Genomic DNA, 57,671 nt, shown 5'->3' with positions numbered 1-57,671 from the left:
CCAGGGCGTGGCAGCAGCGGCAGAAGAACAAAATGCTTCCATGGAAGAAATTGCATCTGCTTCGCTTACACTCACTAAAATGGCTGAAGAATTAAACGATGTAATGGGCAGATTCAAAGTCTAGCTATAACAAACAGGGCGGAAACTATATCCCGCCCTGTTTGTTCGCATTTACGTATTTTCAGCATATGCTACGCTTCTTTCTCTGCTTTTTTCTTAAGCGCAAGATGAGTAATAAATTCAAAAATTACGTTAGAAGCGGCATTCGCTGTAATCTGGCCATGATGAAAGTACGAACTCCACAGAAACGCGGGGATTCGAGTGAGTCTGTCTCTCACGAGTTTTTTGTTCTCGCTATATCTCACAAAGCAAAAACCATGCCATTATGTTTATATAATAAATGTAAGGAAGAAAACAAAAGATATTGGCTATGGGGACACCTTCCTATTTTTTAGTCATTCACCCATTCAAGAAATGTTTCTTCGTCAATGACTTCAATACCAAGCTCATTTGCTTTCGCCAGCTTCGAGCCTGCCGCTTCACCGGCAACGACTAAATCCGTCTTCTTGCTCACACTGCCTGATACTTTGCCCCCGCGGACCTCAATTAATTGTTGCGCTTCCTTGCGGGTCACTTTCTCTAACGTACCGGTCAATACAACCGTTTTACCGGAAAACGGCGAATCTGTCTTGACCTCCTCCAAACGCGGACCCTTATATTCCATATTCACTCCAGCCTCGCGCAACCGATTGATCGTCTCTGTCACTTCCGGCTTATCGAAATATTTCACGACACTTTCCGCGATTTTCACTCCGATCTCATGAATAGAAATAATCTCTTCTTCTGTAGCCTGCTGTAGCTTCTCCATCGTTCCAAACTGCTGTGCCAATAGGCGTGCCGCTTTTTCGCCAACAAAACGAATACCGAGTCCGAACAGCAGTCTCTCTAACGAATTATTCTTACTCGTCTCGATCGCCTTCAGCATATTATCGACCGATTTCTCTCCCATCCGGTCTAATCCAAGCAATACTTCCCGATCCAAATAATAAAGATCAGCCACACTGCGGATCAACTCATGCTCATACAATTGAATAACGACCTTTTCTCCTACGCCGTCGATATTCATAGCATTGCGGGAGACAAAATGAATGATCCCTTCACGAATTTGTGCAGGACATTGCGGGTTAATACAGCGCAAGGCCACTTCCTCATCCAGACGAACAAGCTCACTCGCGCAGGCCGAACAATGGGTCGGCATATGATATGGCTGCTCATCACCGGTACGCAGATCTGTCTTGACTGCTACGACTTCCGGGATAATATCACCCGCTTTCTTCACCACAACATGATCTCCAATCATGATGCCCTTCTCCCGAATAATGTCTTCATTATGCAGCGACGCCCGCTGCACCGTCGTACCAGCCAAGCTTACCGGATCAAGGATAGCCGTTGGCGTAACCGCACCGGTGCGACCCACTGTAACTTCAATATCGCGCAGGATGGTCACTGCTTCTTCTGCAGGGAACTTGTAAGCAATCGCCCAGCGTGGAGTCTTTGCAGTAAAACCAAGCTCCTCCTGATATGCAAGACGATCCACTTTTACTACAATACCGTCAATGTCATAAGCCAGATTGCTTCGCTGCTCCTGCCAGCCTTCTATAAAGGAAATAACCTCATCAATACCTTCACATACACGACGTTCCGGATTCACTTTGAAACCAAGCTCATCAAGCATGTTCAATGCTCCGCTATGCGTATCGACCGGCAATACATCCTCGCCGACCATAGAATACAGAAAGATATCGAGTGAACGGGATGCCGCAATCTTCGGATCAAGCTGGCGCAAGGAACCTGCTGCCGCGTTGCGCGGATTGGCAAATAGCGGTTCTTCCCGCTCTGCACGTTCCTTGTTCAACCGCTCGAACGCTCGGCGTGGCATAAAGGCCTCTCCACGTACATCGAGCGTGAGCGGCTGCTTCAACCTAACCGGAAGCGATCGTATAGTACGCAGATTTTGCGTAATGTCTTCTCCTGTGCGGCCATCTCCCCGGGTTGCACCACGCACAAGTGCTCCCTCTTCATAACGCAGCGAGACAGCTAATCCATCGATTTTCAATTCACACATGTAACGAATCACACCGTCAACTCCAAGTCCTTGCCGAACCCGGCGGTCAAAGTCGCGTAAATCCTGCTCATCGAATGCGTTACCCAGACTGAGCATCGGAGTGGTGTGTTCAACCTTCTCGAAAAACTCCAAAGGTGGTCCCCCCACACGTTGGGTTGGGGAATCCGGCGTGAGCAGCTCAGGAAATTCGCTTTCAAGGCGAATCAGCTCCTGCATGAGCCGATCCCATTCATGATCGGAAATTTGCGGGTTATCTTTCACATAATATAAATAGTTGTGTTGTTCGATAATATGACGCAGTTCTTCCACCCGCTGAATAGCTTCGTTTCGATCCATCTGTTTCCCTCGCTTACCTTTAGATAATCGGAAAATGAAAAGTTTTTCCTATACTTTTTTAATCGGCGCAAACTTGGCTAGCAATTTCTTTAATCCGGTTGGATTCGGAAATGCGATCGTCAACTCCAAATCCTGTCCGCTCCCTTTAATAGATACAACTGTACCGGTGCCCCACTTGCCATGTGCAACCTTATCACCGGCCTTCCAATCCATCGTCTCTGCACCTTGTCCGCTTGAAGCCGTCGATGCTACGCCTGTCGGTTGTTGCGAACGCATCGATACGACTCCGCTGCGCTGCTGTGGCTGTGCCATCCGCCCGGCACGAGATGCCAGCCTTTCCTGCACTGTACCTTCCGATTGAATGAGGTGTTCAGGAATCTCTTCAATAAAACGAGATGGTGCATTCATTTTGGTCTGGCCGTATAGCGTTCGCATCAGCGCCCTAGTCAAGAATAGCTCCTGTTCAGCCCGCGTAATACCTACATATGCAAGACGACGCTCTTCCTCCATCTCGACTTCTTCAAGAAGCGCTCGGGAATGAGGGAAGATACCTTCTTCCATTCCGGCCAGAAAGACCATCGGGAATTCAAGCCCCTTTGCACTGTGCAATGTCATCATGACGACTGCATTGCCTTTGTCTTCTTCTGTTTCATCAAGCTTGTCAATGTCAGCTACAAGCGCAAGATCAGTCAGGAATGCCACAAGTGTCTTATCCTCATTGGTACGCTCAAATTCCATCGTAACGGAAAGAAATTCCTCAATATTCTCGATACGGCTGCGCGCCTCAAGCGTGCCTTCACGCCGCAATTCCTCCCGGTATTCGGTACGCTTGAGCACCTCTTCCGTCAATTCCGTCACGCTAAGGTATTCCTGCATGCTTTCCAGTTCGGCAATCAGGCGAGCAAATTTCACCACCGAGTCAGTGAAACGTGCGCTTAGTCCTATCTGATCCACTTCCTGGATGGCCCTGTACATAGAGATACCTTGCTGGGCCGCATAGGTCGCGATTTTCTCCACTGTTCCCGCACCGATACCTCGCTTCGGTACATTGATAATCCTGGTCAGGCTCAAATCATCATCCGGGTTGGAGATTAGACGTAAATACGCCAGCATATCTTTAATCTCTTTGCGATCGTAGAATTTCGTGCCTCCCACGATATTGTACGGAATGCCTGACTTGACGAACACTTCCTCTATTACACGGGATTGTGCATTCGTTCGGTACAAAATCGCCACATCACGATATGTACGTCCGCGATCCACCGCTTTCTGGATTTGGTCGACAATATAATATGCCTCCGAATGTTCGCTGTCTGCTGTATAGTAACGGATAGCGGCTCCATCATCGTTTTCTGTCCATAGATTTTTCGGCTTGCGACCAAAATTATTACTTATTACTTTGTTAGCAGCTTCGAGAATTTTCTTCGTGGAACGGTAATTCTGCTCCAATAATATTGTGCGTGCATTCGGATAATCCTTCTCGAAGTTTAAAATGTTGGTAATGTCAGCCCCCCGCCAGCGATAGATGGACTGATCAGAGTCTCCGACCACACAAATATTTTTATGTCCTGCCGCTAACATTTTCACTAGCATATATTGCGCCCGATTCGTATCCTGATACTCATCAACATGTATGTAGCGGAATTTCTTCTGATAGAATTGTAATACCTCTGGCATTTCTTCGAACAATTGAATAGTTTTCATGATCAAATCATCGAAATCAAGTGAATTGTTACTTTTAAGCTTTTTCTGATACAAGGTATATACCCGCTGAGCCACCTGTTCCACTGGCCCCATAGCTATATCTCCATATTGCTCTGGTGTCTTCAGTTCATTTTTTGCTGTGCTCATGAACCCCAGCACGGCTCGCGGATCGAATTTCTTCGGATCGATATTCAAATCTTTTAGGCATTGCTTAACAACCGAGAGCTGATCGCTTGAATCCAGAATCGTAAAGTTGCGGTTATACCCAATGTGATCAATATCACGCCGCAATATGCGCACACACATAGAGTGAAAGGTCGAAATCCAGATATCTTCGGCATCTGGCCCCACAATCGCTGAAACCCGATCTTTCATCTCACGGGCAGCTTTATTTGTAAAAGTAATCGCTAGAATGCTCCACGGTGCTACGTTTTTTTCGCTCAACAAATACGCGATGCGCTGCGTCAGCACCCGCGTCTTTCCACTGCCTGCTCCGGCTAGGAGCAAAAGTGGCCCATCCGTTGCCAGTACGGCTTCCTTCTGCTGCGGATTCAGTCCTTGCAGCGCGTCTTCTCCATTTATAAACAAGGCGGACAACTCCTTTCCCATGCAAACATTTCTTTGTCATTATAGCAAACATTCATTCCTATTTGTCCGCCGATTTCTTCGTCAATTTTCGACCGTACTATCTTCCAACGGACTTAACCGCCTTTACCGTGGCTAATGCTTGTGTTATGTCTTCATAGATGATATTCCCGATCACGACAGTATCGGCCCACTGTGCCATCTCTATTGCCTGCTCTATGCTGCGAATCCCTCCGCCATAAAAAACTCTGCTGTTATGTACAACCTTCTGCGCCGCCTGTACAAGGGCTGGATTTCCATAGCTCCCGCTGAATTCAATATAAAGAATAGGAAGCTTCAGCATTTGATCCGCGAGACGGGCGTAAGCTTTCATCCCTTCCTCCGTAATATTGGTACGGCTTTCAGTCAATTTCGCTACCGCCGAATCTTCATTACCGACCACATATCCTTCCACAAACACTTCATCCCATTTAATAAACGGACCATGTTCCTCCAATCCTTTTACATGCATATTGAAAATCCATTCCGGATTTTGTGCGTTCAGTACCACCGGGATAAAGTATGCGTCAAAGCCTGGCACAATAGCGTCTACATCGGAGACTTCCAGCACACAAGGCACGGCATACCGACGGATCCGACTCAACAAATCAATCGTATTATCAAACGTTATATTTGTCGTACCTCCGACAATAATCGCATCGGTGCCTGATTCACATACGGCTTCAAGCATTCCGTCATCTATTTCTTTGTCGGGATCCAGTTTAAATATGTGTCGCCATTTATCCATGTCCATCGTTTCTTTCCTCCTCTTTGCCGTGTAATCCTGCTTTCACTTGTTACGCATTACCATACAAAAGAAAGCACCTGTCTTCCAGTTTTGCCTGAAAAACAGGTGCATATCGCTCTTTATCCCGTCTTAACGGGAAAAATCCCTCACCGAGTGAAGGTTTCACCTTATGCTTTTTTCTTATCGTCCAGCCGCTCCAGCGCCGCCATATATCCACCATTACCATAGTTAAGGCATCGTTTCACACGGGAGATGGTCGCCGTGCTTGCACCGGTCTCTTCTTCAATTTGACTGTATGTTTGTTTGTCACGCAACATCCGTGCCACTTCCAGGCGCTGCGCCATCGACTTCATTTCATTTACCGTGCATAAATCATCAAAGAATAAATAACAATCTTCCATCGAATCCAATGACAGAATCACTTCAAACAGCTGTTCCAGCTCTTTGCCTTTGATTTTATCCAATTGCACCGACTTTCCCTCCGTTCCGGGCACACTACTCTTTCAGCAAGTACCGCTTTACATTATTTAAGAAGTAAAGCATGAGCTATTTTTATAATATGAAATTCACCACAGTTTGACAAGGAAAACGTTTTCCGGTAAAACAGACGTCCGCTACTCGAACGTCAGATGCTCAGCAAACGAAGGGGTGGTCGGAACAACATTCACCCATGTTGTTCCCGGATACATCGGCAGCTCAGCGCCGTCCTGATAGGCACGAATCGCTCCGTCCCTGCGCTCCCATGTTATCTTACGCGCCTGCCCTCGTTGGAAGAGATAACCTTCGCCAGGTCCTACGGTATCAATTTCCAGACGACCTTCACCATCAAGCGTACGGTGTCGCGCCGCAATAACGAGCACATTCGTCGCGGTCAATTGTTTACCTGTTTCCTTATCCATATGCGGTTTACCTGCCGTGAGCCGCATATATTGTTTTGTATTCGGGTCGTACTCGTACCCGGCTGTATTCCGTTTAGAATACCGCACACTTATCTTAGTTCCCGCCTCCCCTTGTACAACATCCTCTTCTTTCATAAATGTGAATACAGGCACATCCCCACCCAGGTTGTATCCTTTTTCGGACGCTCCTTTACGCAGCTTTTCAATGCTTGTATACAAATTATGCGGTGCCTTGCGTGATTTGTCACGCCAGTACGCTTTCGGATAAGCGTAAATCTCATCCATGTCTGCATAATTTCCATTGCGAATAATGCTAAGCGCAGCGACGCTGCCGCCTGCATGGGACATAATAGCGTCAAACCCTTGTCCAATCTCGATATTATAAGGACGAATGCTGCGCACGGGACCAACAATCTCCGGCGAATGGCTCTGATAAAATGCCATAAAACGCGTAATTAGCCCTTCTTCCAGCATCTCGTATACCATATCCGCCTTGTCCAGACCGGATTGAGGTCTTGCTTTGTTATGATTATTAATCATAACCATAACAACCCGGTCCGTACTCTGTACCTCCGCCGGCAAACCGGTCAGTGGCGCTGTTATTTCCGGTACCTGGTTCTGTGCTTTTTGTACCGGAACAGCCTGATTATCTTGTGGCGTAGGTTCAGCTTGCCTACTGCATCCTGCAACTGTTGCAGCAAGCGCGGCTGTCAGCAACAATGCGGCTGTTTTCTTATATGTCATATTTCCCCTTCTTTCTCGTAATCTCTTATCCAAAAAAAAACGTCTTCCTATCTATTATGTCGGAAGACGGCCTGTCATACTCTATAAAAATCGATTATATATGAAAAACCACGCCTGTTGATTGGGTATAGCTTATATACCTGCACCAAGCACAAGGGATGGCCTAGTGCCCGCCCAGGTACGCCATTTTTATTTGATCGCTCTCGTTCAATTCACTGGCTGTTCCAGAAAGAACGACGCGTCCGGTTTCGATAACATACGCACGATTGGCGATGGAAAGTGCCATGTTTGCATTTTGTTCGACAAGCAGGATTGTTGTGCCCGTCTGGTTAATCTCTTCAATGATGCGGAAAATGGTTTTCACGAGCAGCGGTGCAAGCCCCATCGAAGGCTCATCCAGCAGCAACAGCTTCGGTCGCGCCATTAACGCCCGGCCCATTGCAAGCATCTGCTGCTCCCCGCCCGACAGCGTACCTGACAGCTGTTTGCGGCGTTCCAGCAAACGCGGGAACAACTCGTATACCCTCTCGAAATCCTGACGGATACCATCTTTATCCTTGCGCAGGAATGCGCCCAGTTCAAGATTCTCTTCTACCGTCATATTCGCAAAAACGCGGCGCCCCTCAGGTACATGTGAAATACCTTGCTTTACGATCGTCTGGGCTGCTTTGCCTCCAATAGGCTGATCCATATAGGTAATGCTTCCCTGCTTCGGCTTCAGTAAACCGGAAATCGCTTTAAGCAGCGTACTTTTTCCTGCTCCATTCGCACCTATCAGCGTTACGATTTCCCCTTGATGAATCTCAAGCGATACACCTTTCAATGCTTGGATATTGCCGTAATATACATTAAGCTCTTCTACTTTTAACATTAGGAAACCTCCTCGCCGAGATACGCTTCGATAACCTTCGGATTGTTTCGAATATCCTCCGGCGAGCCTTGCGCGATTAATTGTCCATGATCAAGCACATAAATTCGCTCACATACCCCCATTACAAGCGGCATGTCATGCTCAATGAGCAAAATTGTCAGGTTGAATTCTTTACGAATAAAAGCAATCAAGTCCATTAATTCTTTTGTTTCCTGTGGATTCATGCCTGCCGCCGGTTCGTCAAGCAGCAATAGCTTTGGATGTGCCGCTAATGCACGGGCAATTTCAAGTCGACGTTGCTGTCCGTATGGAAGGTTTTTGGCTGCCTCATCCTTCAAACCATCCAGATTAAAAATTTTGAGAAAATCGATCGCTTTCTCCTCCATCTCCTTCTCTCCTGAGAAGTGGGAGGGCAGACGTAGAATCGAGCTTAGGATCGAGTGCCTAGCCAGCGAATGGTATGCAACCTTTACATTGTCAAGCACCGACAAGTCGCCAAATAGCCGAATGTTCTGGAATGTTCGGCTAATGCCTTTACGTGTAATTTGGTACGGTGCCAATCCGTTCAGCTTTTCGCCGCCAAACGTAATCTGACCTTCCGTCGGTACATATACACCGGTAAGCAAATTAAAAAATGTCGTCTTACCTGCTCCATTCGGACCGATGAGTCCGATCAGCTCTCCCTGATACAATTCTACATTGACACCGGATACGGCTTTCAATCCGCCAAACTGTATGCCAACGTTGTCTACTTTAAGCAGCGGTGTGTTTGCCATCCGGCTTCCCTCCTTTGATGCCATTGCGTTTCTTTGTGAAAAAATGCGTAATCTCCTTCGTACCCATCAATCCCTGCGGGCGATAAATCATCATGACAACAAGCACAAGGCTGTAAATAATCATCCGTGTCTCTGGATAATCCTGTAGGAAGGTAGAAATAACCGTCAATAATATGGCAGAAATCACCGCACCTGACATGCTTCCAAGGCCACCCAGTACGACAAAGATTAAGATGTCGAACGATTTAAGGAAACCAAAGTTCGTCGGCTGAATAATATAGAAGTTGTGTGCGTATAACCCACCGGCAATCCCCGCAAAAAACGAACCAATGGCAAATGCGACGACTTTATAATATGTTGTATTAATGCCCATAGCATCAGCTGCAATTTCGTTTTCCCGAACAGAAATGCATGCGCGGCCATGCGTAGAATTCGTAAAGTTTACGATAACGATAAGCGTGATGAGAAGGCAGACGAAAAGCGTCGTCCAGTCTGTCATATGAGAGACCTGCATTCCACTGGCCCCGCCCACATAATCAATATTCAGAAGTGTAATGCGGATAATCTCTCCGAATCCTAATGTTGCAATAGCCAGATAGTCACCCTTGAGTCGCAGGCTCGGAATACCGATAAGCAATCCGGCGAATGCAGCCACAACACCACCTGCAATAAGCGCCACACTAAACGGCAAATGTAATTTCATTGTAACAATCGCTGAAGCGTACGCTCCAACAGCTAGAAATCCGGCATGACCGATGGAGAATTGACCGGTAATACCAATAATGAGATGCAAGCTTACCGCAAGGATAATGTTGATGCAGATAAAATACAACGTATTCTCATAAAATTTGTTAAGCATTGATGATGATAAGAGCACCTGTACCACGATATAAACAACAACTGCCAGGAGAATGGATAACCAAAAACCTTTTGTCTGCTTTTGTTTCACTTCTTTCACCTACACTTTCTCCCTGATGTTCTTGCCAAAGAGTCCGGAAGGCCTGAAAATCAGAATTAAAATTAGGACAACAAAAGCGACTCCATCCCTCCACAGCGAATAGCCAACAGCACTTACTAACGACTCTACGACACCAAGAACAAGTCCACCAACCATCGCCCCCGGAATAATACCGATACCGCCCAGCACCGCCGCAACGAACGCTTTAAGTCCGGGAATAATCCCCATTAGCGGTTCGATTTTGACATAATAAATTCCAAAAATAACGCCTGCGGCACCTGCAAGCGCCGAGCCGATGGCAAACGTCGCAGAAATGGTATTATCTACGTTAATTCCCATCAGGCGGGCTGCTTCTGCATCGTATGAAACCGCTCTCATTGCTTTTCCTGTTTTTGTTTTATGAACGATAAATTGCAGAATAATCATCAGTGCAACGGAAACACCCAGAATGAGAATAGACTGACTGTTGATGGTCACCCCGAGAATCTCGAAGCTTTTGCTTGGTAGTACACCAGCAGGATACGCTTCCGGTTGCGCCCCTCTCACATAAATCGTTCCATATTCGATAAATAAAGAAACACCGATAGCCGTAATTAACGCGGCAATTCTTGTCGCATTTCGTAATGGCTTATAAGCAATACGTTCAATCAGGACACCGAAGATGGCGCAAATGATCATGGCCAGCAGCAAGGCCGGGAAAAAACTCAATCCCATAACCGTTATCGAATAAAAGCCTACAAAGGCCCCTACCATAAAGACGTCGCCATGGGCAAAGTTAATGAGTTTAATAATCCCGTAAACCATCGTGTAACCAAGAGCAATGAGCGCATATATACTTCCAAGTGAAATACCGTTTATAATCTGCTGTACTATTTCCATGACTGTACTCCCCCCGGATAACACTTTCGCGCAATACCGCGGTAATGCATCCCATAAAATTCTGAATGGGGGGCAAGCCCCCCATTCTTTTACTTCCTGTTTGTTTATGGATTTATTTTCGCCGCAAATTTTTGTGTACCGTTCTCGTATTTCAGAATGGTAGCCGCTTTAATCGGATTATGTTGCTCGTCTACCGTAAACTTTCCAGATACAAGTGGAAGATCTTTCGTTTGTGCCAGCGCATCTTTAATCTTCACAGGCTCGAGGTCCCCAGCACGCTTCAGGCCATCCGCCAGGAAATATACGGAGTCATAGCCAAGCGCATTGAAGCCGTTAGGCGATTTTCCACTGTATTTTGCTTCGAATGCTTTAACAAAATCTTTAATTTTCGGATCTGGATCATCGGATGCGTAGTGAGCAATCGTATACGCATTGTTCAATGCGTCTTTTCCTGCCAGTTCAACAAGCGTCGGAGAATCCCAGCCGTCTCCACCCATCAGCGGTGCTTGAATTCCCATCTCACGGGCTTGCTTGATAATAAGGCCAACCTCTTCATAATATCCAGGGATGAAGATGAAGTCAGGATTAGCCGCTTTAATACGTGTAAGGGTGGCGCGGAAATCCGTATCTTTTGCTACATACGCTTCTTTTGCTACAATCTTGCCGCCGTTTCCAGTAAACGTTTTCTCAAAGGCTGCTGCCAGTCCTTTTGCATAGTCGCTCGCATTATCCGCGAAGATAGCCGCATTGCTCACTTTCAGCTCTTTGGAAGCGAAGTTGGCTGCTACTGTGCCCTGGAACGGGTCAATGAAGCATGTACGGAACATATAATCCTTCACCTTACCATCTTCACCTACCGTAATTTGTGTATTCGTTCCAGATGGGGTGATAACTACGGTTTTGCTATCTGTAGCGATATCTGATTCTGCCAGTACGGCTCCGCTCGTAGCCGGACCGATAATCGCAGTTACCTTCTCCTGGCTTGTCAGCTTAATCGCTGCATTGGTTGATTCAGCCGGGTCCGACTTATTGTCGACTTTTACTACTTCGAGCTTCTTCCCGTTAATTCCGCCATTTTTGTTAATTTCTTCGACGGCCAGATCAATCCCCTGACCGGCAGATTGTCCATAGGAAGCAGTACCACCGGAAAGCTCCAGATTTGCTCCAATCTTAATCGTATCACCGGACGCACCCTGGCCGCCTGAACCCGCGGAGCCTGTATCTTTTGCTCCGCCACAACCTGCCATCATTCCGGCAGATAGCATGAGCGATAAGAAAATGCCTGCCACTTTTCTCTTCTTCATCGAGTAACCCCCATTTTTGAATAAAATAAATTATTTCGTACAAGCGTTTATTTATCTTGCTTCTAAACCAACCCTCCTTATCACATTCATCTAAATTGATTGACCAATAAAATTCTTTCCAATAAAGAAATTATTCTGAAAACATTCTACCTTATTCTTACGCTTTCGTCTAGTAATATAGTAATTTGTTTTTTTAAAAAGTATACCTTTTTTCACAAGCACTTCCTTACCCATACCATACTTAGAAAAACAATAACAAAATATTGCTTTTCTTTTACAAGTTTCTTGATTCGTTAACTTATTTTCCAGTGAAATACAGAAGCGAATATGTATATTCCTTTGTTCTTTTCACATGATAAAGAACGAGATGAACAAGCTTTTTGTGGAGGAGTCAGGTGAAAAATGAAAAAAAATGTAGGCTTATGTGACGCATTCATTCGCATTACACTTGGACTTATCGGCCTTTCTTATAGCACTGCCCGTATGGCGCAGCGTCCGTACGGCATGTCACCCTTCATTATCACGATTCTAAGCGCGATAAAAATTGCGGAAGGAATCACCCGTTTCTGTCCGCTGCTCGCCATGCTCGGCATAAGCACGGAAAATGAAGACGGAAAACGTCCATACCGTATTTATAGCTATCCGCGTCGCTTCAAATAGTGTGAAGAAAAGCGTACAAAGGAGGAAGCCGACATGGATCGACTCATGTGGGAAGTGGTCAGCGACAATCTGTACGTTATCTTAACCGTAGTCGCTTCCATTATTATCGTAATTTATATGTGGGTTAAATATAACAGCAGACCGGGTGGCCGTTATAAATCATAGCCACAAGCCGAAAAAGAGGAAAAGACAGGTATCTTCTCCTCTTTTCCCATATTTACCATGGACGGTCCAGTTCATATAAATTGCGATAACGTGAAGAAGTTTGCAGCAGTTCCTTGTGCGTTCCTTGCATGATGATACGTCCCTGATCCATAAAAAGAATATCATCCATGTTTTCGACACCGATTAAATGGTGAGTAATCCAGATTATTGTCTTCCCTTGCAAAGCATTAAACATCGTACGAAGTAAATCTCGCTCCGTTTTCGGATCAAGTCCGATAGTCGGTTCATCCAAAATGACAATGGGCGTATTCTTGAGCAAAATACGCGCTAACGCAATCCGCTGCCTTTCACCACCCGAGAAGCGTTGTCCGGCTTCTTCCATGTGTGTATCAAATCCATTTTCCAAAGAAGCAAGATAATCGTTTAGCTTTACCTGTTCCGCGACCCTGGCAATATCTTCAGGTGTTGCCGTCGGATCTCCTAATCGAATGTTATTTGCTACCGTTGTAGCAAAAAGATATGGTTTTTGATTTAACACCGCGATTCGTTCATGGATTTTATCCCGGTAAGCCTGCGCGGCACAACCATTGATAGAAACCGTTCCCTCCAAAGGTGATAATATCCCCTGCAACAATTGAAGCAATGTTGTTTTGCCAGCACCACTTTTTCCAATGATGGCGATTTTTTGTCCGTGTGGAATCGTCAACGAAATGTTCTGTAATGCCAGCCGCTCTTCTCCCGGATAACGGTAGGAAACCTGCCGTATATCGATTATCCCTTCATTCACTTCTTCTGCCACCACTCCTCCTTGTTCCTGCTGTTCCGGCATCTGTATACGAATATCATCAATACGCTGCATTGACTCCTCATAGGCAGGAATTTTCTCCACTGCAGCCGAGACAGGAACGAGCGCTTCCAGGATAGGGAGCACAACAAGTGTGAAAGCAGCAATATAGGCAGGGTATATGTCTCCCGCACCCGCCTTGTTCCCTGCCCAAATTGCCACAGATACAAGAATAATGCCTGAGACAACTTGCAGCAGGAATGCTCTGTACTGGCTCCAGTAGCGCATTTTTTTATCTATGGCATTCATTTTAGCTGAGCTGGCTGTAAATTGTTCCAGAAAAAATTGTTGCTTGCCGCTAATAAGCCAGTCGCTGAGGCCAAAAACCGCATCCGTCAACTGGCGATAAAGATGCGCTCGTCTTTTTTTATAGTCGATTTGTTTTCTTCTTAACAAATAAAGAGAGCACAGCGGGAAAACAAACAGGATAACACCGAGACAAAGGGCAACCCAGATCGCAAATTTCCAATCAAACAAAGTCAGAGGTAATATGGATGCTATAAATAGAACAAGGGCAAGAACAGTGGGAAAAACCGTTCGAATATATACATCCTGCAAATGCTCGATATCATCAGCAAGCGTCCCAAGCAAATCGCCTACTTGAAAACGGGAACGGACAAACAGCGCCTGTGGTTCCAGCATATCGTACAGCTTTACCCGCATATCGGATAATATTTTCAACACAGCATCATGTCCTATCAGTCTTTCAATATAACGCGCTACTGCCTTTGAAATTCCGAAGGTTCGAACAGCGACAATAGGTACATAAATTAACAAAATCGTTTCCGGTCGTTCGGCGGCCCGCGAAATTAAATAGCCAGAGACAAACATAAGCAAGGCCCCGGAAAGAACCGTAGCAAGACCAAAAAGAATCGTGATACTTAGCTGCTTGCTATATCGTTTCATGTACGGTGTGATGTATCGATCCATCTGCTTCATGCTGTATCTCCTGTCTGTGCCCGAATAAGCGCGTAATACGCTCCCCGTTTTTCATATAAATCATGATGTGTTCCAAATTCCTTTATGGTCCCATTCTCCATAACCAAAATAAGATCCATTTGCTTCATCCAATGCAAACGATGTGTTGCAAAAAAAACAAGCTTGTTTTTAAACAATGGTAGCATCATCAATTTAATATCATGCTCGGTTTCAATATCCAGATGGGCGGTCGGTTCATCAAAAAGCATAATCGGACGATTCTGGAGGAAAGCGCGGGCCAGTGCAATACGTTGCTCTTCCCCACCGCTCAGCACTCGCCCGCCATTTCCTATTCTTTCCTCTATCCCATGGGGCAAAGAATGAACCCATTGCGCCAATCCGGTTACGTGAAGTGCCTGCTCTATATCCTGTTGTGATGCATCCGGGGCATATATGCGAATGTTATCAGCTATTGTACCCGCAAAAATGTACGGATGCTGGGGGATATATGTGATTTGCTGCTGCCACCCCGGCATCGCAAAATCGGTAACGGAAACACCGCCTATCGAAATGGATGCGGTTTGCGGCAAGGAGAAACCGGCCAGTAAATCAATTAAGGTTGACTTGCCAGCACCTGATGCTCCAACAATTCCTATTTTTTGATAACCGTTCACTTGAAAGGTCACATCATGCAAACAAGCTGTCTGCCTGCCCTCATACTGCCTTGCCAGCTTTTCTACTTTCAGAGAAGTACACGCATTCCATTTCGGAATCGCCGCTCCGGCAGAGCCAGATGCCACGGCTTGCTTGGCAAGAATCTGATGAATCGCATCACCCGCCTCTTTTCCATCCATTGTCGCATGATAATCATTGCCCACCTCACGAACTGGCAGGAAATACTCCGGCGCCAGAATCAATATTGTTAACGCTGTCTGCAAATCCATGTTCCCGTCAATTAAACGCAAGCCCAAGCCAACAGCAACCACCGCAACCGAAAGACTGGAGAAAAAATCCAGAGAAAAGGTTGAAAGAAACGCAACACGTAAAGTTCGGTTAGTAGCAATCCGGTATTTATCACTAACCAGCGCGATCGCTTGTCGGTGCTGCCTGCTTTTCCCGAGATATTTCAACGTTTCTAACCCTCGTAGAGAGTCGACAAAATGACGCGACAATAATTGGTACGTACTCCACTGATCGTCCATTTTCTTACGCGCAACAAGACCTAATAAGATTAAAAAAGCAAGCATGATTGGCATGGTAAGCACCAGAATAACACCCGATACCGATTCCAGATAAAAAATGTATGCCAGCACAATAGCCGGAATAGCTATCGTCGCGATAACTCGTGGAATAAATAATTCCAGGTACGTTCGGAAGTGCTGAACCCCCTCCAGGCAAAGTGTTACCATATTCCCTGAGCCTGTCTTTCCAATTTCTCGCGGTCCTAGCATGAACAATTTCGCAAGCAGCTTTTTCTGCATATCGTATGCCGTTTTTTCGGCAAAACGATAAGATACCCTCTCTTTAATGAGTTGACTGGCCTGGCGAAGTAAAAATGCAACCCCAAACCCGGATAACAGGAGAAGGACATCGTTGACCGATGCCCCCTTAAACATATTTGTAATAGCTGTTGCCAACATAACAGCCTGTAAAACAATAAACCCTGCCTGTAAAACAGTGAGCAAGCCAATTATGAAGAATACGCCTTTGATGCCTTTATAATGAAAAAGATGTTTATCCATTAGTACTCCAGATGCTCCTTATCAGTTACCCGCTTACGGAATACATAATAGCTCCATACTTGATAAGCGAGCACGAATGGTAGCAACGTAACAGCAACAATAGTCATCAGCTTCAAGGAATAGCTTCCGGAAGCCGCATTATATACTGTTAAATTGTTAACAACATCAATCGAGCTAATCATGACATTCGGAAAGAGTGCAACAAAGAATGAACTCGTCACAAGCGCGAGCACAAGGCCAGTCGAAACAAAACTCCATCCTTCCTTCTTTTTATACATGAAATAATACAAGCAAGCATATGCAATAATCGCTGCACTATACAGCGGAATCAGGAAGGTTCCCTTTTCCCTGAAGGCATCTGTATACAATGCAGTTAAAGAAACAAACAGCACCACCACTACGCCGATAATTACATATATTCTCTGTGCCATTCGATGGGCACGTTCTCGAATCTCGCCCGTTGTTTTTAGGCCAATAAACATAAGCCCATGAAGATAAGACAACAGCACAAAGGCAATGCCGCCAACTACCGTATACAGATTCACAATATCTGTGAAACCAGCATACATATTCATCTCACCGTCGATGGGCAATCCTTTAATCAGGCTAGCAAACATCACCCCCAGCAGGAATGGCGGTAGTAGGCTCCCGAGGAAAATCGACCAATCCCAGGCCAGGCGCCATTGCTTCGCACCCACTTTACTGCGAAATTCAAAAGCGACCCCTCGGGCAATGAGAGCTAGCAATAGAATGACAAACGGCAAGTAAAATCCGCTAAATAATGTAGCATACCAGTGCGGAAACGCCGCAAACATCGCACCTCCGGCAGTAATTAGCCATACTTCATTCGCATCCCAGACCGGGCCAATTGTATTGAGCAAAATCCGTTTTTCCTGTTCGGTGCGAGCAAGGAATTTCGTGCCCATTCCAACACCGAAATCGAATCCCTCCAAAAAGACAAATCCGACGAATAATATGGATACTAGTAAAAACCACAGTTCACTTAAATGCATAATTATTTCCCTCCGTGTTAAATGGATCTGTGGCAGACACATCCTCAGGCAATTTTTCATGCGGGCCCCGTTTGATTACTTTTACAAACAGGTAAACCATTACAATAGCAAGAATAGTGTAAATAAGAGAAAATGAAATTAGCGAGAACAGAAGTTGACCTGTTGACACATTTGGCGACACTCCGTCCGCTGTCCTCATTAATCCATTTACAACCCACGGCTGACGACCAATTTCCGACATAATCCAGCCAAATGAATTGCCGATATACGGAATGAATATTGCCGCAACCATCCATTTCAAATACGCCGGACTTTCTTCCAGCCTGCCGCGCCATTGCAGAACAAGTCCTATTAGAGCAAGAAGAAGAAGGCCTCCCCCCATGACTACCATAATCCGAAAACTCCAGAAGGTCGTTTTTACAGGCGGTATATAATTTCCAGGTCCGTACTTTTGTTCATATTGCGCCTGAATGTTTTTCATTCCCTGAACCGATCCATGAAACTGCTCATACGCCAGGTAGCTAAGCATATAAGGAACTTCAACTCGCATCGTACTTTCCTGCTTATCGGTATCAATTAACGCAAAGACAGTCCATGGTGCAGGGTCCGGGCTATCGTCCCACAGCCCTTCTGCTGCTGCCATTTTCATTGGTTGAGCGCTGACAAGATATGTTGCCTGTGAGTGACCAGAAAACGCAATGCCCAGTGCGCTGACCATACCGATAATAAGTGAGATTTGAAAAGACCGTTTAAAGAACTCCACATCGGCTTTTTTTAGCATTTTCCATGCACTCACTCCAACAATGAAAAAGGCTCCTGTAGTCAAACTTGCAAAAATCGTATGTGGAAAAGCAACCCATAGCTTCTGATTCGTTAGAACCGCAAATACATCATTCATTTCTGCCCGGCCATTTTGCAGCGTATAGCCAAGTGGATTTTGCATAAACGAGTTAGCGGCTAAAATCCAAAAGGCGGAGAGTATCGTGCCAATAGATACAAGCCAAATGCAAGCTAAATGTATCTTCTTCGGCAACTTATCCCAACCGAAAATCCACAGACCGATAAAGGTTGATTCCATAAAGAAAGCAAGTAACGCCTCTACTGCCAGAGGTGCACCGAATACATCTCCAACAAATCGTGAATAGCTAGACCAATTCATTCCAAATTGGAACTCCTGCAAAATTCCTGTAACAACACCGACGGCGAAATTAATTAGGAAGAAGGCTCCCCAGAATTTCGTCATTTTTTTGTACAGTTCATTCCCTTTTAGCACATACATCGTTTGCATCACCGCGATGATGAATGCCAGCCCGATTGATAAAGGCACAAAGATGAAGTGAAACAGGGTGGTGGACGCAAACTGAATACGTGCCAAAATTAACTCTTCCATCGGTTTTCTCTCCTTTTTTATGTTTGTGAATTTTATCACGATATTATTGTAACAAACTACTTTTTTTACTTTGTGAAGTTTTGAAGAATAATCCGTGAAAGATTTCGTACATTCCTGCGTCAAATTTTTGTACAGCAAAAAATATCATCTACAAAATTCCCATCCGAATCTTTTACATGATCAAAAAAATGAGCACCCGCTCCATAAAATGGAGCAGATGCCCATGCCTTATCCCCTATCTTTTATTATGCTCTGCCTTGCGCAGCGCCTTCGCCCCGATATCTGTACGGTAGTGTGCACCTTCAAAGGAAATGTGACGCACCGTTTCGTATGCTCTACGCTGTGCTTCGTATAAATCATATCCCATCGCTGTTACACCTAGGACGCGGCCACCGTTTGTTACGATATGTCCGTCTTGCTCTGCCGTACCGGCATGAAATACGACTACATCATCGGTATTTGCCAGCAATCCAGCAATTTCCCGCCCTTTCGGATAGGAGCCTGGATATCCTTCAGAGGACATGACGACGCAAACCGCTGCGCCGTCTTTCCATTCCACCTGGCATTCCGAAAGCCTGCCTTCCACTGCTGCAAGGAAAATATCCGCCAAATCACTCGCAAGACGCGGGAGCACGACCTGGGTTTCCGGATCACCAAAGCGCGCGTTATATTCGATAACTTTCGGACCTTTTTCAGTAATCATCAATCCGGTGTATAAAATACCGCGGAACGGTCGCCCTTCGGCTACCATCGCTCTGGCCGTCGGGAGAACGATCGTGTCAATCGCCTGTTGCACAACGGAATCATCCATGTGCGGCACAGGCGAGTATGTTCCCATACCGCCTGTGTTCGGTCCTTTATCATCGTTGAATACCGGCTTATGGTCCTGCGAAGGAACCATCGGAATAACCGTCTCGCCATCCACGAAAGACAGCAGCGTCATCTCCTCACCCACCAAATATTCTTCAATTACTACACGTGAGCCAGCACCGGAAAATACATCGTCCACCATCATGGAACGAAGAGCCTCTTCAGCTTCTTCCATTGTAAAAGCCACGGTTACTCCCTTACCTGCTGCTAGGCCGTCCGCTTTAATTACGATCGGTGCGCCCTGCTCACGGACGTATGCCAGCGCTTCATCATATTCCGTAAATGATCGGTATGCCCCGGTCGGAATATGATATTTCTCCATAATATCCTTGGCGAATGTCTTACTTCCTTCAAGTAGCGCAGCTTCTTTTTTCGGTCCAAAAATCGCAAGGCCCTGTTCTTCAAAGAAATCGACAATGCCATTCAAAAGCGGATCTTCCGGTCCGACAACCGTTAATCCGATATGTTCTCGCTTTGCAAATTCTGCAAGTGCAGCAAAATCATTTACATCCAACGGTACACATTCAGCCATTTGAGCAATCCCGGCATTTCCTGGTGCACAATAAACGTGTGATACTTTTGGACTTTGTGCAAGCTTCCATACGAGAGCGTGTTCGCGACCGCCGCCGCCGATAACAAGTACTTTCATAATCAGCTCCCTCTCCTTATCCTAGTGTTTGAAATGGCGCACTTTCGTGAAGACCATTGCGATACCATGCTCATTGGCCGCTTTGATGGAATCTTCATCACGAATAGAGCCTCCTGGCTGGATAATGGCAGAAATGCCTGCTTTTGCCGCTTCTTCCACTGTATCCGGCATCGGGAAGTAGGCATCAGATGCCAATACGCTGCGGAAGGATTTATCGCCTGCCTGTTCAATTGCAATGCGGGCTGAGCCTACGCGATTCATCTGACCTGCGCCCACGCCAATCGTCATGCTGTCTTTCACCAACACAATAGCGTTAGATTTTACATGTTTGACGACTTTCCAAGCAAACAGAAGCTGCTGGATTTCTTCGCGGGTCGGCTTCCGATCGGTAACGACTTCCAGGTCTGCTTCCGTAATTTGTTTCGTATCATCTTCCTGAATCAGTACGCCGCCTTCCACACTTGTCAGCTTCCAGTCCGCTTTTTCTTTGCTTACGATTTCTCCAAGCTCCAGCAAACGCAGGTTCTTCTTCTCTTTCAGAATTTCAAGTGCTTCGCCTGTGAAGGATGGGGCCATGATGATCTCGAGGAAGATTTCTTTCAGTTGCAGCGCAGTTTCTTTATCAATCGGGCGATTCGCCGCAATAATGCCCCCGAAAATAGAAACCGGATCAGATGCATACGCTTTTTGGTATGCTTCAAAAATAGTGTTGCCTGTTCCTACGCCGCACGGATTTGTATGCTTTACCGCTACAACAGCCGGTTCGCTGAATTCTTTTACGATAGCAAGGGCTGCATTGCCATCATTGATGTTATTATAGGACAGCTCTTTGCCGTGCAATTGTTTTGCTGTAGCAATATTGCCCGCACCGGCTAACGGTTCGCGGTAGAAGGCAGCCGACTGATGCGGGTTTTCGCCGTAGCGTAAATCCTGTACTTTTTCGTATGTTACCGTATACGTATCTGGCATTTGTTCGCCAACTTGTTCTGTCAAATATTGAGAGATGAGCGCATCATACGCCGCCGTATGGCGGAATACTTTTGCAGCCAGCTTACGTTTCGTTTCCTCGGCAATGCTTCCGTTTGCTTTCACTTCTTCAAGCACCTTGCCGTAGTCATTCGCATCGACAACTACCGCCACATATTTATGGTTTTTCGCTGCGGAACGAAGCATGGTCGGTCCGCCGATATCAATGTTTTCGATCGCTTCAGCAAAAGGTACGTCGGGTTTGCTAATGGTAGCTTTAAACGGGTACAGATTAACCACGACCAAATCGATTGGGGTAATGTTATGCTCGGCGATCTGCTGACGGTGCTTCTCATCATCTCGCACCGCAAGCAGGCCACCGTGAATGTGCGGATCGAGCGTTTTTAGACGTCCATCAAGAATCTCAGGGAAGCCGGTCACCTCAGAGATGCCAATAACGTTCACGCCTTCCTTCTGCAGCAAGGTAGCGGTTCCTCCCGTAGAAATGATTTCTACGCCCAGTTTATCCAGTTCTTTGGCGAATTCTACGATGCCTGTTTTATCCGAAACACTGATTAATGCCCGTTTTACTTGTACTCCACTCACGGTTTTTCCACTCCTCCACTGTATTCAAAATCTTCCGCTTCAATCTGCACTTGTCGTCCGTTCAACCGCACGTTTCCACTTACAAGAAGCTGTACCACTTGCGGAAGCAACCGATGTTCTTCCCTATGGATACGCTCGGCAAGCGCCGTTTCATCATCTTTTCCGTATACGGGCACAGGACGCTGTACAATAATCGGTCCCGTATCCATACCTTCATCCACAAAGTGAACAGTAATGCCTGTAACTTTTACTCCATAACGAAATGCTTGCCCAATGGCATCTTTGCCGGGGAATGATGGCAAAAGCGATGGATGAAGATTGATCATTCGTCCACCATACGCTTTAAGCAGCGTATCACCGATAAGACGCATATACCCTGCTAGCACAATAAGCTCAACTCCCGCATTCTCAAGCCGCTGCAGAATCTCCCTCTCAAAGCTCGGTTTATCCGGATAATCCTTGGCGTTAAATAGGAATACCGGCACCTCGTACTGTGCAGCCCGCTGTACTACGTATGCCTCCGGCTTGTCGCAGACAAGCAATTCTACTTCCGCCCCAGTCAGCGCTCCGTTCTGTATAGCTTCCATAATGGCCGCGAAGTTCGAGCCGCTACCGGAAGCGAAAACGGCGATTTTCATTACCAATTCACCCCGCCAAACCGGACATCCCTATCTCCTTGTACGATCCGTCCGATTATCTGCGCTTGCTCCCCGGCTTCCGCTAATACGCGAAGCGCCTCGTCCGCATCATTCTCCCGGACGATCGCAATCATGCCAATGCCCATATTAAATGTGCGGAACATATCCTGCTTTGATACGTTCCCCTTCGTTTTCACCAAATTAAATACCGGCGGAATATTCCACGTACCATATTCGATGTGTGCGGCTGTGCCCTCCGGTAGAATCCTCGGGATGTTATCGTAAAACCCGCCGCCAGTAATGTGTACAAGTCCATTGACTCTTACTTTTTCTAATAAAGACAAGCACGACTTCACATAAATCCGGGTCGGAGTAAGAAGCACATCTCCCAATTTACCATTTAATTCATCTATTTCTTCATGAAGAGATAGACCTGCATCCTCAAGCAGAACTTTGCGTACTAGCGAAAAACCGTTGCTATGCACACCGCTCGATGACATTCCGATAATCATATCTCCTGGCGCGATGCTTTTCCCGTCAATCACACGATCCGCATCTACTACGCCGACGCTAAAACCGGCAATATCGTATTCCGACTCCTCGTACATACCCGGCATCTCGGCCGTTTCACCGCCGATTAACGCAGAGCCGGACTGTTCACAGCCATCAGCAATGCCTTTAACAATCGCTTCGATGCGTTCCGGAACAACCTTACCACAGGCCAAATAGTCAAGGAAAAAGAGCGGCTCCGCGCCTTGAACAACAATATCGTTCACACACATGGCCACCGCATCGACGCCTATCGTATCATGCTTATCCATAGCAAATGCCAGCTTTAGCTTCGTGCCGACACCATCTGTGCCTGAAACAAGCACAGGTTTTTTATATTTAGTAATATCAAGTCCAAACAGTGCGCCAAAGCCGCCCAAATCCGTCAAAACCTCCGGGCGGAATGTACGCTTGACATGTTTTTTCATTCTTTCTACCGCTTCATTGCCGGCATCAATGTCCACTCCGGCCTGCTTGTAAGCCTCACTCATGCCATCTCCCCCTATTTCTCCACGCAATTCTTCGTATCTTCGTAGATTTCTGTCGGATAGCAGCCTGTGAAACAGGCCAGACAATGTCCCCGATTCGGCGCCGTATCATTTCTGCCAATCGCATCAATCATACCCTTCTCCGATAGAAAAGCCAGCGAATCTGCGCCAATGTACTCGCGGATTTGCTCAATGGATTTCTCACTGGCAATCAACTCTTCCCGGCTTGACGTATCAATGCCATAGAAGCACGGGTTTTTGACCGGCGGGGAACTGATACGTACATGTACCTCTTTTGCTCCCGCTTCCCGTAACATTCGGACGATTCTGCCGCTGGTCGTGCCACGCACGATGGAATCATCAATCATGACTACACGCTTGCCTTCCACAACTTTGCGCACCGCGCTAAGCTTCATGCGCACGCCGCGTGCCCGCATTTCCTGATTCGGCTGAATGAACGTACGACCCACATAACGATTTTTAACCAATCCAAGCTCATACGGAAGTCCGGCTGCTTCCGCATAGCCAATAGCAGCGGAAATACTCGAATCTGGCACACCTGTTACGACGTCCGCCTCTATGGCGGATTCTTTATATAGCTGGCGCCCCATTTCTTTACGCGCCAGATGAACGTTAATACCGTCAATATCACTATCCGGACGGGCGAAATAAATGTATTCAAACGAGCAAATCGCACGTTGTGTTTGACCTGCAAATCGCTCTGAACGCAGTCCTTTTTCGTCGATAACGATCATCTCACCCGGCTCTACATCACGAATGTATTCCGCGCCTACCGTCTCGAATGCACACGTTTCAGATGCGACAACGTATCCTTCATCCAAGCGGCCAAGCACCAACGGACGCAAACCGTTTGGATCAAGTGCGATAATCATTTTGTTTTCCGTCATGAGCAACAGCGCATACGCACCTTTAATCATGCGCAGCGATTCACGTACAGCCTGTTCGATTTCATAGCCGGAACGCGCAATGAGGTGCGCGATAACCTCCGTATCGCTTGTCGTCTGAAAAATGGAGCCTTGACGTTCAAGCTGATGGCGAATTTGCTCTGCATTTACCAGATTTCCGTTATGCGCTAACGCGAGATTGCCCCCTGTGTACTTAAAAACAAGCGGCTGGGCATTCTCCAGCTTGCTCTCGCCTGCTGTCGTATACCGCACATGACCAATAGCCATCCGACCGTGGATTTTGCTTAGCTGGTTGCCGTTGAATGCTTCCGTTACCAAACCCATCCCACGGTGGTATGAGAATTTTTCACCATCGGAAGCGCAAATACCTGCGCTCTCCTGCCCGCGATGCTGCAGGGCATGCAGCCCGTAATATGACAATTGCGGTGCATCGGGGTGATTAAACACCCCAAATACACCACACTCTTCGTTCAGCTTATCCCAGAGCTCATCATGCTCCATCATTACTGCATCAGACATGCGATCGCACCTTTCCAGGCCGCTTTTAAATCCGCAAGCGGCGTATTAATCAGCTCGCGTCCGTTTATTTTCACTGACACGGCGTCAGTACCGACCGTACCGATTTTCGCGCATGACGTACCGTTTTTCGCCGCCAGTTCGCATACCTCGTTCATATGTTCCGGTTTGACGCTAAGCAGCACCCGCGATTGTGATTCGCTGAACAGCGCAATGTCAGGGCGCAGCCCGATATTCCAATCCACAACTGCACCAAGACCCGGCTCAGCCGATTCTACAAGCGCCGTTGCAAGGCCACCTTCTGCAAGGTCGTGTGCAGAAGCGATAAGTCCGTGTTGAATAGCTGTAAGCACAGTTTGTTGCAGTTTCTTTTCTACTTCCAGATCGAGCACCGGAGGACGTCCGAAAACAGAACCGTTCATCAGCTTCTGATATTCTGTGCCGCCTAGCTCCGCTCTCGTCTCGCCAAGCAGAAGAAGAACGTCTCCTTCGTTCTTGAATGACTGGGTTGTAATATGATCAACGTCATGAATCAAACCCACCATACCGACTACCGGCGTCGGGTAAACAGCTTCACCGTTCGTTTCATTATATAAGCTTACATTTCCTCCAATAACCGGAGTTTCAAGCACACGGCACGCTTCACTCATACCATCCACCGCTTTTTCGAACTGCCAGAAAATCTCCGGCTTCTCTGGATTTCCGAAATTCAGGCAATCAGTGATACCAAGCGGTTCTGCACCCGAGCAAATAACATTGCGTGCCGCTTCAGCTACAGCAATCGCACCGCCTGCTTCCGGATCAAGGTATACATAGCGTCCATTGCAGTCGATGCTCATCGCCAGCGCTTTGCGTGTGCCGCGAATGGCAATAACCGCTGCATCCGAACCTGGAATAACCGCCGTATTCGTACGTACCATATAGTCGTACTGGTTATACACCCACTCTTTGCTTGCTACTGTTGGAGCCGACAACACTTGCTTCAACGTCTCATTGTAATCGCTCGGTTCCGCGATATTCAATGTATCTACGCCTGCATATTCGCTATAATAGGCCGGTTCCTTGGATGGTTTATAGTAAACAGGAGCATCTTCAGCCAGGCTATCAACAGGCACTTCAGCGGCTACTTCTCCTTTATGAAGCAAGCGCAGCGTGCCGTCGTCCGTTACACGTCCGATAACTACAGAATGCAGTCCCCATTTATCGAAGATTTTCTTCACTTCATCTTCACGGCCTTTTTCTACAACGACCAGCATACGCTCCTGCGATTCAGAGAGCATCATCTCATATGGAGTCATGCCTTTTTCCCGCTGTGGTACAAGGTCAAGATTCAGTTCGATACCATTGCCCGCTTTACTTGCCATTTCCGCACTCGAAGATGTCAGACCGGCTGCACCCATGTCCTGAATACCGGCCACCGCACCAGTATCAATCAGCTCCAGGCATGCTTCAAGCAATAGTTTCTCCATAAACGGATCTCCTACCTGCACCGCCGGACGCTTTGCTTCGGATTCTTCATTTAACTCTTCTGAAGCAAAGGTTGCCCCATGGATGCCATCACGGCCAGTTGCTGCTCCTACGTACATCACCGGGTTTCCGATGCCCTTGGCTACACCCTTCTGTATCTGATCGTGATCGATAAGACCTACACACATCGCATTTACGAGTGGATTGCCCTCATAGCAATTGTCGAATACGACCTCGCCGCCCACTGTCGGAATTCCCATACAGTTGCCGTATCCGGCAATACCTGCAACAACATTCTCAAATAAATATTTTGTACGCGGTTTATCCAATTCGCCGAAGCGAAGGGAATTCAACAGTGCAATCGGACGCGCGCCCATTGAGAAGACGTCACGGATAATGCCGCCGACACCAGTCGCCGCTCCTTGATACGGCTCAATTGCAGACGGGTGGTTATGACTTTCCACTTTGAATACGACCGCCTGATTGTCATCAATATCGATAATACCGGCCCCTTCACCCGGTCCCTGTAGAACACGGGGTCCGGATGTCGGAAAGCGACGCAATACCGGCTTGGAGTTCTTATAGCTGCAATGCTCGGACCACATCACACTGAATAGCCCTGTCTCCGTGTAATTTGGTTTCCTGCCAAGAATTTCGACAACCTTGGCATACTCTTCATCCGTTAAACCCATTTCGCGATACACTTTCTCGTCGGCAATCTGTTGCGGATTAGGCTCCATGTGTGACACCGTTCTTCTCCCTCCAGCTCTGTAAAATCGAAGTAAATACACGCTTTCCGTCATCTGAACCGAGCCACTTATGCACGGCACGCTCCGGATGAGGCATCATGCCCAGCACGTTTCCGTCTTTATTCATGACACCTGCGATATCATCAATCGATCCGTTCGGGTTCTCCCCCGCATAGCGGAACACGATCTGGTTATTTTTTTTCATTTCACTCAGCGTTTCTTCGTCACAATAGTAGTTACCATCACCATGTGCTATCGGAATACGAATGATTTCGCCCGCTTCGTACTGGGACGTAAACGCAGTATTATTATTTTCTACGCGCAACTCCACTGTTTCACAGCGGAATTTCAGCTTTTCGTTACGGCGTAAAGCTCCAGGTAGAAGACGTGCTTCTGTCAGCACCTGAAATCCGTTACATATGCCCATGATAAGCTTGCCCGCTTCCGCCGCTTTTTGTACGGCAGCCAGCACAGGAGCCATACTGGCCATTGCGCCTGGACGCAGATAATCTCCATAGGAGAATCCTCCCGGAAGGAGAATACAATCAAATTCGTCTATGTCTGTCCGGGTGTACCACACATACTCTACCGGTTGTCCCAGACAGTCTTCGACAGCCTTGTACATATCGACATCACAGTTCGAACCGGGAAATACGAGGACTGCACACTTCATTGTTTACGCCTCCACCAATTCGAAACGATAATCTTCAATGACCGTGTTAGCAAGCAGCTTTTCGCTCATTTCTTTCAAGCGCTCTTCTGCTGCCGCGCGATCCGCAACATCGAGTTCGACTTCCATGTATTTACCGATGCGAACATCGCTCACTTCATCAAATCCAAGGGAATGAAGCGAACCTTTTACGGCAGTTCCCTGCGGGTCAAGTACGGATTCTTTCAGTGTGACATATACAACGGCTTTAAACATGCGTTTCTCCTCCAATACGTTTTAAGATTTCTTTATAAGCATCTTCGACATTGCCCAAATCACGACGAAAACGATCTTTGTCCAACTTTTCCATCGTATCCGCATCCCAGAAACGACACGTATCCGGGGAGATTTCATCCGCAAGAAGGACCTGCCCTTCTTCGGTACGGCCAAATTCAAGTTTGAAATCAACTAAAGTAACACGACGCTCTTTCATATATGGAACCAGCACGTCATTAACGGTAAGTGCCATTTTATGCAACAGTGCACGCTCTTCTGCCGTTGCTATCCCGAGAACATCGATATGCGAGTCGTTCACCAGCGGATCACCCAACGCGTCATCCTTATAATAGAATTCAACAACCGGCTGCGGAAGAGCCGTTCCCTCCTCCATTCCAAGGCGCTTTGCGAGAGAGCCTGCCGCGATATTACGCACCACTACTTCAAGCGGAATAATCGTGACCTGTCTAACTAATTGCTCGGTTGCCGACAGTTCTTCAATGAAATGATTATCAATGCCTTTTTCTTTCAGCATACGAAAGAAAATGGAAGTAATTCGGTTATTCAATTCGCCTTTACCCATAATTTGGGCTCGTTTTTCCCCATTAAAAGCGGTGGCATCATCTTTATACTGCACCCAAAACACGCCTGGTTCACTTGTGCGGTAAATTCGTTTCGCCTTTCCTTCATATAGCATTTCTAGCTTTTCCATTGTTTTTCTCCTTCCGGCTCTTCGCTTCCCGGTCGTTTACATAATACTTTGAACTTTCTTTCTAGCACAGGGACGGCATGACGCCGTTCTGCTAACGTACATCATGTGCCCTGCTTCGTTTTTTCAGAGTCCCAAACGATTAAAGATCGTATCTACATGCTTTAAATGCCAGCTATAATCGAAGCAATCATCGATTTCCTCCGGCGTAAGCATTGCTTTCACCTTTTCATCCGATTCAATAAGCTCGCGGAATTGACGCTGTTCTTCCCACGCCTGCATTGCGCGCGGCTGTACTGTATCGTATGCTTCCTCGCGGCTCAGCCCTTTATCGATGAGCTTCAACAACACACGCTGAGAATAAATAAGGCCGAATGTACGTTCCATGTTACGCTTCATATTGTCTGGGAATACGGTCAAATTCTTCACGATATTACCGAAGCGGTTTAGCATATAATTAATCAACTGAGTTGCATCCGGCAAAATTACGCGCTCTACAGAAGAATGCGAGATGTCGCGTTCATGCCAGAGCGGTACATTTTCATATGCGGAAACCATATGACCTCGAAGAACTCGGGCAAGCCCCGACATATTCTCGCTGCCGATAGGATTGCGTTTATGTGGCATAGCAGAGGAGCCTTTCTGTCCTTTCGCGAACGCTTCTTCCACTTCGCGCGTTTCACTTTTCTGCAGGCCCCGTACTTCTACCGCGAATTTATCGATGGAAGTCGCAATCAACGCAAGTGTTGCCATATATTCAGCATGACGGTCACGTTGCAGCGTCTGCGTCGAAACCGGTGCTGGTTTCAAGCCTAGCTTCTTGCATACATACTCCTCTACAAACGGATCGATATTGGCATATGTGCCGACCGCCCCGGATATTTTACCGTAAGCAATCGTTTCCTTCGCGCGACGGAAGCGTTCAAGATTGCGCTTCATCTCTTCATACCAGAGCGCCATTTTCAGACCAAATGTCGTCGGCTCGGCATGTACACCATGTGTACGGCCCATCATGACCGTATATTTATGTTCCTGCGCTTTTTCTTTCAGAATATCTACAAAGCGAACAAGGTCCTGTTCAATAATCTCGTTCGCCTGCAACAACAAGTACGACAGGGCGGTATCGACCACATCGGTGGATGTAAGTCCGTAGTGAATCCATTTCTTTTCATCACCTTCAATCGTTTCAGATACAGCACGTGTAAAAGCAACTACGTCATGGCGTGTTTCCTGCTCGATTTCATAGATACGGTTTACATCGAAGCTGGCATTTTTCCAGAGCTTCTCAACATCCTCTTTCGGGATGACACCGAGCTCAGCCCAGGCTTCACATGCCAGAATTTCGACCTCAAGCCATGCCTTAAATTTGTTTTCCTCCGTCCAAATCGCCGCCATCTCCGGGCGGGTATAGCGTGGAATCATATTACATGTCCTCCTTCATCGGCTCCCAAATTTGTAATTGCTCTATTTCGTTTAAAGCGATCTCGACCGCCCCGGCCAGAACATTAATGTGTCCCATTTTCCTCTTTGGTTTGCTATCTTTCTTACCGTACAGATGAAGCTTGGCCGAGGGGGGAAGCTTTTCTATTTTATCAAGAACGGGGGCAAGATGCTCGCCCAGAATATTTACCATAACAACCGGAGACAGAAGCCCCGTCTCCCCGAGCGGCAAATCGCAAATCGCTCGAATATGCTGCTCGAATTGCGATGTTACACAAGCGTCCATCGTATAGTGACCCGAATTATGTGGACGAGGGGCCAGTTCATTGACCAATACTTCACCGTCTTTCGTTACGAACATTTCGACAGCGATGAGACCGACTACTTGCAGTTTTTCCGCAATCGCTCCAGCCAATTCTTCGGCGCGTTCCGTGACGGCTTGTTCAATACGTGCAGGCACAATCGACAGGTGCAAAATATTCTCACGATGGACGTTCTCTGCTACGGGAAATGTCTTCACTTCCCCGGAAACACTGCGCGCTGCAATAACTGAAATTTCTACAGTAAAAGGAATAAATTGTTCAATAATAATCTCGGTACCTGCCTTTGACAATTCACGGTAGGCTACAGCCATCTCCTCCAGTTTGCGGATAACGTACTGTCCTTTTCCGTCGTATCCACCGGTCGCCGTCTTCATTACCGCAGGCAATCCTAATTCCTTCACGGCATTTTCGGCATCCGCTTCGCTTTCGATGACACAAAACGGAGCGACAGGAATACCGTAGGAAGCCAATGTTGATTTCTCACGGATGCGATTCTGTGTAATACGCAACAGCTCACTACCCTGGGGTACGTATGATTTTTCTTCGAGAACGGCTGCAACATTCGCATCCACATTCTCGAATTCGTACGTGATTACGTCACTTGCCTGCGCCAATTCCATTGCACCGTCTACATTGTCATATCCCGTTTCAACATGCTTGTCGCACACCTGCGCGCATGGACAGTCTTCTGTCGGATCCAGGGTAACGAACCGATACCCGGACGCTCTGCCTGCTAGGGCCATCATCCGTCCAAGCTGGCCACCGCCCAATATGCCAATGGTTGCACCTGGCTTGATTACTTTTTTATTGCTCATGGCAGTTGGCTTCCCTCCAGCACCTGTTGTTTGACTTTTTCTCGCCGCGCCATAAAACGTTCCCGAATCTCCGGGTATTTATTGCCAAGGATTTGCGCCGCCAGCAAGCCTGCATTCGTTGCACCTGCTTTCCCGATCGCTACTGTAGCAACCGGAACACCGCCCGGCATCTGTACGATAGATAGAAGAGAGTCAAGTCCGTTCAATGTGGACGATTTAACTGGTACGCCAATGACCGGTAACGCCGTTTTGGCTGCTACCATTCCCGGTAGATGCGCTGCACCGCCTGCGCCTGCAATAATGACCTCCAGACCCCGCTCTGCTGCCTGTTCGGCATATTCAAACATTAAATCTGGCGTCCGGTGCGCAGAGACAACTCGCTTCTCATACGGTACTTCTAGCTCATCAAGCATCAAGCATGCTGCTTGCATCGTATCCCAGTCAGACGTACTCCCCATAATAACGCCCACCAATGGTCGATTCATTCGCCACGCCTCCTACACACATCAATTTGCATTATTATCCAACAAAAAAAGCCCAAACGGTAGATTTCCCCCAGCACAGTGAGAAACCTACCGCCTGGGCTTTTATCCCTACGGTGTAACGTGCTATTACACGTCTGAATCGCTCGGACCAAATGCCTCGGTGGCTTCGGAACCCTAGATTCACTTTCCACTCAATTCACCCTTAGTTTAGCAAGGCTTATGCAGTTCGTCAAGTAAATTACCGAACATTTAATTGTTATAATCATATAATATTCGTTATTATTACAAGAACCTCGTGAGCGTTGCCACCCGTCCTCTTTCCACAAGGAAGCCAAACGACTGCTTGCTGTCTCTTAAAGCGGACCAACAAAACATCCCGGTACTTCAATAAGGAAAGCAGTTGTCGGTCTTTTCCACCTGACGTGCCACACACTCCACAGAAAAAAGCTGCCTGTGCAGGCAGCTTCTCTTGGCTGAAAGTTAGATTAATCGCAAGCACATGCGACAATTACGAGCAGGATGAACAGCACAAGAATTACACCAATTACATCTTCCCCGTTGAAGAAGCCTCCCATGAATTCCACCCCTCTTCATCATGTATGCATCTGTGGAACGTCTATTAATCGCAAGCACATGCGATAATTACAAGCAGGATGAACAACACCAAAATTACACCGATATTCTCTCCCCATCCTCCAGCACAACTCATCTTCTTCACCCTTTCCTTGTATTTACTTAAATTGTGATTCTCATCAATTACAGGAGCAAGCAATCACTACTAGCAGGATGAACAGGACAAGAATTGCCTCAATGTATCCCCACCGTTCTAGCAGCGCATGTCACCCCACTCCTTTCAGCAAGGACTTTGAATCACTTGACATGCTACATACTATGTCTTAGACGGGCAGGCGGTTTGGACTTCAGCCCAATTTTAGACAAAAAAAAGAGCCCTCTTCAGGCTCATTGCTGTTAATCTTGATGTTGACTTTGAATACGAGCAATTTCAGGCAGATTATCAAAGAAAAGTTGGACAATGCGAGGATCAAAATGTGAGCCGCTCCCTCGCTGGATAATCTCGTACGCTTTTTCATTCGAGAATGGCTCCTTATAGGGACGGCGGCTTGTCAATGCGTCGAACACATCCACTACGGCCACAATCCGGCCGCTCAGCGGAATATCTTCACCAGAAATTCCATACGGGTAACCAGAACCATCGTATTTCTCATGATGTGACAATGCGATTTCGCTTGCCAGCTTAAGCAACGGCGAATCCGATCCACTTAGGATTTTATGGCCGATCAACGTATGCTCCTTCATCTTCTCAAATTCTTCTAACGTTAATTTTCCCGGCTTAAGGAGAATATGATCAGGTACGCCGATTTTTCCGATATCATGCATCGGGCTTGCCTGAACGAGCAAATTTATCTCATCATCGCTCATCCCCATCCCGCGGGCCAGCACGCCACAGTAGTAGCTAATGCGTTGAATATGCGCTGCTGTTTCCGGATCTTTAAACTCCGCTGCTGATGAAAGACGTTCCACAATTTCTTTATGGCTGTCTTCCAATTTATTGTTCAGCCATTGCAATTCCTTGAGTGCTTTCTCCAACTCTGCGGTCCGGCGCGCCACTTCGTTCTCCAACCGCTGCTTCGTAATAGCCATCTGCTTATAATAATGGCGCATACGCAAAAGTGTATGCACTCTAGCATATAGTTCGTACTTATCAATAGGCTTAGTTAAAAAATCGTCACTACCTTCTTCTAATGCTTTGATTTTATTTTCTTTATTATCAAGAGCCGTCACCATGATAACAGGAATATACCGTTCTTTTAACGCCCTAATCTCACGCAATATTTCATATCCGTTCATATCCGGCATCATGATGTCAAGCAGAATCAAATCAACATCCTCGCTCTCCAGTATCATCAGGGCATCCACCCCAGTACATGCGGAAAATAAACGATACTTCCTAACTGATAGAAGTTGTTCGAGCACACTAACATCATATTCTTCATCATCAACAATAAGAATGGTAGATTGCTCCAGTCCTGCATGCGTTTCTGCAGGATTATCAGCAAGTGAAAAAAGATTCATGGATTCCGCACCCCCTGTCAAGTTTTCTTTCTATTGTTCATGAAATACATCGCTGAGATGAATACTAAAGCGGGAACCTTGTCCTTTTTCACTTTCTACACGAACGCTTCCGCCTAAAAACGAAGCGAGAAAGCCGGCGCTTATCCAAAGTACCATTTGTTTTTTTCTCATAGCTCTCCCGAATAAATGCGCTTTATTATCAAGGTATAATGGCACAATTAAAATACGTTCTCCATTTGAATTATAGCACTTTTTTCATATGAAATTTCATAAATATTAAAAAAGCGGAAGAGGTCAAATTGTCCTCATTCCGCTTTTTTTCAAGGAATTATGCATTGATGTCAATAAATAGGAATCTTGCGATGATAAGAACAGCAAGCACCCACATAAGCCAGTGGATTTTATTCTTGCCGCCTACCAGATTATTGGCAGATGCCAGAACTACATAGAATACAATCCCAAAAGAAATACCGTTGGCAATGGAGTTGGTGAGCGGCATGAAGACAATGGTGAAGAAGGAAGGAATCGCATATACCATGTCATCCCACTCAACCCCACGTACTGCTCCCATCATTAATACACCTACAACGATTAGCGCCGGTGCAGTCGCCGCAGCCGGAACAATTAACGCCAGCGGAGCCAGGAACAAAGCAAGAATGAATAAAATCCCGGTCGTAACAGAAGTCAGTCCTGTACGTCCACCTTGCCCCACACCGGCTGCACTCTCTACAAACGCCGTAATGGTGCTTGTACCAAGCATAGCCCCAAGGCTAACGCCACCTGCATCCACAAGCATTGCACGTCCAATTTTTTGCTTTGCGTCCGGTTTATCGAGCAATCCCGCTTTAGCTGCGGTTCCCGTCAGCGTACCGAACGTATCAAATAACTCTACAAACGTAAAGGTGAACACAATGGTTAGTAGACCGGCATTCAATGCACCGGCAAAATCAAGCTGACCGATCGCCACGCTGCTAAAGTTCGGAATCCATTGGGCATTCTGCAACGATCCCAAATTGGTTACGCCCATCGGAATACCGATTAACGTTGTTATAATAATACCAATTAGAATGGCAGCCTGTACGCGCATAACCATGAGGATACTCGTAATAAGCAAACCGATAATTGTCAGAAGAATCGCTTTATGCTCGACAAAGTTTCCAAGCTGCAAAAGCCAGTCACTGGCTGTCATCTCCGTAAACGGCTTTGCTCCCTCCTGACCGATATAGAAACCTGTTAGAAGTCCGCTGGTTTTAAATCCGATAATCGTAATAAATAGGCCAATACCTACCGTAATAGCGGCACGCAACGAATCCGGCACCGCATCGAGAAGCATCTGGCGTACTTTCGTAATAGTCAGAATGAAAAAGATAATACCGGAAATAAACACAGAGGCTAGTGCAATCTGCCATGTAATCGCTCCACCCGAACTCATAACTACAGCCGCGAAGTATGCGTTAAGCCCCATACCTGGCGCGAGTGCAATCGGATAGTTTACAAACAATCCCATCATGATCGTAACAAGGCCCGCGCCAAGCGCGGTGGCTACGAACACGGCATTGAAATCCATGCCCGTAGCCCCTCCGGCCGTCAGAGTAAGCGGGTTGACAATCAGAATGTATGCCATCGCAATAAAGGTTGTTAATCCAGCGATGATTTCCGTGCGTACATTCGTATTATTTTCTTTCAGTCTGAAGAATTTATCCATCTTCTTCTTTCTCCCTTTTTCCTCTTCTCGCTTCTAAACGATTATTCCCACTCAATAGTGGCCGGTGGCTTGGAAGTAATATCGTATACAACACGGTTAACATGCGGTACTTCATTCACAATGCGAACCGAGATTTTTTCTAATACATCGTAAGGAATACGCGCCCAGTCGGCTGTCATGCCATCGATAGACGTTACAGCACGAATACCGATCGTATAATCATACGTACGGCCATCTCCCATTACACCTACGCTGCGTACATCCGGCAGTACGGTGAAATATTGCCAGATATCCTGTTCAAGGCCGGCTTTCTTAATTTCATCACGCAGAACAAAGTCGGATTCACGTACAATTTCTAACTTCTCTTCTGTAACCTCGCCCAATACGCGAATGCCGAGACCCGGTCCCGGGAATGGTTGACGCCATACAATTTCATGCGGCATGCCGAGCTCTTCGCCCACTTTGCGCACTTCGTCTTTGAAAAGCTTGTTTAGCGGTTCGATTAAATCAAATTTCATATCTTCTGGCAGCCCACCCACATTATGATGAGATTTAATGGTCTGTGCTGTTGCCGTACCACTCTCGATAATATCGGTATACAGCGTACCCTGGGCTAGGAAGTCCATATCCGTCAGCTTGCCTGCTTCCTCTTCGAATACGTAAATAAATTCATTACCGATAATTTTGCGCTTCTTCTCTGGATCAGAGACACCTTTTAGCTTACCCAAGAAACGTTCACGCGCATCAATTTTAATCACATTCATGTTGAATTTATCCGCGAATGTTTCCATTACACCCTCGGCTTCCCCTTTACGCAACAGACCATGATCGACAAACATGCAAGTCAATTGATCGCCGATCGCCTTATGAATAAGTACAGCCACTACAGAAGAATCTACCCCACCGCTCAAGGCGCATAATACTTTCTTGTCGCCGACTTTCTCACGGATTTCCCTTACCATCATATCGATGTAATTCTCCATCGACCAATTACCTTCACATCCACACACTTCAAACAGGAAGTTCTTCAGCATATCATTACCACGTACGGAATGACGTACTTCAGGATGGAATTGCACCCCATAGAGGCGCTTCTCTGGGTGGCTAATTGCGGCTACCGGGCATGCTTCATTGCTGGCATCAATACGGAACCCTTCCGGCACTTCGATTACTTTGTCAGTATGACTCATCCACACAGTTTCTGTTTTGTCCAGACCTTTAAAGAATGGGGAATCATTGTGGATCGCGATTTCTGAACGTCCATACTCCCGCACACCCGCACGTTCCACTTTTCCTTTCAGATTGTGCGACATCATCTGCATGCCATAGCAAATACCGAGGATCGGCAGGCCCATATCATAGATGCGCGTATCGCATTGTGGAGCACCTTCCGCGTATACGCTGGCCGGTCCGCCTGAGAAGATAATGCCTTTTGGATTTAATTTCTCCAGTTCTTCCACCGGAGTGTTATACGGCATCAACTCACTGAACACGCCAAGATCCCGAACGCGGCGTGCAATTAACTGGTTGTACTGTCCTCCAAAATCGAGAACGACAACTAATTCTTTCGGCTTGTCCATCTTCTTAAAGTCCCCCTCTTCGTAACTTGCTGCGCTAAGAAGCATCCAACATCATTCTCATCTTAGCATGTTTTATTTTTCCCTGTAAAAAATAAAAAACCAGGTGCATCTATATTTTGATACAGAGGCAGAAACCTGGTATAGGTATCCTTCCTCATAGTCGAACCATTTACGGCGGTTCGGTAGAAACTTTCAGGCCGTATTCCTGATATTATACGAGGTCATTTAAATATAGTAGTTATAACGAGATTAGTTTACCAGAGGCATAGAAAAAGTCAAGCACTAAAATATGAAAGTTCCGCATGTTTTTTGTTATAATGTTCGTGTTTTAATGATGAAAATTCCATTTTGCTCCTTATGTTCCCTATAAACCATAAAGATCGTTAAGAAAAATCTGAATACGCCTAGTTTTTTCTATACCTATAGTATACAAAAAACCCCTCCGATTTATTCGGAGGGGTCTATCCCTATGGACGGGGATTACATCATTCCCATTCCGCCCATTCCGCCCATGTCAGGCATGCCGCCACCTTTTTCAGGTTCCGGCTTATCAGCTACAACCGCTTCAGTTGTCAGGAACATAGCTGCAACAGATGCAGCGTTTTGCAACGCAGAGCGCGTTACTTTCGCTGGGTCAACAATACCGGCTTCGATCATGTTTACCCACTGTGCAGTTGCTGCATTGAAGCCTACGCCTACTTCTTCTTTCTTCAGGCGTTCAACGATAACAGAGCCTTCGAGACCAGCATTGGCCGCGATTTGACGTACTGGCTCTTCCAGCGCACGCAGGATAAGGCGTACACCAGTTGCTTCATCATCTTCTGCTTGAATTTCGGCTACTTTGTTGTAGATGGATACAAGTGCCGTACCACCGCCTGCAACAATACCTTCTTCAACAGCTGCGCGTGTCGCGTTCAGTGCATCTTCAATGCGAAGCTTTTTCTCTTTCAATTCAGTTTCAGTAGCAGCACCAACTTTAATAACCGCTACACCGCCTGCCAGCTTAGCCAGACGTTCCTGTAATTTTTCTTTATCAAACTCAGATGTTGTCGTCTCGATAGCAGAACGAATTTGGTTTACACGAGCTTCAATGTTCGCTTTTTCGCCAACACCTTCTACGATTGTCGTAGTTTCTTTTGTTACGACAACTTTACCCGCTTGCCCCAATTGTTGCAGGGTAGCCGATTTCAGATCCAGTCCGAGATCTTCTGTAATAACCTGACCACCAGTCAATGCAGCGATGTCTTCGAGCATCGCTTTGCGGCGGTCGCCAAAGCCAGGAGCTTTTACTGCTACCGCAGTAAATGTACCACGCAATTTATTTACAACAAGCGTAGCCAGTGCTTCGCCTTCTACATCTTCAGCGATGATAACAAGCGGCTTGCCTTGTTGTACAACTTTCTCTAACACAGGAAGGATTTCCTGAATGTTAGAGATTTTCTTATCCGTAATCAAGATATACGGATTATCAAGCACTGCTTCCATCTTATCAGTATCCGTGATCATGTATGGAGAAGCGTATCCGCGGTCGAATTGCATACCTTCTACAACATCAAGTTCTGTTGTGAAGCCTTTGGATTCTTCTACTGTGATAACGCCATCTTTTCCTACTTTTTCCATAGCTTCAGCAATCAGTTGGCCGATTTCCTCATCAGCAGCAGAAATAGCTGCTACTTGTGCGATAGATTCTTTACCTTCGATTGGTTTAGAAATCGCATGCAGTTCTTCTACTGCTGCACGAACTGCCTTTTCGATACCTTTGCGCATAACCATCGGGTTTGCACCCGCTGTTACGTTTTTCAAGCCTTCGCGAATCATCGCTTGAGCAAGAACTGTAGCTGTTGTCGTACCGTCACCCGCTACATCGTTTGTTTTGGTTGCAACTTCCTTAACCAGTTGTGCACCCATGTTCTCGAATGCGTCTTCGAGTTCGATTTCTTTCGCGATGGTTACACCATCGTTTGTAATTAATGGAGATCCGAATTTCTTTTCAAGTACAACATTGCGACCTTTAGGTCCAAGCGTTACTTTTACTGCATCTGCAAGCGTATCAACACCGCGGAGCATCGCGCGGCGTGCCTCTTCGCTAAAACGAATGTCTTTCGCCATTTTTTGTTCGCCCTCCTAAATATGTAGTCATTCTATACGTTACCTGAACGGTGAAAAATCGTATATCAAAATGCCGTTCTCAGTGATTACTCAACAATTGCAAGAATATCGCTTTCACGCATGATTAGAAGTTCTTTATCGCTGTATTTCACTTCTGTGCCAGCGTATTTAGAGTAAATCACGCGGTTGCCTTCTTGAACTTCAAGCGCAATACGCTCACCGTTCTCAATGCGTCCGTTTCCTACAGCAACTACTTTGCCTTCCTGCGGCTTTTCTTTCGCTGTTTCCGGAAGTACGATTCCGCTAGCAGTTGTTTCTTCTTTTGCGATAGGTTCGATAATCACACGATCACCCAATGGCTTTAACACTGAAAACAACCTCCCTAAATTAAATGTCTTGTTAGCACTCAACCTCACTGAGTGCTAACACAATTATTATAATATATATTTTATTTCCTTTTTGCAAGCCCCGGGTTACAAAAAAAATTTCCTTTTCCATTCTGACCACTTTTACTAGGAATTATTCTTTAATATAGAAAGCACACCTGTTGATTACCCATAAAAAAAAGAGCCGAAGGGCACGGCTCTCTGATTCCTTTTTTTATCTATTCTCTATCAACATGCAGTACGGCGTCTTCCTCTTTCTCACCATAGAACTCCTGTTGCCAAGCTGCGTCCTCCTTCAACTGCTTCCGATAAACGAAGCGGGAAATTAAGACGCTAATCTCATATAAAATCACCAACGGTAAAAACACGCTCAAATGACTAACAAAATCAGGTGGTGAGATAAGCGACGCCACGATAACAAGCGCCAGATAAGAATAGCCGCGCATTTTCTTCATTCGCATCGGATTCAGAATGCGCAGGCGCGTCAAAAACATCACAATAATAGGAAGCTCAAACAACAGCGCCAGCGGAATCACAATGTTAAACATAAAACCAAAATACTGCGCCAGACCAAATGTCTCTACTACACCCAATGTTTTTGAGAATTTTATCATGAACATAATGATCATCGGAAACACAAGATAATATCCGACGGCAAGTCCAGTTACAAACAGCAGGAATGCCGGAGCGATAAAAATTCCGGCCGCTTTCCGCTCATGTGGGCGAAGGCCCGGAGAGATAAAGCGCCATAGATGATACAATATAAAAGGCAGCGTAATAACGAGGGCAATAACAAACGAGAACTGCATATACACACGCAGTCCGTCCGCAATGCCAAATACATGCCATTGAATACCTGCATCCTTCTTAAAATAACGGACCACCGGCTCCGCATACGCAAAACCGCCGATAAATGCAACGATAAAAATGACCGCTACCCATATTAGGCGGCGCCGGAGCTCACCTAAGTGCTCCACAAGTCGCATCTCTTGATTTTGAGTGCTCATGCGCTGTTCAAATCCTCTCTTAAACACACAGCTTTTGCAAATCGGCTATACAATCGTTATTCACTCAAATATTTACGTTCTCGTTCGTTCCTTGAACAATAGACAACGCCGAAGAAATCTGATCGGCAATCGCCACAAAACACCATTCCATACTCGGAAGACTGCCCGGCAGATTAATGACGAGAGCATTGCCGCGTGTGCCCACGATCGCACGCGTTAGCAGCACCTTACGTGAATGCTGCATAGAACAACGACGCATCTCTTCTGCCAACCCTGGAACATAGCGATCAATAACTAACTCTGTCGCTTCCGGCGTTACATCTTCCGGACTCAATCCTGTACCGCCAATCGTGATTAATAAGTCTACCTTCTCACGATCAATCAGCTCAATCATGTTCTCTTTCAGCATCTCTATATTATCAGGCGACACACGATGATACGCAACAGCTACGTTAAAATTATGTTTCAGCAACGTTTCTAGCTTTGGAAAGCAGTCATTCTCCCGCTCCTTGCGATACACCGAGTTGCTTGAAGTGACGACCCCAATTTTCCACATTCAGGTAACCCTCCGTTATTCACTAATAAAATTCAATAAAAGCCTAATTATATTGTACTATAACCTGTCACTGTTGTGTCGATTTTTACACATCAATACAGTGGCAAAATCATGAACACGTAATCACTCTGCTCTCTGTTACAATTTTATCCATCTTCCGATCATGTTCCTCAACAGACAGAAATGGAACAACCTGCATCTCGTAACAAACAGCGACAAGCGGTGGTACATTCGGAAGCCCGGCAAAAAAACGATCGTAAAAACCGCCCCCATAGCCAAGACGCTCTCCCTGCTCAGTAAACGCCACACCAGGAACGAGAATAACATCGAACGGTTCACCGTGCCAGGGCTCGCTTTTTGCTTCGTCCGGTTCGCGGATGCCATACGCCCCTTCGATAAACGTATCCCACCCTGTAAAACGATACGGAATCATCTGCCTGTCCTTCACATAGGTTTTAGGTACATATACGCTTTTGCCCAACCTGTCACACTCGGCAATAAAACGATCCAGGCACACTTCCTCACCGAACGAAAGGAAGACAAACAAACGCTGCGCCGCTTCCACCTCCGGCACGGCAAGCAGGCGCCGTGTCGCTTCTTCTGAACGAATATCTCGTTCATGTGAAACGATGTCTGCTCTTTGCTTGATAATTTGCCGGCGCAGCAAGCGTTTACTTTCTTTCCGTTCCTCGACGTTCATGTTTTTCTCCCTTCATCAGCTTTCTAACCCCTGCGTTTTACGATACACTAGCAGTGGACGAACTATAGAGGTGAATAATTTATGATCTTACTGCAAGCATTAAATATAAGCAAATCATTCAGCGCGAATCCTGTGCTTACCAATATTAATATGGTGTTGCAATCCAGGGAAAGAGTGGGCCTGGTCGGCGTAAACGGGGCCGGTAAATCTACGCTACTCAAAATCATTACAGGTCAAATTCTACCTGATGGAGGAGAAATACAGAAGGCGAAGAATACTACACTTGGCTATCTGGCGCAAGATAGCGGTCTGGATACGGATCGTACCATCTGGAATGAGATGATGACTGTATTCAGCCATTTCAAAGAGCAAGAAGCAGAACTTCGCCGAATGGAGGATCAAATTGCAGACCCTGCCATCATCGCAAATGAAACCCAGCATGAAAAGCTGCTGAACACCTACTCCCATCTTGTCGAGCAATTCAAGCAGGAGGGTGGATATCAATATGAAGCGTTGACACGTTCTGTTCTGCACGGTATGCGTTTCTTTCCCGAGAATTACGATACACCGATCGATCAGCTCAGCGGTGGACAGAAAACCCGACTCGCTCTCGCCAAGCTACTATTGATGGAACCGGATGTGCTTATCCTCGATGAGCCGACCAACTATCTTGATATCGAAACGCTCGGCTGGCTGGAGAAGTACCTGCTGAATTATCCCGGTGCCCTGCTGGTCGTCTCGCATGACCGCTTCTTTCTCGACTCGCTCGTCAATATTGTGTATGAACTGGAACGTACACATGTTACACGCTATGTCGGAAATTACACAGACTATCTTATTCAGAAAGGTGAACGGGTACAGCAACAAATCAAGCAATACGAGAAACAGCAAGCCGAAATCTCTCGTATCGAAGAATTTGTGCAACGCAACATCGCCCGTGCATCTACGACAAAGCGCGCACAAAGCCGCCGTAAAATGCTGGAGCGAATGGATGTAATGGATAGGCCGCTCGGCGACTTGAAAAAAGCGCAGTTCTCGTTCGATATTACTAAAGTAAGCGGAAACCAGGTACTGACGCTGCAAGATATAAGCATCGGATATGAAAATGAACCGCTGGCCCGACATCTGAACTTTGAGATTACCCGCGGAGAACGCGTAGCATTGCTTGGTCCGAATGGTCTCGGTAAATCGACTCTGCTAAAAACAATTGTAAACCGAATCTCCCCCTTATCTGGCACCATTACCTATGGTAGCAATGTTATGCCTAGCTTTTATGAGCAGGAACAGGAGAATTTAAATCCTACCAAGCAAGTACTACATGAACTATGGGATGAATATCCAACAATGCAGGAAAAGGATGTACGCACTGTACTCGGCAATTTTCTATTCAGCGGCGATGATGTACTAAAGAAGATCGGAGAGCTGAGCGGCGGGGAACGTGCCCGCGTCTCGCTGGCCAAACTTATGTTGCAGAAAGCGAACCTGTTGATTCTTGACGAGCCGACCAACCACCTGGACCTATTCAGCAAGGAAATTCTTGAAGAAGCATTGGAAGATTATCCGGGTACGATCCTATTCGTTTCGCATGACCGCTACTTCCTGAATAAAATTGCGACACGTGTGCTTGAGCTAACACCAAATGGCGTCATTTCCTATCTCGGAAACTACGACTATTATATCGAGAAGAAAGAAGAGCTTCAGGAACTGCAATCCGCGGCCCTGGCACCAGCTATACAGTCCGAAGTGGAGGAAAAACAAAGCGATACATCCTCTTCCAACAAGGAGAAGTTTCGTCAGGATAAAGAAGCCAAAAAAGCGGAACGTCAACGCCAACGACGGATTGAAGAGCTGGAAGAGCGAATTGGAACGTTGGAAGAGTCGATCTCCTGCCTGGAAGAAGATTTGTGCAAACCTGAAATATTTCAGGACCACGCGAAGGCATTGGCATTCAACGAAGAACTGGAAGCAAAGAAAGCAGAACTGGAGAACTGTCTAGAAGAATGGACAGAGCTTCAGGAATAACCTTAGGAATACCAAAAAGTCCAGCCGTACAGGCCGGACTTTTTTAATAATTAAGGGCACAAGCTTCTCCTATTTTTTAGTACCCATCATCCTGTACAACAGGGGAATCAATGCATACAGCATTGCCAAAGAAGCAGCAATGATGCCCGAATCGTTCAATAGCAGCGCTATCAGCGCACCAAAAGAAATCGTTTTTATTCCCGCTGTAAAATACGGATACTGCCTTGTAACGTTTCGTACCTGTGCGTTCTTATAATAGATGAACAGCAAACAAACGAGCAAGCTAACAATAAACAGCTTGCTCCATATCGAAGCAAGGATAAGTCGCCAATTCATCGTCAGCTTACGCTCCATAATGCGGCCGATTTCAGGCCAATTTCCCGTCATTACTTCAATGAATGCGCGGCCGATATGCGATTGCTGTTCACCAGCCATCTGATAGTTCACCACAAAAAACAAACCGGCCACCGCTACCAGCGTTACCAGCAAAGCTACAATATACCGCTTTCGCCAAACGCTCCCGGAAAATACAGGTATACCGTACAAAAGCACAGCCAGAAATACAAGGATGCCCCCTGCCTTACTACCTCCCCGCGGCCAAGCCATATAAAGCACAATGACCAGACAAATGCCGATTAGCAGCAGAGGTACATAGCGTGCCGCATTTTTCTTACATAATTCTCCAGACATAGCCACGCTCAACATTGAACCGCCAAGCAGTACACCCATATATTCATTGCCAATACCGTAATAACGCGCACCGATTACCGGATCATACCCTAGATAAGAACGGCGAATAAGCTCTCCGCCTATAAATCCATCTAAGAGCGGCGGAAGCCAGCTAACCAGCCCAATTCCCAAAAAACAAACAGCAAATGGCAGTCGGTACAACATAAGCGAAATCCCCATGCCTATAGTACTTAATAGCAGCGCAATGATAACAGGGGATGGGGAACCCGGCAGCAACGGAAGCAACAGCAAGAAAAATGGAATGAGCAGCACGAACAGCAAGATATAAGAAAGCATCCTGCGGATTTGTTCATTTCGCTCCCCGAAGAACAATATCAGAACAGAAAGGACAATAACCGCAATTGTTACGCCTACATACGGATACAGCACCGCAGGGCGGGTCGCATAAATATAGTCTATCGCCCCTGCAGTCTCCCAGAACCACTCATGCGAAAATGTATGATCTACCGTCAAAGGCTGTCCTTTCATCGCAGAAGGCAACGGAACTTTTAGCCAGGCAAGGATGGAGGGTGCAATGTCAATATTGGCGGCAAGCCCGGGTTGACGGGTTGTTCCGGAAGTTAACACCCCGCCATTTTCTCCATTTTCCCATAGCATAACAGGCGCCATGCGCTTCTTATCGGCAATATCACTATCCGGAAGCGAAGCCGACAATAAAAGGATGCGCTGATTATTTTCCCTTTTCAGGGCCAGTTCTCCAGCAAATGTTACGATCTCCTTCACTACCTGTTGACGCAATTCCATGTACCTTTTAGTGCCCAATGAATTTTTGTGCCTTGCAAGGCGTTCCAAATCTCCCAATTCTGCTACGATAAGCCCGTTTCCCTCTGCTTTCCAATTTTGAATATGATATGTCAAAAACGAGTAATCCGTTTTTCTTCCGCCTGGAAAGAGCGACGTATGAATAAGCGTTTCTTCACCTATCCATCCTTGTGGGGTGATGCCTTTTCGATTCATCGTCAGCAGTCCACCCAAACGGCTAGGCTTGCTTCCTGTATCACTATTTCCGATAATAGCCCGTCCAACTCCATGCTGTTCTAATGTCTCTCCTAATAAACCAGGAATCGCTCCTGTATTCCTCCGTTCATTACTTTCCATAAGAACGGGAATATACGGCAAAAGAATGGTTCCATTCCGCAAGCTGTGTAGCACTTCTCCTGTATGAAGGTAGTAGAGTGGCACTAATTCTGCGCGCTTCTCGCCGCTTCTGTACGCGTATCGGCTCCATTCGTTGCCTGCCGCACGAGCTCCTGCGCTTATTGTCGTTATATTGTGGATATCTTTTAGAGAAATAGCTGTCCGTATATTCAGCTCACCAATCGATGCCTGCTTCAACAAAGGAACTGCGGTGCTCTTGTATATCATGTGGATATCTTCACGGGTTAACTGCGGGACTAGCAGAACGATAACAGAAGGATGGTTTTGTGCAAGGATTGCTGTGGTAAATAACAAAAAAGCGGATAAAAACACGCCGCAGAATCCAACAGCAAAAATCGCCTTTTTTTTCAATCAGCCTCCTCCTTTTCCACATATCCACACATCTATTCACATTTTTTAGCTTTCAAAATACTTATATATCAGGTTATCCACTATTTCATCCACATTATCCACAATGCTGTGGATAATGTTATTCAGCATATTATTCAACATTATTCTACTTAATTTGACAAAATACGGCTTATTCTAACAAAAAAGCAACCCTTTTATAGGGTTGCCCTTTTATTGAAGCGGCAAACCAGGAATGCCGTTTAACGACATATCTGCCAGCTTACCTTTTTTATATTCGATGTAACCTACGCCTGCAATCATTGCAGCGTTATCCGTACACAATGATAACGGAGGGATGATTAACTCTACACCTTCCCTCTCTGCTCGCTCGGCTAACGCACTGCGAAGCCCTCTATTAGCCGCTACACCTCCGGCCAACAACAGCTGCTTTACCGGACGCTCCCGAATGAGGTTGAACGACTTATCCACAAGCACTTCCACTACCGAATCTTGAAAGCTGGCAGCAAGCGTTTGCGGTTCAATCGTCTCCCCGCGTTGTGCCGCATTATGCAATGTATTGAGTACCGCAGATTTCAGGCCGCTAAAGCTGAAATCATACGTTCCTTCAAGCCAGGCACGCGGCAGCGGGATAGAAGGTACCCCCTCATGTGCAAGCCTATCAATATGAGGCCCTCCTGGATATGGAAGACCAAGCGAGCGTGCCACTTTATCGTATGCTTCACCTACCGCATCGTCCCTTGTCTGCCCGATAATCTCATATGTTCCATGTTCCTTCATATAAACAAGTTCCGTATGTCCCCCCGATACTACAAGCGCTACTAGCGGAAACTCAAGCTCTTTTACAAATCGGTTGGCATAAATATGGCCTGCAATATGATGCACACCGATAAGCGGAATACCGCGCGCAAATGAAATTGCTTTGGCGGCCGCCACACCTACAAGGAGTGCCCCGACCAATCCGGGTCCATATGTTACCGCAATAGCATCAATATCATCGAATGTACAATCCGCTTCCCGTAATGCCTGCTCGATGATCACCGTAATATTCTCTACATGATGCCGTGAAGCCACTTCAGGCACAACTCCTCCGAATCGTTTATGGCTTTCGATTTGTGAAGAGATTATGTTAGAGAGAATAATGGTACCATTTTCGACAACAGCAGCAGACGTCTCATCACAGCTCGTCTCAATTCCGAGAATACGTATCGGCTTATTTGCAGCAAGCGCTTCTTCACGCCGTTGATACGCCTTTTGTTTCCAATTGTTCGTCATTTTATTTCACCCACGTCTTGAAATTCTATATCAATTTACACTACAAACATTGTACTACAGTTCTTATCATGAATACGTACACACCTTTTACAAAAACGTAAGTTTATTTAGGATTAGTAATACCAAACACCCATAATTACAGCGGCACATGGCTATTTCCTGCATTATTTATTTATAACATTACCCAAACGCTGGAGTTTGTTCCATCCAACTGTGATGCCTTTAAGGGCAGACACAATGGATTTGATCACAATGTAGGTCATGAATTGACGATAAATAATACGCTGCAGGAACAGCCAGAGCAACGGCTTCGGATTCTCTCCTTCCAGCCGGAACGCATAGAAGGAGGCAAGGAAGTCAATAAGGAAAAATAGGCCGTAGAATACTAGCGTTTTTCCCGGTTGAATCCCAAACAATCCCATAATGAAAAGAATATCAGCTATCGGGGAAATTGTTTGGAAAATGTATTGGAAAAGCCACATATTAGGCAAGCCTACAAAGCCAAGCGATTTATGCTTGCGGTTGAACAGCGCCCTGCGGTGCTTCCATAAGCATTGAAGCGTTCCGTATGTCCAACGGTAGCGCTGCTTTAGCAGGCTTAAGACATCTTCCGGCGCTTCAGTATAGGCATACGCCTGTTCCTCATACATAATACGATAACCTTTTTGAAGGAGCGTTAGTGTAATATCCGTATCCTCCGCCAGCGTATCCTCTTTAAGATAGCCTGCTTCGGCCACTGCCTCTTTGCGCCACGCACCAATAGCTCCCGGAACGACAGCGATGCAGTTCAACTCATCGAATGCCCTTCTTTCCAGGTTGAAACCAGTGATATATTCGACTTGCTGCCAGGTAGTCAGTAAGTTTCTGATATTCCCGACCTTTACATTTCCCGAAACAGCTGCAATGTTTGGATCGGCAAAGTGACGGGTAAGCAAAGCGATGGCGTCAGGCGCAATCATCGTATCAGCATCAAGCGCAACAACAATCTCACCGCTCGCTTCTATAAAGCCCCGATTAACAGCAGATGATTTCCCACCATTTTCTTTCGTAATTAGCTTTATACGCGAATTCTGGCCGAATGTTTTCTGAATAACAGCTGATGTCTGATCAACAGATCCATCATCGACTACAATTACTTCAAAATCCGGATAATCGCTCTGCAAAATCGAATCGATTGTTTTACATATGACTTTCTCTTCGTTATATGCAGCAATGACTACGCTAACCGAAGGAGTAAAGCTGTTATTCGGAGTGAGAGAGAGGTATCTTTTTTTCTGTCTGGAAGCGTAGTAAACAAGAAAAAGAAAACGGATAATTCCTACGCTAATGGATAAGTAGAGCATGAAGGTGATGCCCTTTTGCCATCCCGAAAATGCTGTGAAAACTGTTTGATCATATATAATAAAAGGGTTTTCCGTATATTCAACAGGCGGCATTAGCTCGTCGGCTTTTTTTCCGAGCAATTGGTGTATCGTAGTAAAGGTATAGCCTTTGCTCTTCAAGGTTTCAATAATCTTCGGCAACGCTTCTATCGTGTTAGTGCGATCGCCGCCTGCATCGTGAAGCAGGATGATATTCCCATTTGGCAGTTCCTTTAGCACACGGCGGATAATTTCATCGCTGGATGGCTTCTGCCAGTCTTCCGGGTCAATAGACTCTCCAATCGTAGTATAACCCATCTGCTGCGCCCGCAAAATCGGCAGCAACTCTTCCGGCGTGGATGGAGAAGCATCCGCTACGTAAGGCGGACGGAACATCGTCATTGAATGACCGGTTATTTCCTGGAATAGACGTTGATTTGCGTTTAGTTCCATCTTTGTACGCATCGGAGAAATTTCGGCAACGTTTGGATGCGTGAAGGTGTGGCTTCCAATCTCATGGCCATTCTGATAGATTCGTTTGATAATGTCGGGGTTTAATTCAGCGTTTTCCCCAACGATGAAGAACGAACCTTTTATCTTATAGCGATCTAAAATGTCCAATATTTTTGGCGTATATTCAGGATCAGGACCGTCATCAAAAGTAAGAACGACCTGTTTGCCCATAGCTTTTCCATATCGATTCACTTGGAATGGAACAGGATAAGAGACGTAAGATTCATTCGAAAGACTTCCATCTTGAGTTACGTTAAAGTACCTTTTCCCTTCCTTCTCAGAAGAAACGACCTGTAGCACTTCTCCGTCACCAGAATAATGAACGGGCTCCGAACTTGTGAGCGTATGCAGCAATGCGGTCTGTGATTCGAAATGATCCGGCTGCTTAAGCACATCCCATACAGTCGGGTCCTCTGAACCAAGGCGCCACAGTGCCACGCCTCTGGCCCCATTCTCCATAGATATTTTGAGTTGATTGTATACAGAAACCCCATCTAGGAACCAGACAATGTGGCTGTCTTCACCCTCTTTATATCGCATATAAGGGTTTTGACTTCTTTTATCCCATTGAATATTCAGGCGAGAATTATGCGCCATCTCCATTATATCGCCAAATGTTACTGTATCCGCCGACTGATTGCTATTCTCTATCCAGTCATATCCGTAGCTTCCCAAACTAACAATCAGCTTTTCAGGAGGGATATCAAGCTGTTCTAAGGCATTTTCAAACCAGGAAATGGAGGCGATTGGACCCGGTTTCCCGCTTTGATAATGTTCATCGTATAGCATGACAATCATACGGTCTGTTACATTAGCAAGCGCGCCGTAATCAAAGGCATCATCCTGTGCGGGTACGTCTTCTGTAAGCTGAAGGCCGTTCGCGTGAAACTTTCGGTACAGCTCGCCCATAAACGCAGTGAGCGCATCCTGATCTTTTTTATCAATCGCTTCAAAGTCAATATTAAATCCCGAATAATCATTCTTTTTCGCTTCGCTGTACAGCTGTTCAATGAACTCCTGTCTTTTCGCAGGAGAAGTAATAATGTTGTGCACAAGTGTAGCATCCCAAATCCCGTTTGCAAAGTTACTCACAAGCGGCATGATTTTTACATTGTTATTTTTGGCCAGTTGCTGCACATCAAATTGAATATCCTTGTGCAAGCTCGTATCAGGATTGAGATGATACCATTCCGGGATGACAGTTGTAAGAAAGTGAATGTTTTTTTTCAGGGAATTTTTACTGTTTTCATCCCAATTCACATAAAATCCGTACACTTCTTTCTGAGTCATCTGCTGCATAGCCTTATTTTTGTGGTGCCGTTTAAAATCCAACTGAAAAGTAGGGTGCGTTTTTTCTTCCTCTTTTAGCTGTTTAATTAAAGAGTGTTCATTTATTTTTTCCATAATCGGCTGAATTAGATTCAATTTGCTGTTTTTCTCAAAAGATAGTTTTGGAAGGGACGGATCCGAGTTAAGACTGAGGCCGAATATACATAAAACAATCAGGGAGACAACGCCGAGCAAAATACCGAAGCGTTTTAAAAAAGACCAGCGATAGCCAAAATCATCATGAAAAATGAAATGCTTTGTTCCTGAGATACGTCTGTGCTTGTTTTTTCTTTGGTAGAGCGAAGCAAAAATTAAGTAAGCTAATCCTGCTGCTAGCATACCTTCCACGATGCTTATAGGCGGTATCCATGCATTCGTCATACCCGCTCCCTCCTCTCCTTAAAATGTTAAGATGTATGTGATACAACTTTTGTATAATCAAACGTATCTGGTGCGAACCACTTTATTCCGATACTTGGCTTTCCGGTTTGATCTGGGGGATTGCATTGAATTTCCTTCGAGCTTACCAAATGATTATTAAGGGAAATATACACATTCTTCGGATTGTCCACATAGAAAGTAATTCCCCGAACCTCATGTATAGTTACAGGATGTGATCCAAAGAGCGGGTCGTTAATGGATTTTAACTCAATTTTTGTCCTTCCTCCTTCTGTTGTAATCGCATAATGAAGATAATTGTGTGCTACATTGTAATGAAGAAGTCGGCTTGTGCGCGCTACCAGAATACGACCGCTATCCTGGTAGCTTGCAAGCAAGCGAAGCGCTTTAATGTTACTTCTATCAAAAGGGTACGCACCATTTCCGCCGCCAAAATGCTGTCCAATAATAGCGTAATTTTTTTGAGATACAAGATTATCTAATCTCTGCGGTGTAATTTGCACATCTAACGCTTTTGGACCCCACGTCCAATTTACTCCCTTTTTTGTGCGGTCGAACACATAGCGATGAAATCCCCATATTTTATTTCCATCACGCAGTTTTATCGGGAAGATGGCGCTTTTTTCTCCAAAGTCTGAATCCCCTCTTGAATTCCAAAGAAAGTGAACACCGTTTTTGATGATAAGATCAGTATGGTAATAAGGCGATTGTTTGTTATCCCCTTCCTGGTATGAGGCAAAACCAAAAGATGTATAGGCACCGAAATTTTGCCGATTCGCCTCATTTCCGTGGTTAATCCATATATCAGGATGGATGCCATCTTCATTCATATGTTTCCAGGCTGCTTCAGCAAGATTTCTTGTACAAAAACCCTGGCCGTGGTTAATGCGTGAAAAATCGCCATATCCATGTATAGAATCAATCCAGCCTGCACGGTAGTAGTAATTGATTAATCCAGCATCCTTCTTTTTATTTGTGTCTATGCCGTTAAAATAAGTCATGATGGCGTTTGATATATGCTTTCGATTATCTACATAGTATGGATGGGAGCTGTTTGTATCCATGTACATCCAGAAGCTATCACCAATATCAAGCCCTAACCCCCTGCCCATTGGTGTGTTCTCCTTTGTATTCAAGAACTGGTGATACTGGGCAAATTCATGCGGTGTCGTGCCATCAATGTCAGAAGCGATGGAAAGCATAGCTTGATACGGATAAGGGAACTCTCGCATTTGTACTTGAGCGATGGGCTGTGCGGTAAATCCATTTTTTATAAAAATCGCAATGCCTAAAACAATAAACAGAAATAACACGGTACCCAGCTTTATGTAGTTTATCTTTTTGCCCATTATTTTTACCCCCTTTATTTACCGTTTTTTCTATGCAAAAAGAAGTATACGGTGGGAAAATAAAAACTAACTGAGAGATGTATTAAAATTTGATGAGAAGCAGGAAAGCGAAGAAATATAATATTGCTATCTAATTATTTGATGCTTGTTTGCATAGCCAGGAGGGAAAGTAGTGAGGAAGATATTGATTATTGAAGATGAAGAAAACCTGTCGCGTTTTATTGAACTTGAACTTCAGTACGAAGGATTTTCCGTAGGAACCGCTTATGACGGGAGAAGCGGGTTGGAGAAGGCGCTTAATGAGGAATGGGATATGATTCTACTTGATCTTATGCTGCCCAGTTTGAACGGAATTGAAGTCTGCAGGCGTATCCGGCAGACAAAACACACACCGATTATTATGCTTACGGCACGAACCAGTGTGCTTGACAGAGTTTCCGGGCTCGACAGCGGAGCAGACGATTATATTACAAAACCGCTGGCGATTGAGGAATTGCTGGCAAGAATGCGGGCACTATTCCGTCGGATGGATCAGCAAACCGAAAAAATAGCCGATTCGCTGCTAAACCATAAAAATATTGAAGTAAACACAGAATCGCAAACTGTAAAACGTGACGGAGAAATCATTGCACTAACAAAACGGGAATACGAGCTATTGACTGTACTTCTGCGTAATATGAACCGGGTAATGACTCGGGATTTGCTGCTTGATCTTGTGTGGGGATACGACTCGGCAGTGGAAACAAATATCGTCGACGTATATGTTCGTTATCTGCGTAACAAGCTTGATATGCCCGGTCAGGAAAGCATTATTCAAACCGTGCGGGGAACAGGATATGTAATTAGAAAAACAGAAGGATAATGTACATGATTAAAAAATGGATTCCTCACTCTCTTACATCAAGATTAGCATTTTTATTTACAATTGCTATGGTGTTCTTTTTATTATTCATGAACTTGTTTGTCTACTGGGCCACCATGCAGCTTGTTTACCGGCATGAACATCAGCTCCTTCAGTCTAAAGTAGACGTTATAACGAATGAGATAGCGGACGATTTGACTTCACGCTCCGCGTTTAACCATGCACATTTACAACAAGTGCTTAGCAAATTTGTTAACGAGTATCAGTCCGTTTCTTTGTTTACAGCAGACGAAAAAAAAATAATCACAGTACAAGGGCCTAAGTGGAGACCTGAAGTCACAAGGGACATTGAAAAAATATTTACGCCTGAATCGTATTTTATTATGCAGAAAAAAGCGCTTCAGGATGAGCGGACGTTTTCCGTTCCGTCTCTCTCTACGCCACTGCGACTTGAAATGGTAGAGGATACTAAACCACTGAACCACTTTATTCATATTCTCCTGCTCATTCTCGGTACAACATCTGTTGGCGCGATTTTGATTTCAGGAGTAGGAGGATATTTTTTTGCGCGCCTTAGTCTTCGTCCCCTGAATCGTTTAATGACGGAGATTTATCAAATGGAAGCATCACACTTGTCTTCCCGGCTGTCACCACGGTCTACTGCCAAAGAAATTACAACGCTTACCGAAGCGTTTAACAGTCTTCTCGATCGTATTGAAGCTGTATTATCAAAACAAAAGCAGTTCGCATCGGATGCCTCCCATGAACTTCGTACCCCTCTTACGATTATTGATGGGTATCTCCGGCTTTTGGATAGATGGGGGAAGGATAAAGTTGAAGTACGGGAAGAGGCCATACTAGCCATGAAGCAGGAGTGCGTAAGGCTTTTCGGTCTAGTAGACGATTTGCTAATGCTGGCAAAGATGGAGGAGGGCTCTGTCTCTACAGAAATCTTGGAAGTACAGGAGCTTACACCGCTTTTGGAAGAGGTAAAGAATGCCTGGCGTTCCGCCTTTCCTTCAAACTTGCGGCTGGTTTGTCGATGGGAGGACTCTCTCGTTCTTCCAATGGAACGGGAGAAGATTCGCCGTCTGCTCGATATTTTTCTCGACAATGCCCGCAAATACACAGATGAAGGAGAAGTACGATTGAATGTTTATAAAAAGGAGGAATGGGTTCATATTATTATAGAAGATACTGGGATTGGTATTGACGAAAACGAACTCCCTTTCATCTTTGAACGTTTCTATCGCGTGGATAAATCACGCAGCCGTCAAAGAGGAGGAAGCGGGCTAGGACTTGCTATTGCCAAATCCATCGTAGATATACATCAGGGACATGTTACGATACAGCGTGCATCTCAAGGAGGGACAGCGGTGCACATTATGCTGCCCGCTCACTCCTCAATTTAAGAAGGCGAAAGGGGGATGATTCCATCTCCCTCTACACGCCGCAATAAAACACTGACATTATGCTACGATAATTTCCGCACCAATACCATTGGGCTCGGAAAATGTAAGATCAACTTTTAAATGTTCAGAAATAAAGCAATGGTATTCCACCAAGTAAAACGCGATGGAATCGACAAGGTCCTGTTCATGAAACCATGCGTGCTCAAGACGGCTGCGAACATTTGCGTGAACCCCCTGGTCAGGATGAAATTGGAGATCAACCTCCATGTCTTCGGGATGGCAGCCGTGCTGTCTGGCAGCAAAAACACAGCAAGAATCAATAATGTCTTGTTCTGAAAAATAAAGCTTCATAAATATTTATCCCTTTACATTTTTGTTATCTGAAGAGTAAACGCCGAATAAGGAGGAATCCTATAACAACAATCACCATATTAATTAACAAACCCGTAAGTCAATTACTCACAACTGAAGTCACGAGTGTCTTGTCCGCAAATCATGAAAATCCCTGATAACTACCGCTGAATCCTTTCGCAAATACGGAGACTGGAGAAAGCATCATCAATCCCGCAATGAATACGGCCATTACTGTTTTGTACATTCGCACATCTTCCTTTCTTCTCATTATTGGCTTTCTTATTTTAAAAAAAGACCATTAAAATTTAATGAAAGCTTTCTTTAAGAAGGATTTAATTTTCTCATCGAATTTTAATGAATTTCTTAGATAGCCCTAATGGTTTTTGTTTACAATATCGACTAATCAACTACTTGACTAATTGAGAGGTCCAAGAGATGGTAAACACGAAAACGGTAAGTACAGAAAAAATTCTTATTCTTTCAGGAAATTATGGGGACGGACATCAGCAAGTCGCTCATGCCATTCAAGAATCGGTTCGGCTGCGCCTTCCTGAGGCAGAAACACTTATCGTGGATTTTATGGAATATATTCACCCCTACTTTCATTCGATTGGAAGAAATATTTTTATTGGAGGAGTAAAAAATTTCCCTTCTGTTTACGGATATATTTACCGTAAAACACGCGTGACTAATCCCTTTTCAATTTTTATAAAATCATTTAACCATTCCGGTATTCGGCGCATGATGAGGCTTTTGCAAGAATTTCAACCTTCTATTGTGATCAGTACGTTTCCGTTGGCTGCAGGCATGATATCAAAAATAAAGGAATTGGGACTAACCAATGTAGCTGCTGTGACAGTGATTACTGATCATACGGACCACAGTTATTGGCTCCATCCTTTCACTGATCAGTATATTGTCGGATCAGAGTTTGTCCGCAAATCCCTCCATCAACTTGAAGTAAATGATGATCAAATTACTGTAACGGGCATTCCGGTTCGTCCGGAATTTTGCAGGGCATATAACCGGGGCATTTTGCGGAAAAAATTTAATTTTGATCCAGATCTGCCAACCATTCTCATCATGGGTGGGGGCTACGGCATTATGGGAGAGGGCATGTCTGAACTTTTATCTTCCCAGATTTTTTCCCAGCCGGTACAGTTGATCGTAGTATGCGGCCATAATGAGAAATTGCGGAGGGAAATGGAGAATCACCTGAATTTCTCGCAACAACGTGTGCTTGTCACCGGGTATGTAAATTATATTCACGAATTGATGGCCATCTCCGATTTTATGATTACTAAACCAGGAGGCGTAACGACGGCGGAGGCTATTGCTCTGGAACTTCCCATGCTTCTCTACAAGCCGCTTCCAGGGCAGGAACAGGATAATACCCAGTTTTTGCTAAACAGCAGAGTTGCCTTGTATGCAGAAGATGAAGCAGAACTGCAATTCTATATTGCCCAGGTGCTAAAAAACCCGAAGCTGCTCATACAAATGAAAGAGAGTGCACGCCGCATGCATTCAAAATGGACCGCTTCCAAAGTGGTGGATGTTATTTCATCTGTAAACTTCGAATGGCAAGAGATATACGTCTAGAGCAGAGAGGAAAGACAGGTGTAAGAAATATGGGAAAACTTTTGGCAGGTGTATTAATCTTTTTCATTATGCTATACGCTGTTGTTCCTGAGATTGCAACCCGGATTATAGGAGTAGGCGCGTTGCGAAAAGGCCGCCTTCGAAAAGAAATAGCTCTTACATTCGATGATGGACCAGATCCGTACTATACACCGCGTCTGTTAGATTTGTTAAAAAAGCACAACATAAAGGCAACATTTTTTATTGTAGGGGCAAAGGCGGAGAAACATCCTGATATTATCAAGCGCATACAAAGAGAAGGCCATTTAATTGGTATTCATAATTATGTTCACCGGGCGAACTGGTTCATGAATCCGTGGAGACTATGGCAGCAAATTCATTATTCGGCTGATGTAATCGAGCAAATTACAGGCCAAAGGCCCGTGCATTATCGACCGCCATGGGGGTTGTTTACCATTTTCGATTTTATCCTTGGTCAGAAATTCTCCTTTGTTTTATGGTCTGTCATGGTTGGCGACTGGAGAAGCAGAATTGGCCGGGACGCACTACGCAAGAAAATTCTTACCCAACTGCATGACGGCTGTGTGATTGTTCTTCATGACAGCGGAGAAACGTTTGGTGCGGATCGGGACGCACCGATGCATATGCTGGAGGCGCTTGAAGATGTGCTACAGGCTATATCAAAGCAACCATATAAGTTTGTTCTGATTGATGAGATAATGAAGCACGCCTAATAAAAAGGTAATGAGGCAACAAAACAGCTGTTTTATATACGTCTGACTTGATGAATCGACATCCTCCCGTGGTAGGAGGTACGGAAAAGATGGAGAAAATCAAAGGTTGAAAAAAGCATCCAATCTCTTCTTTTTCCAATTCTCCTACTTCCAACCACGCTACTCTGTCGAAATATCAAGTGTAATTTATCACGCCTGTTGATTGTTCAAAGAAGAAAAGGCAACCACAACGGGACACAAACAAGGCC

50 protein-coding genes and 1 riboswitch (1 of these 51 running past the window's edge) are annotated in these 57,671 nt (G+C 45.7%); of the genes, 8 read left to right on the top strand and 42 right to left on the bottom strand.

What is annotated here, in order from left to right; genetic code table 11:
- A protein-coding gene (locus HMPREF0083_RS14380) for a methyl-accepting chemotaxis protein (RefSeq protein ID WP_040302859.1) crosses the window boundary here: on the top strand, positions 1-124 show its end. The gene continues 1,925 nt to the left of window position 1, outside the view; 124 of the gene's 2,049 nt are visible here — the last part of the coding sequence; its start codon lies off the left edge, out of view; the stop codon is at positions 122-124.
- Between the two features lie 327 nt (positions 125-451).
- Here the strand turns inward: HMPREF0083_RS14380 and ligA are convergent, their stop codons facing one another.
- From ligA to HMPREF0083_RS14330, 10 genes are all read right to left on the bottom strand, one after another.
- Positions 452-2,461: an NAD-dependent DNA ligase LigA gene (gene ligA, locus HMPREF0083_RS14375; protein WP_021622212.1), complete on the bottom strand. Its 2,010-nt coding sequence runs from the start codon at positions 2,459-2,461 to the stop codon at positions 452-454.
- Positions 2,462-2,509: 48 nt separating this feature from the next.
- Positions 2,510-4,753 carry a DNA helicase PcrA gene (gene pcrA, locus HMPREF0083_RS14370; RefSeq protein ID WP_040302875.1) on the bottom strand — a complete coding sequence of 748 codons (2,244 nt, stop codon included), beginning with the start codon at positions 4,751-4,753 and terminating at the stop codon, positions 2,510-2,512.
- A 97-nt stretch (positions 4,754-4,850) separates the two neighbouring features.
- A complete protein-coding gene (gene pcrB / locus HMPREF0083_RS14365) occupies positions 4,851-5,543 on the bottom strand; it encodes a heptaprenylglyceryl phosphate synthase (protein WP_021622210.1) in 693 nt (230 codons plus the stop codon).
- 161 nt (positions 5,544-5,704) lie between these two features.
- On the bottom strand, positions 5,705-6,007 hold the full coding sequence (locus tag HMPREF0083_RS14360; RefSeq protein ID WP_040302857.1) for a YerC/YecD family TrpR-related protein: 303 nt from the start codon (positions 6,005-6,007) through the stop codon (positions 5,705-5,707).
- A gap of 144 nt (positions 6,008-6,151) precedes the next feature.
- Positions 6,152-7,180 carry a DUF3048 domain-containing protein gene (locus HMPREF0083_RS14355; RefSeq protein WP_021622208.1) on the bottom strand — a complete coding sequence of 343 codons (1,029 nt, stop codon included), beginning with the start codon at positions 7,178-7,180 and terminating at the stop codon, positions 6,152-6,154.
- Between the two features lie 163 nt (positions 7,181-7,343).
- Positions 7,344-8,051: an ABC transporter ATP-binding protein gene (locus HMPREF0083_RS14350; RefSeq protein WP_021622207.1), complete on the bottom strand. Its 708-nt coding sequence runs from the start codon at positions 8,049-8,051 to the stop codon at positions 7,344-7,346.
- Positions 8,051-8,827 (bottom strand): ABC transporter ATP-binding protein, encoded by a 777-nt coding sequence (locus HMPREF0083_RS14345; RefSeq protein ID WP_021622206.1) that lies wholly within the window; start codon positions 8,825-8,827, stop codon positions 8,051-8,053. Before HMPREF0083_RS14345 ends, HMPREF0083_RS14350 begins: the two co-directional genes overlap by 1 nt.
- On the bottom strand, positions 8,805-9,776 hold the full coding sequence (locus HMPREF0083_RS14340) for a branched-chain amino acid ABC transporter permease (RefSeq protein WP_040302874.1): 972 nt from the start codon (positions 9,774-9,776) through the stop codon (positions 8,805-8,807). The genes HMPREF0083_RS14345 and HMPREF0083_RS14340 overlap by 23 nt, the downstream gene beginning before the upstream one ends.
- Before the next feature lie 9 nt (positions 9,777-9,785).
- Positions 9,786-10,664 carry a branched-chain amino acid ABC transporter permease gene (locus tag HMPREF0083_RS14335; RefSeq protein WP_021622204.1) on the bottom strand — a complete coding sequence of 293 codons (879 nt, stop codon included), beginning with the start codon at positions 10,662-10,664 and terminating at the stop codon, positions 9,786-9,788.
- 104 nt (positions 10,665-10,768) lie between these two features.
- Positions 10,769-11,968 (bottom strand): ABC transporter substrate-binding protein, encoded by a 1,200-nt coding sequence (locus tag HMPREF0083_RS14330; RefSeq protein ID WP_021622203.1) that lies wholly within the window; start codon positions 11,966-11,968, stop codon positions 10,769-10,771.
- A 402-nt stretch (positions 11,969-12,370) separates the two neighbouring features.
- On the opposite strand from HMPREF0083_RS14330, the gene HMPREF0083_RS14325 reads away from it, so the two are divergent.
- Together HMPREF0083_RS14325 and HMPREF0083_RS29775 are read left to right on the top strand one after the other, a co-directional pair.
- The gene (locus tag HMPREF0083_RS14325) at positions 12,371-12,628 is read left to right on the top strand and encodes a YgaP family membrane protein (RefSeq protein WP_021622201.1); all 258 of its coding nucleotides are present in this window, start codon (positions 12,371-12,373) and stop codon (positions 12,626-12,628) included.
- 33 nt (positions 12,629-12,661) lie between these two features.
- Positions 12,662-12,793: an EYxxD motif small membrane protein gene (locus HMPREF0083_RS29775; protein WP_021622200.1), complete on the top strand. Its 132-nt coding sequence runs from the start codon at positions 12,662-12,664 to the stop codon at positions 12,791-12,793.
- 52 nt (positions 12,794-12,845) lie between these two features.
- Here the strand turns inward: HMPREF0083_RS29775 and cydC are convergent, their stop codons facing one another.
- The 27 genes from cydC to HMPREF0083_RS14200 form a co-directional block, all read right to left on the bottom strand.
- On the bottom strand, positions 12,846-14,576 hold the full coding sequence (cydC, locus tag HMPREF0083_RS14320) for a thiol reductant ABC exporter subunit CydC (protein ID WP_021622199.1): 1,731 nt from the start codon (positions 14,574-14,576) through the stop codon (positions 12,846-12,848).
- Positions 14,573-16,297, bottom strand: a complete 1,725-nt coding sequence (gene cydD / locus HMPREF0083_RS14315) for a thiol reductant ABC exporter subunit CydD (RefSeq protein WP_021622198.1) — start codon at positions 16,295-16,297, stop codon at positions 14,573-14,575. Before cydD ends, cydC begins: the two co-directional genes overlap by 4 nt.
- Positions 16,297-17,310, bottom strand: coding sequence for a cytochrome d ubiquinol oxidase subunit II (gene cydB / locus HMPREF0083_RS14310; protein ID WP_021622197.1), 1,014 nt, complete (start codon positions 17,308-17,310; stop codon positions 16,297-16,299). The genes cydD and cydB overlap by 1 nt, the downstream gene beginning before the upstream one ends.
- Complete coding sequence (locus HMPREF0083_RS14305) at positions 17,297-18,700, bottom strand: cytochrome ubiquinol oxidase subunit I (RefSeq protein WP_040302855.1); 1,404 nt, start codon at positions 18,698-18,700, stop codon at positions 17,297-17,299. Before HMPREF0083_RS14305 ends, cydB begins: the two co-directional genes overlap by 14 nt.
- Before the next feature lie 235 nt (positions 18,701-18,935).
- Positions 18,936-20,219, bottom strand: coding sequence for a phosphoribosylamine--glycine ligase (gene purD / locus HMPREF0083_RS14300; protein WP_021622195.1), 1,284 nt, complete (start codon positions 20,217-20,219; stop codon positions 18,936-18,938).
- Positions 20,220-20,240: 21 nt separating this feature from the next.
- The gene (gene purH, locus HMPREF0083_RS14295) at positions 20,241-21,791 is read right to left on the bottom strand and encodes a bifunctional phosphoribosylaminoimidazolecarboxamide formyltransferase/IMP cyclohydrolase (protein WP_021622194.1); all 1,551 of its coding nucleotides are present in this window, start codon (positions 21,789-21,791) and stop codon (positions 20,241-20,243) included.
- Positions 21,788-22,429: a phosphoribosylglycinamide formyltransferase gene (gene purN, locus HMPREF0083_RS14290; RefSeq protein WP_021622193.1), complete on the bottom strand. Its 642-nt coding sequence runs from the start codon at positions 22,427-22,429 to the stop codon at positions 21,788-21,790. The genes purH and purN overlap by 4 nt, the downstream gene beginning before the upstream one ends.
- Positions 22,429-23,469: a phosphoribosylformylglycinamidine cyclo-ligase gene (gene purM / locus HMPREF0083_RS14285; RefSeq protein ID WP_040302853.1), complete on the bottom strand. Its 1,041-nt coding sequence runs from the start codon at positions 23,467-23,469 to the stop codon at positions 22,429-22,431. The genes purN and purM overlap by 1 nt, the downstream gene beginning before the upstream one ends.
- 11 nt (positions 23,470-23,480) lie before the next feature.
- Positions 23,481-24,911 (bottom strand): amidophosphoribosyltransferase, encoded by a 1,431-nt coding sequence (gene purF, locus HMPREF0083_RS14280; protein ID WP_021622191.1) that lies wholly within the window; start codon positions 24,909-24,911, stop codon positions 23,481-23,483.
- A complete protein-coding gene (purL, locus tag HMPREF0083_RS14275) occupies positions 24,896-27,115 on the bottom strand; it encodes a phosphoribosylformylglycinamidine synthase subunit PurL (RefSeq protein ID WP_021622190.1) in 2,220 nt (739 codons plus the stop codon). Before purL ends, purF begins: the two co-directional genes overlap by 16 nt.
- The gene (purQ, locus tag HMPREF0083_RS14270) at positions 27,105-27,797 is read right to left on the bottom strand and encodes a phosphoribosylformylglycinamidine synthase subunit PurQ (protein ID WP_021622189.1); all 693 of its coding nucleotides are present in this window, start codon (positions 27,795-27,797) and stop codon (positions 27,105-27,107) included. Before purQ ends, purL begins: the two co-directional genes overlap by 11 nt.
- A gap of 3 nt (positions 27,798-27,800) precedes the next feature.
- On the bottom strand, positions 27,801-28,049 hold the full coding sequence (gene purS / locus HMPREF0083_RS14265; protein ID WP_021622188.1) for a phosphoribosylformylglycinamidine synthase subunit PurS: 249 nt from the start codon (positions 28,047-28,049) through the stop codon (positions 27,801-27,803).
- Entirely contained in the window at positions 28,042-28,761 is a 720-nt protein-coding gene (gene purC / locus HMPREF0083_RS14260; protein ID WP_021622187.1) for a phosphoribosylaminoimidazolesuccinocarboxamide synthase, read from the bottom strand. Before purC ends, purS begins: the two co-directional genes overlap by 8 nt.
- Before the next feature lie 123 nt (positions 28,762-28,884).
- Positions 28,885-30,180: an adenylosuccinate lyase gene (gene purB, locus HMPREF0083_RS14255; protein WP_040302852.1), complete on the bottom strand. Its 1,296-nt coding sequence runs from the start codon at positions 30,178-30,180 to the stop codon at positions 28,885-28,887.
- Position 30,181: 1 nt separating this feature from the next.
- Positions 30,182-31,336 (bottom strand): 5-(carboxyamino)imidazole ribonucleotide synthase, encoded by a 1,155-nt coding sequence (gene purK / locus HMPREF0083_RS14250; RefSeq protein WP_021622185.1) that lies wholly within the window; start codon positions 31,334-31,336, stop codon positions 30,182-30,184.
- Entirely contained in the window at positions 31,333-31,821 is a 489-nt protein-coding gene (purE, locus tag HMPREF0083_RS14245) for a 5-(carboxyamino)imidazole ribonucleotide mutase (RefSeq protein ID WP_021622184.1), read from the bottom strand. The genes purK and purE overlap by 4 nt, the downstream gene beginning before the upstream one ends.
- 485 nt (positions 31,822-32,306) lie before the next feature.
- Positions 32,307-32,396 carry a sporulation protein YjcZ gene (locus HMPREF0083_RS29045; RefSeq protein WP_209421082.1) on the bottom strand — a complete coding sequence of 30 codons (90 nt, stop codon included), beginning with the start codon at positions 32,394-32,396 and terminating at the stop codon, positions 32,307-32,309.
- Between the two features lie 44 nt (positions 32,397-32,440).
- A complete protein-coding gene (locus HMPREF0083_RS28120) occupies positions 32,441-32,530 on the bottom strand; it encodes a sporulation protein YjcZ (RefSeq protein WP_148315977.1) in 90 nt (29 codons plus the stop codon).
- Positions 32,531-32,790: 260 nt separating this feature from the next.
- On the bottom strand, positions 32,791-33,915 hold the full coding sequence (locus HMPREF0083_RS14240) for a response regulator (protein ID WP_021622181.1): 1,125 nt from the start codon (positions 33,913-33,915) through the stop codon (positions 32,791-32,793).
- A gap of 30 nt (positions 33,916-33,945) precedes the next feature.
- Positions 33,946-34,086, bottom strand: coding sequence for a hypothetical protein (locus tag HMPREF0083_RS14235; protein WP_155847236.1), 141 nt, complete (start codon positions 34,084-34,086; stop codon positions 33,946-33,948).
- A 157-nt stretch (positions 34,087-34,243) separates the two neighbouring features.
- A complete protein-coding gene (locus tag HMPREF0083_RS14230) occupies positions 34,244-35,620 on the bottom strand; it encodes an NCS2 family permease (RefSeq protein ID WP_021622179.1) in 1,377 nt (458 codons plus the stop codon).
- Positions 35,621-35,661: 41 nt separating this feature from the next.
- Entirely contained in the window at positions 35,662-37,200 is a 1,539-nt protein-coding gene (gene guaA, locus HMPREF0083_RS14225; RefSeq protein WP_040302850.1) for a glutamine-hydrolyzing GMP synthase, read from the bottom strand.
- 137 nt (positions 37,201-37,337) lie between these two features.
- Positions 37,338-37,439: riboswitch (purine riboswitch) on the bottom strand.
- Positions 37,440-37,680: 241 nt separating this feature from the next.
- Positions 37,681-39,309 (bottom strand): chaperonin GroEL, encoded by a 1,629-nt coding sequence (groL, locus tag HMPREF0083_RS14220; RefSeq protein ID WP_021622177.1) that lies wholly within the window; start codon positions 39,307-39,309, stop codon positions 37,681-37,683.
- An 86-nt stretch (positions 39,310-39,395) separates the two neighbouring features.
- A complete protein-coding gene (groES, locus tag HMPREF0083_RS14215; RefSeq protein ID WP_040302848.1) occupies positions 39,396-39,677 on the bottom strand; it encodes a co-chaperone GroES in 282 nt (93 codons plus the stop codon).
- A gap of 236 nt (positions 39,678-39,913) precedes the next feature.
- A complete protein-coding gene (gene tatC, locus HMPREF0083_RS14210; protein ID WP_040302846.1) occupies positions 39,914-40,702 on the bottom strand; it encodes a twin-arginine translocase subunit TatC in 789 nt (262 codons plus the stop codon).
- 64 nt (positions 40,703-40,766) lie between these two features.
- Positions 40,767-41,258, bottom strand: coding sequence for a MogA/MoaB family molybdenum cofactor biosynthesis protein (locus HMPREF0083_RS14205; RefSeq protein WP_021622174.1), 492 nt, complete (start codon positions 41,256-41,258; stop codon positions 40,767-40,769).
- Positions 41,259-41,367: 109 nt separating this feature from the next.
- Positions 41,368-41,958: a 5-formyltetrahydrofolate cyclo-ligase gene (locus HMPREF0083_RS14200; RefSeq protein WP_021622173.1), complete on the bottom strand. Its 591-nt coding sequence runs from the start codon at positions 41,956-41,958 to the stop codon at positions 41,368-41,370.
- An 81-nt stretch (positions 41,959-42,039) separates the two neighbouring features.
- Between HMPREF0083_RS14200 and HMPREF0083_RS14195 the strand changes: the two genes are divergently transcribed.
- Complete coding sequence (locus HMPREF0083_RS14195; protein WP_021622172.1) at positions 42,040-43,980, top strand: ABC transporter ATP-binding protein; 1,941 nt, start codon at positions 42,040-42,042, stop codon at positions 43,978-43,980.
- Positions 43,981-44,049: 69 nt separating this feature from the next.
- Here HMPREF0083_RS14195 and HMPREF0083_RS14190 read toward each other — a convergent pair whose 3' ends face one another.
- From HMPREF0083_RS14190 to HMPREF0083_RS14175, 4 genes are all read right to left on the bottom strand, one after another.
- On the bottom strand, positions 44,050-46,239 hold the full coding sequence (locus HMPREF0083_RS14190; protein ID WP_021622171.1) for a hypothetical protein: 2,190 nt from the start codon (positions 46,237-46,239) through the stop codon (positions 44,050-44,052).
- A 210-nt stretch (positions 46,240-46,449) separates the two neighbouring features.
- Positions 46,450-47,511 (bottom strand): tRNA (adenosine(37)-N6)-threonylcarbamoyltransferase complex transferase subunit TsaD, encoded by a 1,062-nt coding sequence (tsaD, locus tag HMPREF0083_RS14185; RefSeq protein WP_021622170.1) that lies wholly within the window; start codon positions 47,509-47,511, stop codon positions 46,450-46,452.
- 164 nt (positions 47,512-47,675) lie between these two features.
- Positions 47,676-51,095: a trifunctional glycoside hydrolase family 18/polysaccharide deacetylase/glycosyltransferase family 2 protein gene (locus HMPREF0083_RS14180; RefSeq protein ID WP_021622169.1), complete on the bottom strand. Its 3,420-nt coding sequence runs from the start codon at positions 51,093-51,095 to the stop codon at positions 47,676-47,678.
- A gap of 26 nt (positions 51,096-51,121) precedes the next feature.
- Positions 51,122-52,462, bottom strand: a complete 1,341-nt coding sequence (locus HMPREF0083_RS14175) for a CDC50/LEM3 family protein (RefSeq protein ID WP_021622168.1) — start codon at positions 52,460-52,462, stop codon at positions 51,122-51,124.
- Between the two features lie 172 nt (positions 52,463-52,634).
- Between HMPREF0083_RS14175 and HMPREF0083_RS14170 the strand changes: the two genes are divergently transcribed.
- Complete coding sequence (locus HMPREF0083_RS14170) at positions 52,635-53,324, top strand: response regulator transcription factor (RefSeq protein WP_021622167.1); 690 nt, start codon at positions 52,635-52,637, stop codon at positions 53,322-53,324.
- A gap of 5 nt (positions 53,325-53,329) precedes the next feature.
- Positions 53,330-54,736, top strand: coding sequence for a sensor histidine kinase (locus HMPREF0083_RS14165; protein ID WP_040302845.1), 1,407 nt, complete (start codon positions 53,330-53,332; stop codon positions 54,734-54,736).
- 57 nt (positions 54,737-54,793) lie between these two features.
- Here the strand turns inward: HMPREF0083_RS14165 and HMPREF0083_RS14160 are convergent, their stop codons facing one another.
- On the bottom strand, positions 54,794-55,087 hold the full coding sequence (locus HMPREF0083_RS14160) for a DUF2653 family protein (protein WP_021622165.1): 294 nt from the start codon (positions 55,085-55,087) through the stop codon (positions 54,794-54,796).
- A gap of 438 nt (positions 55,088-55,525) precedes the next feature.
- On the opposite strand from HMPREF0083_RS14160, the gene HMPREF0083_RS14155 reads away from it, so the two are divergent.
- Together HMPREF0083_RS14155 and HMPREF0083_RS14150 are read left to right on the top strand one after the other, a co-directional pair.
- Complete coding sequence (locus tag HMPREF0083_RS14155) at positions 55,526-56,689, top strand: MGDG synthase family glycosyltransferase (RefSeq protein WP_021622164.1); 1,164 nt, start codon at positions 55,526-55,528, stop codon at positions 56,687-56,689.
- 29 nt (positions 56,690-56,718) lie between these two features.
- On the top strand, positions 56,719-57,423 hold the full coding sequence (locus HMPREF0083_RS14150) for a polysaccharide deacetylase family protein (protein ID WP_040302843.1): 705 nt from the start codon (positions 56,719-56,721) through the stop codon (positions 57,421-57,423).
- The last annotated feature ends 248 nt before the right edge of the window (positions 57,424-57,671 follow it).

This window comes from Aneurinibacillus aneurinilyticus ATCC 12856 (assembly GCF_000466385.1).
Lineage (GTDB): Bacteria > Bacillota > Bacilli > Aneurinibacillales > Aneurinibacillaceae > Aneurinibacillus > Aneurinibacillus aneurinilyticus.
This window is presented reverse-complemented; position numbering and strand designations above follow the sequence as displayed.

Coding starts and splice junctions, on each gene's coding strand:
- ligA (WP_021622212.1), bottom strand. CDS start 2,461: ATGGATCGAAACGAAGCTATTCAGCGGGTGGAAGAACTGCGTCATATT.
- pcrB (WP_021622210.1), bottom strand. CDS start 5,543: ATGGACATGGATAAATGGCGACACATATTTAAACTGGATCCCGACAAA.
- HMPREF0083_RS14355 (WP_021622208.1), bottom strand. CDS start 7,180: ATGACATATAAGAAAACAGCCGCATTGTTGCTGACAGCCGCGCTTGCT.
- HMPREF0083_RS14350 (WP_021622207.1), bottom strand. CDS start 8,051: ATGTTAAAAGTAGAAGAGCTTAATGTATATTACGGCAATATCCAAGCA.
- HMPREF0083_RS14345 (WP_021622206.1), bottom strand. CDS start 8,827: ATGGCAAACACACCGCTGCTTAAAGTAGACAACGTTGGCATACAGTTT.
- HMPREF0083_RS14335 (WP_021622204.1), bottom strand. CDS start 10,664: ATGGAAATAGTACAGCAGATTATAAACGGTATTTCACTTGGAAGTATA.
- HMPREF0083_RS14330 (WP_021622203.1), bottom strand. CDS start 11,968: ATGAAGAAGAGAAAAGTGGCAGGCATTTTCTTATCGCTCATGCTATCT.
- HMPREF0083_RS14325 (WP_021622201.1), top strand. CDS start 12,371: ATGAAAAAAAATGTAGGCTTATGTGACGCATTCATTCGCATTACACTT.
- HMPREF0083_RS29775 (WP_021622200.1), top strand. CDS start 12,662: ATGGATCGACTCATGTGGGAAGTGGTCAGCGACAATCTGTACGTTATC.
- cydC (WP_021622199.1), bottom strand. CDS start 14,576: ATGAAGCAGATGGATCGATACATCACACCGTACATGAAACGATATAGC.
- cydD (WP_021622198.1), bottom strand. CDS start 16,297: ATGGATAAACATCTTTTTCATTATAAAGGCATCAAAGGCGTATTCTTC.
- cydB (WP_021622197.1), bottom strand. CDS start 17,310: ATGCATTTAAGTGAACTGTGGTTTTTACTAGTATCCATATTATTCGTC.
- HMPREF0083_RS14305 (WP_040302855.1), bottom strand. CDS start 18,700: ATGGAAGAGTTAATTTTGGCACGTATTCAGTTTGCGTCCACCACCCTG.
- purD (WP_021622195.1), bottom strand. CDS start 20,219: ATGAAAGTACTTGTTATCGGCGGCGGCGGTCGCGAACACGCTCTCGTA.
- purN (WP_021622193.1), bottom strand. CDS start 22,429: ATGAAAATCGCCGTTTTCGCTTCCGGTAGCGGCTCGAACTTCGCGGCC.
- purM (WP_040302853.1), bottom strand. CDS start 23,469: ATGAGTGAGGCTTACAAGCAGGCCGGAGTGGACATTGATGCCGGCAAT.
- purF (WP_021622191.1), bottom strand. CDS start 24,911: ATGTCTGATGCAGTAATGATGGAGCATGATGAGCTCTGGGATAAGCTG.
- purL (WP_021622190.1), bottom strand. CDS start 27,115: ATGGAGCCTAATCCGCAACAGATTGCCGACGAGAAAGTGTATCGCGAA.
- purQ (WP_021622189.1), bottom strand. CDS start 27,797: ATGAAGTGTGCAGTCCTCGTATTTCCCGGTTCGAACTGTGATGTCGAT.
- purS (WP_021622188.1), bottom strand. CDS start 28,049: ATGTTTAAAGCCGTTGTATATGTCACACTGAAAGAATCCGTACTTGAC.
- purC (WP_021622187.1), bottom strand. CDS start 28,761: ATGGAAAAGCTAGAAATGCTATATGAAGGAAAGGCGAAACGAATTTAC.
- purB (WP_040302852.1), bottom strand. CDS start 30,180: ATGATTCCACGCTATACCCGCCCGGAGATGGCGGCGATTTGGACGGAG.
- purK (WP_021622185.1), bottom strand. CDS start 31,336: ATGAGCAATAAAAAAGTAATCAAGCCAGGTGCAACCATTGGCATATTG.
- purE (WP_021622184.1), bottom strand. CDS start 31,821: ATGAATCGACCATTGGTGGGCGTTATTATGGGGAGTACGTCTGACTGG.
- HMPREF0083_RS29045 (WP_209421082.1), bottom strand. CDS start 32,396: ATGGGAGGCTTCTTCAACGGGGAAGATGTAATTGGTGTAATTCTTGTG.
- HMPREF0083_RS28120 (WP_148315977.1), bottom strand. CDS start 32,530: ATGAGTTGTGCTGGAGGATGGGGAGAGAATATCGGTGTAATTTTGGTG.
- HMPREF0083_RS14240 (WP_021622181.1), bottom strand. CDS start 33,915: ATGAATCTTTTTTCACTTGCTGATAATCCTGCAGAAACGCATGCAGGA.
- HMPREF0083_RS14235 (WP_155847236.1), bottom strand. CDS start 34,086: ATGAGAAAAAAACAAATGGTACTTTGGATAAGCGCCGGCTTTCTCGCT.
- HMPREF0083_RS14230 (WP_021622179.1), bottom strand. CDS start 35,620: ATGGATAAATTCTTCAGACTGAAAGAAAATAATACGAATGTACGCACG.
- guaA (WP_040302850.1), bottom strand. CDS start 37,200: ATGGACAAGCCGAAAGAATTAGTTGTCGTTCTCGATTTTGGAGGACAG.
- groL (WP_021622177.1), bottom strand. CDS start 39,309: ATGGCGAAAGACATTCGTTTTAGCGAAGAGGCACGCCGCGCGATGCTC.
- tatC (WP_040302846.1), bottom strand. CDS start 40,702: ATGAGCACTCAAAATCAAGAGATGCGACTTGTGGAGCACTTAGGTGAG.
- HMPREF0083_RS14205 (WP_021622174.1), bottom strand. CDS start 41,258: ATGTGGAAAATTGGGGTCGTCACTTCAAGCAACTCGGTGTATCGCAAG.
- HMPREF0083_RS14200 (WP_021622173.1), bottom strand. CDS start 41,958: ATGAACGTCGAGGAACGGAAAGAAAGTAAACGCTTGCTGCGCCGGCAA.
- HMPREF0083_RS14195 (WP_021622172.1), top strand. CDS start 42,040: ATGATCTTACTGCAAGCATTAAATATAAGCAAATCATTCAGCGCGAAT.
- tsaD (WP_021622170.1), bottom strand. CDS start 47,511: ATGACGAACAATTGGAAACAAAAGGCGTATCAACGGCGTGAAGAAGCG.
- HMPREF0083_RS14180 (WP_021622169.1), bottom strand. CDS start 51,095: ATGACGAATGCATGGATACCGCCTATAAGCATCGTGGAAGGTATGCTA.
- HMPREF0083_RS14175 (WP_021622168.1), bottom strand. CDS start 52,462: ATGGGCAAAAAGATAAACTACATAAAGCTGGGTACCGTGTTATTTCTG.
- HMPREF0083_RS14165 (WP_040302845.1), top strand. CDS start 53,330: ATGATTAAAAAATGGATTCCTCACTCTCTTACATCAAGATTAGCATTT.
- HMPREF0083_RS14160 (WP_021622165.1), bottom strand. CDS start 55,087: ATGAAGCTTTATTTTTCAGAACAAGACATTATTGATTCTTGCTGTGTT.
- HMPREF0083_RS14155 (WP_021622164.1), top strand. CDS start 55,526: ATGGTAAACACGAAAACGGTAAGTACAGAAAAAATTCTTATTCTTTCA.
- HMPREF0083_RS14150 (WP_040302843.1), top strand. CDS start 56,719: ATGGGAAAACTTTTGGCAGGTGTATTAATCTTTTTCATTATGCTATAC.